The organism is Pseudomonas sp. F3-2, from assembly GCF_038804275.1.
Taxonomy (GTDB): Bacteria; Pseudomonadota; Gammaproteobacteria; order Pseudomonadales; family Pseudomonadaceae; genus Aquipseudomonas.
Genome location: NZ_CP152388.1, coordinates 856902 through 914229 on the forward strand (window position 1 = coordinate 856902; position 57328 = coordinate 914229).

The following is a 57328-nucleotide window of genomic DNA, read 5'->3' on the forward strand; positions in this document are numbered from 1 at the left end:
TCCAGCTGCGCGACCTGCTTGCTCACCGCTGACTGGCTGACGTACAGCGTCTTGGCCGCCTGAGTGAAGCCACCTCGGCGCACGACTTCGACAAAGCTGCGCAGTTGCTTGAATTCCATCGAAGAGAAGATTCCTGAATGACCGGTGAGCGCATTGTGACGTTTTGTATTCCGGAATGGAATTCCTGCAAGTCAGACAATTCGTTTTCGAGATTCTAATGCGGTCGATAGACTGAACTCCCCTGAGGACCGGAATATCATGAAACGCTTGTCTCACTTTTCCCGACTGATTGTCGAAATCGCCGTCTTGCTGGCGATCTATCAGTTGGGCTGTGAAATCGCGCTGTGGCTGAACTGGCCGATTCCGGGCGGTGTGATCGGTCTGGCATTGTTGCTGATGACTTTCGCCACCGGCTGGGTGAAACCGGCGACGCTGCAACTGGGCGCGGGATTGCTGCTGGCGGAAATGCTGTTGTTCTTCATCCCGCCGCTGATGAGTCTGCTCGACTACGGCACGCTTGTGCGCACCGATGGCTGGCGGATCATGCTGGTAATTGGCTGCAGCACATTGTTGGTCATGCTGGTGACGGCGTTTACGGTCGAGTTCGTTTGCCGCCTGAAAGAACGTCCCCAGGAGCCGCGCGCATGAAGTTCGAGCCCATGCCGGTGTTCTGGCTCGTGGTGACGGTTGCCGCCTACCTCACCAGTCGCTGGTTGTACCGCCGGACTGGTCGCTACCTGCTGTCGCCATTGATTATGGTGCCCATCGTGTTGTTGGCCATCGCCGTGCCGATGCACACCGCCTACGCCGAATACTCCACGAATACCCATTGGCTGATGCTGGTGCTGGGGCCTGTGACGGTGGCTTTCGCCGTGCCGATCTGGCAACAACGGGCGCTGCTGGCGCGACACTGGCCTGCTTTGTTGATCGGGATGCTCGCAGGCAGCGCGGCGTCGATTGCCAGCTCTTTCGGCCTGTCCCGGGCTCTGGCGCTCGACCCGTCGGTCGCGATGTCCCTTGTGCCTCGCTCCATCACCACGCCCTTTGCGATGCCGCTGGCCCATGACCTGGGCGGCGTGCCGGAGCTGACAGCGGTGTTCGTGATGTGCACCGGCGTCTTCGGCGCGGCGCTTGGCGGCGTGTTGCTCAAATGGCTGCCGCTGCGCACGGCCCTGGCGCGCGGCGCATTGTTTGGCGTGGGCGCGCACGGTGCCGGCGTCAGCCGCGCGCGCGAGGTCGGCGGCGAGGAAGGGTCGGTGGCCGGGCTGGTCATGGTGCTGACCGGCTTGATGAATCTGTTTGCGGCGCCGCTTTTGGTGTGGATGCTCTGAGGCACGCGCTGCAGAGCGCTGCCGGTTTTCGTGACTCGCCAGGCCACTAACGTGGCTGCCAAGGCAAGTAGCGCGCGGCTGGGGGCTGACTAGACTGCTGAGCCTACGAGAGCACGCCACAGCCCGAGGACCGCCGATCGTGAAAGTCGCCCAGGTGTTTACCGATACCCTCAGCTCTTCCAGCAGCCCCGTGAAGGATCAGGTCAGCGACGCCGAATGGCAGACCCGCGTTGATCTTGCCGCGTGTTATCGACTGGTGGCGATGCATGGCTGGGACGATCTGATCTTCACGCACATCTCAGCCAAGGTGCCGGACACAGAAGACTTCCTGATCAACCCGTATGGTCTGATGTTTCACGAGATCACTGCGTCCAGCCTGGTCAAGGTCGATCAGTCGGGCAAGAAACTCATGGACAGTCCGTATGAGATCAACCCTGCCGGCTACACCATTCACAGCGCGGTGCACGAGGTGCGGCACGATGTGAACTGTGTGCTGCATACGCACACCGCGGCCGGCGTCGCTGTTTCGGCTCAGAAGCAAGGTATTTTGCCCATCAGCCAGCAAGCGCTTTTCGTCCTCGCCAGCCTGTCGTATCACGGTTACGAAGGTGTCGCGTTGAATCACGACGAGAAGGCCCGGCTGCAGGCGGATCTGAGCGGCAATAATTTTCTCATGCTCAACAACCACGGGCTGCTGACCTGCGGGTCGAGCATCGCCGACACCTTCTTGATGATGTTCACTTTTCAGCGCGCGTGTGAAATTCAGGTGCTGGCGCAAGGCAGCGGTGCCGAACTGATCGGCATCGACGGACAGATACTGGCGGGAGCCAAAGCGATGATCGCCGGCGTCACGCGCAGTGCCCAAGGCATGGGCGGGCATCTGGCGTGGCCAGCGCTGCTGCGCAAACTCGACCAGTTTTCGCCGGGATATGGCCTGTAATGGGCCTTGCAGAAATCCCGCTCAGTGTCTGGCGCACCCGTGGGCATGATTTCGAGTTTCAGGGACAGGTCATCCGTTACTGGAGCGCGGGGCAGGGCGAGCCTTTATTGCTGTTGCATGGATTCCCGACCGCCAGTTGGGACTGGAATTACCTCTGGCAACCGCTCTCGCGCCAGTATCGCGTGATCGCTTGCGACATGCTGGGCTTCGGCGATTCGGCCAAGCCGCGCGACCATGACTACAGCCTGCTGGAACAGGCAGACCTGCAGCAAGCGTTGCTCGACCATCTGGGTGTCAACCAGCCGGTTCATGTCCTTGCGCATGAATACGGCGGCAATGTCGCTCAGGAACTGCTGGCCCGAGAAGGCGAGGGCCTTTTCAAAATGGCCAGCTGCGTGTTTCTCAACGGCGTGTTATTTCCCGAAACCCATCGGCTGCGGCGTGTACACAAATGGTTGCTGGGCCCGCTCGGCTGGCTGGTGGCCCGCCTGTTCGACCGCGCCAGTCTGGACAAAGGCTTCAGCCGGATCTTCGGTCCGGACACCCGGCCGAGCGAAAGTGAACTCGATGATTTCTGGAGCCTCATCACCAGCAACGGCGGGCAACGCATTCTCAACCGCCTGATCACCTACATCCCGGAGCGTCTGGCCCAGCGCGACCGCTGGGTGCAGGCCATGCAGCAGACTTCCCTGCCAATGCGCCTGATAAACGGCGTCGCCGACCCTTACGTCGGGACCCGGACCGCCGACCGGTATCGCGAGTTGATCCCCGCCGCCGACGCAGTGCTGATCCCCGGGATCGGCCGCTATCCTCACACCGAGTCGCCGGCGTTGCTGTTGCGGCATTACCAGCGGTTTCGCGCCGACATTGCTGAGCGGCGCACGTGTCTCGTGCCCCCGCGTCCGGTCCATAACGCCCCCCAGCCTGATCATCCCGTTGCGTTATCGAGCACCATTCAGAGTGCCTCGTGTTGATTGTGACCGGTGCCTGACTGGTCGACACTCGATGACTGATTCGCGCGTTCCAGGTCTTCTGCTGTCCAGCGCCTGTCTGGACGGCACACTGTGAACGGCACCATCCTCGGGAGAGCACTATGAGTGAGACCGTACGTTTTGATGACAAGGTCGTGATCGTCACGGGCGCAGGCGGGGGGCTTGGTCGGGCGCATGCATTGCAGTTCGCTCGCCACGGCGCGCGAGTCGTCGTCAACGATCTCGGCGGGTCTGCCCACGGGGAAGGGGCGAGCGCCTCGGCGGCGGATCGGGTCGTGGCGGAAATTCGCGAGCAGGGCGGCCAGGCCGTGGCCAACCATGATTCGGTCACCGATGGCGACAAGATCGTACAGAACGCGCTGGACGCTTTCGGCCGAATCGACGTGGTGGTCAACAACGCAGGGATTCTGCGTGACAAAAGCTTCGCGAAAATGGAAGACGCCGATTGGGATCTGGTTTATCGCGTCCACGTCGAAGGGGCCTACAAAGTAACGCGCGCTGCCTGGCCGCACCTTCGGGAGCAGAACTACGGTCGGGTGATCTTCACGTCTTCCACTTCGGGTATCTACGGTAATTTCGGCCAGTCCAATTACGGCATGGCCAAGCTGGGACTTTACGGCCTGACCCGCACACTCGCCATCGAGGGGCGCAAGAACAACATCCTGGTCAACGCCATCGCCCCCACCGGCGGCACTCGGATGACCGAGGGTTTGATTCCCGCGAGCGTTTTCGAGTTGCTTAAGCCGGAGCTGGTCAGCCCGCTGGTGGTGTATCTGGGCAGTGAGCAATGCCAGGACACCTCTGGATTGTACGAAGTCGGTGGCGGCTGGATCGGCAAAGTCCGCTGGGAACGTAGCCTGGGCGCTGGCTTCGATCCGCGCGCTGGCTTCACCCCGGATGACGTCGCCGCCCAATGGCAAACCATCAGCGACTTCGAGGACGCGGTCCACCCGGGCGACAATGTGGAAGCCTTGAAGGAAATGATGGCCAACCTGCAAAAGTTTCCGGGCTGAGGGCGTTGTCTGACTGAGGAGCTGCCAGTCCGAGGGATCGGATTGGCGGTTTTTTGTAGGAGAGTTATTTGAGAAGCTGTAGGTTATTTCTCTAAATTAGGCAATGACCCTTTCTTCAGTTTTTTGGGCTCAACTCTGCTTGTAGCTTTCCGATCAATTCAGAGAAATCGATATGATCTCTGGAGGATGTATGATCGGAAATCTGAACAAAGTGCATGAACGACTGAAAGTGTATGTCGCTGTTCCCGACAAGCAGTTCGACGTCAAGTCAGGCCTTAGCCCCAATGAAGAGTCGGTCAAGCAGAAGGTCCGACAGTATTGGGCCGACGAGAATATTTCCAACAGCAAAAAGCTCGAAGGCCTGAATATCAGCCTGACCGGATTTGATCCTAGAAAAACCAGTTACACGGAGCTGCGAGATATCGCGATGATCCTGGCTGATCGCGGAATCATTGACGGTGATCTTGTCGGCGTTTTCGCTGGCATCGATGTGCAATTTGACGCCATGGGAAAACAGATTGGCATGGACAGGGAAGTCGACGCCTACGCTTTTTTCGAAAGGGAACTTGGCGTATTGTCGGACGTGATTTACGAAGGCAACGTAGCTGCCAAAGGAGCACTTGTAGAGTTGAAAACATCGATCGCGGTCATGATGGCGCTTGAAGAATACGCCAAGGCGCCCCGCAAGATGTCGTTGGTGAACATACGTGTCTGATCCCCAATAAACTGAAGTGACCTGAGCCGCTTCCGTGCGACCCAGGTCGACTGACTTACATTGGCACGGTAAAGCTACCCGTGTAGCTCACAGAGCTTCGCCCCCTCGAATTATCCAATACCAGCCTGAACGTACCGGCCCCATAATGTCCCGAAGGACTGTAACCAGGCGTTGTCACAGATGACCAGTTGCCCCCTCGATGCTGTTGGACAATGACTGGCAGCTGCCCCGATGCACCCCTCACATTGAAATGGTGTGAGGTGGTCCCACAACTGACCCTGTAAGGGCCAAAAATAACTTGTAGCTGACCTGCGGGAACCGTTCCGCTTGGAATTGACCCAGAGCGTTTGGTACAGAAATTCTGGGTGTTTGCTACGGGCTCGGCTACGACGGTGCCAGCCAAGCCTCCCAGGCTAGCAATCAACATACATGCTGCGATTTTATTCTTGCTCATAGAAACTCCATTAGTCATATCCATTGATTACCGTTGCGCGGATCACAGAATCCGAAACGCTTCGATGACTAACGTTTAAACAGATGGTCGCGTAGGACTGCAGCTAATAATGCCGTAGGACAGGTCTGAGTATTTCAACGGGCTGCGTATCACCGCCAACAACCCTCAGCTGAGAAAAATCTGCTGCGTTGGATATATTGAAAGCAAAAAAAAGCCGCTGCAGCGGCAGCGGCTAAACAAGACGTTAGATCCAGGAGCTGAACAATCGAACGTCGATGACACTCACTAAGCGAGCTCGTATCCCGCATAAACATAAGCAGGGAAACAATGGCGCTGAGTCGATGGCGTAATAATGAAGATTGGCGGGTAAAAGAAACATACCTGTTTAAGACAAGCACCTTTACGGACGAGGCAACAATGCGCTCTTGCGAAACCCTTGAAGGGTGCGGGTTGAGGATCTTTCTGTCACGGCGTTGGTGTAGCGTCGCACTGTTTGTGTCAGCACGTGGGGCTGCAATAAATATTTAATTATCCCTGTCGTGACCCGCCAATGACGTTTGATGGAGCCTCATTTTGCTGCTCGTTCGTTTCACCGCCGTGGCTGGATGCCTGGCGGGGCGAGCAGCCTACCTTGGAGCTTCAAATGAACGACCTCTCTTATAAACCTGCTCAAACAGCGAACCTGCACGCCAGCACTTTGGGTGACGTGACTGGCCAACTGGCAAAACTCGCAGGCGCCTCGGCGTGCTGCATTGATCTGATGAACAATGCGCCCTCGCTTCGGGCTGTGGCTTTCGACCTTCTGCAAGGCTTTTTGCCTCGCGGCACGCGGATTTCCAACCCCGACAGCATCTTTTTGAACAGCGCCACCGATAGCGGCGTGAAGTCTCTGTCGCTCACTGACGCGCTGCTTCACGGGATGATTCATGGTCATGCCTTTCTCGAAGAACCAGGCCTTCAGTTTTATCAGCGGCACGATTCGGTCGCCGATCTTTACAGGTTTTCCTCCGATGAAACGAAGCGCATCACCAGCGCCGTGCGTCAGCTTGTGGACGTGTTGCCGGCACGCTTCGAAGGGCAGATCCACGCCTTCTGGAACGCCCAGCACGTCAGGCCGGATGACGCTTCTCGAACGGCGAAACGTCGAGAAATCATCACTGATCAGCAGACCCTGGCCTTGCAGTGCGAGGCGCAGATTCACTGCGCGACTCAAGCCATCACGTTGAGCGAAAAAGAACATGTCCTCCAGGCATTGGACGACGATGTGCCGCAAGGTGGTTTTTCGATCAACCTTTTGACCAACGAGGGCCATACCTGGGAATTACCGCTGATTGCCATCGAGCAGCCTGCGTCCGACGAAGACGCATCGGCCGTGTTTCTGCTGATCCCGGGCAAAGGCATGGAGCGGATAGACTCGCTCAGCGTACTCACCGAAACATTGAGCCACCGACTCGCAGGCCCTTCGCGCGATGAGCATCTGCTCGGCTGCCTGCCTGCGCCGCTGCGACAGCAAGTCGAGCAGGGAGTCGCGCTCAAAGGGACGTTTCATCCCGTGCCGCTGGGTGAACCCATTCTGCGCCGGCAGATGGACGTCTTGCTGAACAGACAGGTCCATGATTTCAACTACCTGCTCACCCAAGCGCGCAATGATGCACAGCTCTCGGTGTTCCTCGATCGCATGGAGCACGGTCAGCCTGCTGTCGCCCTGAGCGACGCACTGGGCTACCGCGTGAAAGCCCTGACGGTGCAGGCGAACGAAAGCTTCAGGCCGGGCTGGTTCACATACGCTGACCCGGCACATCGCGAGGAATACTTGCTGTTGGAGGCCGAACACCAGAAGCGTCGCGAGGCCGTCGACAGCATGTTTACAGGCCTCGAGTCGCTGGAAACGTTCGGACTGAAAGAAATCGATACGTATGTCCTGGAGCGCCTGGGTTACAGCGTCGATCCTCGTCAGGTCATGGTCAGCGTGCCGGATGAAGTCGCGCTCAAGAGTGGAACGATCAGCACGCGTTACAAGAAGTCGTTGTTCGATTTCGCCATTTCCGGGCTTCCTTTCGCTTCTCAGGATGGCATCGTCGAGTTGCCGGCGGGCAAGTCCAACCCGCTGTTTGACTTCGGATTCGTCGTCGATCTGGTCACTCAAGTCGACGTTCAGCGTCGCTATGCGCAGATGCTCAGGGACCGCTATTCGCAAGCGAGCGTTCAGCGCGCGTTGGTTCACATGCGCGACAGTGCTCTGGCGCTGAGCGTCTGTGGCGCCGTGATGCAAGGGCATCTGCGTGATGCGCGCAGCGAAGAATGGGTGAGAGGCGTGCGCGCAGACGTGACACTCACTCAAGCGCCGCTCAGGATGGGCAGTCTTTCGCTGGCCGCCACCGGCACACGATTCAAGGATGCGATCGTGTTCTGCGACGGCCTGGGGAGTGACGCACACTTTGTCTTGTATGCACCGGGCGCGCCTGCGGGCAAAGATTTGTTCGAAGGTTCCTGGCAGCAGATTGCCAACGAAGTCGGTGGGTGGACCGCAACGGAGGCGGGCAGGCGTTACGTGACCGATCAGGTCGCCGAACACAATGGCAACGATCCTGAATCCTTCATGCAAGCCATCCAGCTCAAACCCAGTCTCTGGAGCAGCGAAAGTGTTTCGTTCGAGGCTCTGGCTGTACAGCCTTACGAACTGAACCTGCTGAGTTTGATCAGCCACAAGGTCGATCGCGCCCTGAACCAGCAGGACGCGGACGTTCTGGGACTCAGGAATGAAACCGCCTTCGCCAACCGTCGCACGCTGGCGTTTATCGATGCGCGTCTGGAATGGTTGGACAGGGAGTTCAGAGGGTCGATCAGAGGCCTGCTGTCATACAAGGATTTCGTCGTTCGCGAAACCCGAGCCGCTTTCGATGAGTACTTGCAAGCCGACGGCATCAATGACTCGATCGACCCGGACACGCTGTACTTCGATGTCCACAATACGGCCTATACCGACTCGCCTGACTTCAGTGAGTACACCCATCTGCGTACGCTCACCAGCTTGATGGCGGAGGGCTATTCCGATCAATACGCCTACAGACCGACAGCGCCCATGTATTCATCTGTAGGGCAAAACCCGTTGGACTGGCCGCTGTATTTCGTTCAGTTCGTCGATCAGCAACTCAGGAAGGCCAACCTGGGCGCGCGCTATATCGCCTACCTCAAGAGCGACTTTCTGAACGCCAGCCATCCTCAATACGCACATCGTCGCGCGCTGATGGGCATGCGCACGCAGTTTCAGATGCGCCGCGCCGCCATTTCTCATTTCCTCGACGGCTCATTGAACCAACAGCAATATCGTTGGCTGGTCGACATGATCGTCGGGCTGGATGAAGACGTGCTGGCGAGCGATGTGTTGCTCAGGGAGCGTAATCGAGGCCGTGCGATGTCTCCCTTCCGCCTCGCCGGTCACATTGTCCAGGGCGTGTACATCTTCAGGGATTTCAACTCCGACGATCCCCAATTCAAGTTGCTCTACACCCCTGACGCACCGGATGGCGTGTCGTTCCGGCCAGTCACCGATTACCTTCAGTTGCTCGAATCCCATGAGATGCGCAGTTATTACTATCACCGGGTTTCCTACAAGGGCCAACCCAGCGTCGGCACGCTCTACGAGCAGATGGCACGAGGGCTCAAGCGTGACCCGGAGTCGATCAAGGTCCTTCAGCCGATGGTGTCTGCCGATGACGTCATCACCGATGTGTACAAGCTGTACGACACGATGTTGGGGCGCATGATCTTCGACGTGGATGCCCAGACCACCAGCACTGCAGAGCAATGGGCGGAGGTGCTGTACACGGTCGTGAGATGGACCGGCACCATTCTTCTGTTGCCCTTTCCACTGGCGGGCATCGCCTGGGGCGTGGTGACAAGCGGCGTCAGTTTCTTTCGTGGCGCAATTGCCTACAGCTACGGCGATCGTGCGACCGCGTTGCCGTATCTGGTCTTTGCGGTGAGTGGCCTTCTGCTGGCTGGCGATGGGGTCCGGGCGTTGAGCCAGGGCACCCAGACTATTCTCAAAAGCATCGGGCTCAAGGCCGTCACCTCAAGCATGGCCCGGGGCGGCTTGATCATTTGATGGTTTGGTCACCGCGCGTGGCTTTTCCCACGCGCTTGCATGATGCTTCAGTGAACGACCCGATCGCCGGGGAGTTGGCCAAGACGCTGAGTCAGCCGCACCCGTTGTACCGGATCATCACTTAACAGCAACGCATACTCCAGGTCGAAACGTTCGGCCTGGGGGCATTCAAGATTCTGGTACAGGCTGGCGCGAGCGAGGTAATCGCTGGTGTTGGCCTGACCCAGCTCCATCACGCGATTGGCATCCTTGAGTGAGGCGATCAGGTCGTCGTTGATCTGGTGCAGATGCCGCAGGTTGCGCGACAGCCGCTGAAGCATCGCCACCGGCGTCGCCATGACCATGTGCTCGGCGCGCAGCGGCATGTCTGGGCCGAACTGGCGCAACAGCAACTCTCTGCAATCCTTGGGATAAAGCCGCCTGCCGCCGCAGGGATCGAGCGTGTGATCGGCACCCGGCACACGCAACAGAAAGTGCCCGGGGAAGTTGACCCCTTCCAGCGGAATCTCGAGCCTTCGGGCAATCTCCAGTGCAATCAGTGCAAGCCCCAATGGCTGACCTCGGCGGCGTTCGATGATCTTGTGCAACAACGCCGCCTGGGGTTTGGGCTGAGCGGCATCGTCCAGTTGAAAACCATACGTGGCGAGCTGTCGCAACAGCGGCTGCGCCAGCTCCGAAGAGGGCAGCATGGGCAGTGCCGCGCTGACGGTTCGTTCAAGCACGGACAGTTGCTCGCGCGTCTGCTCCAGATCAAAGGTTGCATCGTGCTCAACGGATATCCACATCGCCGCTTCGAACGTCGCCGGTGGCGTACGTTGCAGGCAGGCGATGCACAACTGGCGAGGATTCATCGACTTCTCCGGCCGGATCAGGCGTCCGAAATCTGGTTCTTGAATCCTCGTTGTAGCCTTGGTGGCAGGCTTCGTCCAGTGTTGATTGCCCGTCGGTGCTTCAAGGATCGCCGGTCAGACTGGTCGTCTGGATATGCCGCACCTGGCCATCGTTTTTTCTGGCAGCGCCTATACTCGCCAATACAAAAAAGAACGGGAGCACGGCCTATGTTCGCTCTCATGCAAAGCTCACGCGTGCAGTCGTTGCACCTGATCGTCGATCCGCGCACCAGCCTCAAAGCGGTGATCGCCATTCACAGCAGCCGGAAGGGGCCGGCCCTGGGAGGCTGTCGTTATCTCGCCTATCCAAATGAAGAGAGCGCGATTGAGGATGCCATTCAACTGGCGAGGAACATGAGCTACAAGGCTGTGCTCGCCGGGCTTTCTCTGGGCGGCGGAACGGCGGTCATCATGCGGCCTGCCCACGTTCCCGATCGCGCGGCGCTCTTCGAAGCCTTCGGTCGCTTCATTCAGACACTCGATGGTCGTTACATCACGGCCATGGACAGCGGGACGTCCAGCGAAGACATGGACTGCATCGCCCAATATACCCAGCACGTGACCAGCACCACCGAGGTGGGCGATCCTTCCGCGCACACCGCGCTTGGCCTGTACGCCGGCATCCGCACCACCGCAATGGCGCGACTGGGCAGCGATAACCTGGAAGGCCTGCGCGTGGCGATTCAGGGGCTGGGGCATGTCGGCTATGCACTTGCCGAGCAACTGCACGCCGCTGGGGCCGAATTGCTGGTCGCCGACCTGGACAGCGGCAAGGTGCAACTGGCCATGGAACAGCTGGGCGCCAAACCGATCGCCAGCGAAGCGCTGCTCAGCACGCCGTGCGACATCCTCGCGCCTTGCGGCCTTGGCGGCGTCCTCAACAGCCACAGCGTCACCAAACTGCGCTGCGCCGCCGTGGCCGGGGGCGCCAACAATCAACTGAGTTGCCCCGCCATTGCCGATCAACTGGAGGCGCGGGGCATCCTCTATGCACCCGATTATGTGATCAATTCCGGCGGCCTTATTTACGTCGCCCTTCAGCATCAGGGAGAACAGCCAGGCACCATCACTGCGCACCTGTCGCAGATAGGAACAAGGCTGACTGAAGTATTTGCCCACGCCCAGGCCGAGAAGCGCTCACCCGCGCGGGTTGCCGATGCGTTGGCAGAACGCCTGTTGAACCTCGAATAAGCGCCTCACCGGAGCTGTTCGAACCAAGCTCGCGACCACAAGTGGCGAGTGTTGACCATCACGCGTGCATCGCCATGGCGCCGCCGCGTGCTCAGGAGTGTGCAATGTCCAATAACAAGATCGAGCTTGCGTACACCCGTTATCTGTCCCCCGACGGTCGCCTGACCGGAGAACTTCCCCCTTGGGCCGATGACTTCAACCTTCTCACGCGTCTCTATCGGCAGATGGTCCTGACCCGGCTCTTCGACCAGAAAGCCGTTGCCCTGCAACGCACCGGACGCATCGGCACCTACGCCCCGACCCTGGGCCAGGAAGCGATCGGCGTGGCGATCGGCAGCCTGATGCACCCGGAAGACGTGCTGATTCCCTACTACCGCGACACCGCCGTGCAGTTGATGCGCGGGGTGCGCATGGAAGAGATTCTTTTGTACTGGGGCGGAGACGAACGCGGCAGCGACTACGCCGAACCCGCCGTGGCGCAGGACTTCCCGCTCTGCGTGCCGATTGCGACACAAGCGCTGCATGCCTGCGGCGTCGCCAGCGCATTCAAGATTCGCGGCGAGCATCGAGTGGCCGTCACCACGTGTGGCGACGGCGCAACCAGCAAAGGTGATTTCCTGGAGGCGTTGAACGTCGCGGGCGCATGGCAATTGCCGGTCGTGTTCGTGATCAACAACAACCAGTGGGCGATCTCAGTCCCGCGCCGGATTCAGTGCGGCGCGCCCACGCTCGCGCAAAAGGCCATTGGCGCCGGCTTTCATGGCGAACAGGTAGATGGCAACGACATGCTGGCCGTTTACGACCGGATGCAGATTGCGCTGGAGCGGGCTCGCAAAGGCAAAGGGCCAGTGTTGCTGGAGTGCCTGAGTTATCGGCTGGGTGATCACACCACCGCGGACGACGCCACCCGCTACCGCGCCGCCGAGGAAGTGAAGCAGGCGTGGCAGGAAGAGCCGATCAAACGGCTGCAGTCGTTCATGGCCAGTCAGGGCGTCTGGGACGAAGGCCGGGAGCAGGCGCTGATCGCCGAATACCAGGGCCTGGTCCAGCAGTCTGTGGATAACTTCGACCGCGCAGGGAATCAACCGGCCGAATCGGTCATCGATCATGTCTACGCACAATGGCCTGCACCTTTGGCGGATCAGCGTGAATGGTTTCTGGAGCGCGTGGCGCGTCGTAATGGAGGGGCTGATCATGGCGAATGACAATGCGATGGACGAAAAGCCCTCAGACAAAAAACTGAGCCTGCTGGAAGCCGTGAACCTGGCGATGCATCGCGCCATGAGCGAAGACGAGAACGTCGTCGTGCTCGGCGAGGATGTTGGGGTCAACGGCGGCGTGTTCCGTGCCACGCAAGGGCTGCGCGAGAGTTTCGGATTCAAGCGCGTGATCGATTCACCACTCGCTGAAACCATGCTCGGCGGACTGGCGGTCGGCATGGCGGCGCAAGGGCTCAAACCGGTGGTCGAGATTCAATTCATGGGGTTTATCTATGCCGCCATGGAGCATCTTGTGTCCCACGCCGCGCGCATGCGCAATCGCACGCGCGGTCGACTCAATTGCCCGATGGTGATGCGCTCGCCCATGGGTGCGGGCATTCGCGCGCCCGAACATCACAGCGAAAGCACCGAAGCGATGTTCGCCCATGTGCCGGGCTTGCGGGTGGTCATTCCGTCCTCTCCGGCACGAGCCTACGGCCTGCTGCTGGCGGCAATCGACGATCCCGACCCGGTGATTTTCCTTGAGCCGACAAGGCTCTACCGCATGAACCCGCAAACGCTCGTCGACGACGGTAAACGCCTGCCGCTGGACACTTGTTTCACTCTGCGGGAGGGCAGCGACATCACGTTGATCAGTTGGGGCGCAAGCGTCCATGAAACCCTGCAGGCCGCCGGCGCCTTGGCTGAGCAAGGCATCGGGGCCGAGGTGATCGATGTGGCATGCGTGAAGCCGCTGGACCTGGACACCCTCGAAGCGTCGGTGCGGAAAACCGGGCGCTGCGTAATCGTTCACGAAGCGCCGCGCTCCGGCGGGCTGGGCGCAGACATCGCAGCAGGGCTCTACGAGCGGGTTTTTCTCGACCTGCAAGCGCCGATTCAACGGGTCACCGCGCCTGATATTCCGCCGCCGTTGTATCGCCTGGAGCAGCTGTATATCCCCAGCGTCGAGGACATTCTCATGGCATGCGACAGCGCGCTGAACTTCGCCTGACAGCCCAGGAGGCTTGCGATGAAATACTTCAAATTGCCCGATCTGGGCGAAGGTCTTCAGGAAGCGGAAATCGTCGAATGGCACGTCAAGGCAGGAGACACCGTCAAAGCCGATCAATTGGTGGTTTCCGTGGAAACGGCCAAGGCCATCGTCGACATCCCCGCGCCATATGACGGTGTCGTGGCAAAAGTGTACGGGGACGATGGCGATATCCTGCATGTCGGTGAGCCGCTGATGGCCTTCGAGGGCGAAGGTGATGCGGGCACGGTGGTCGGGCGGCTGGAAGGCGGTGGCAGCAGTCATGAAGACGCGTTTTATGTAGGCGCTGCGCCCTCGACCCGTGAGCACATGTCCACCCGCGCGACGCCTGCCGTTCGCCAGCTGGCGCGGCAACTGGGCGTGGACCTTGCCGCATTGAGCGGGTCGGGCAGCGATGGGCTGATTACCCGCGCGGATGTCGAAAGTGCTTCGCAGGCGGAGCGGGACAAATTCGGCGGCGAAAAGCTGCGTGGCGTGCGTCGCAGCATGGCGCTGAACATGGCCAGATCCCACGCGCAGGTCGTGCCGGTCACGATCTTCGGCGATGCCGATCTGCATCGCTGGGGCTCGGCGCGTGATCCATTGATCCGCATTGGCAAGGCGATGGCGGCGGCCTGCAAGGTTGAGCCGGTACTGAACAGTTGGTTCGACGGCAAGTCGCTGTCGATCAAACACCACGACAGCCTTGATCTGGGTATCGCCGTGGACACGCCCGATGGCTTGTTCGTGCCGGTGTTGCGCGATGTCGGTAATCGTCAGCCAGCGGATCTGAAGGAGGGCTTGAGTCGACTGCGAGCCGACGTCAAGGCACGTTCGATTCCCGCGAAAGAAATGATGGGAGCGACCATCACGCTGTCGAACTTCGGCACATTGTTTGGACGCTACGCGAACCCGGTCGTGGTGCCGCCGCAAGTGGCGATCATTGGCGCAGGCGGGATTCGTGAGGAACCGGTGGCCGTGCAAGGCCAGGTTGTCGTGCATCCGGTGCTGCCGTTGTCATTGACCTTCGATCATCGCGCGGTGACCGGCGGTGAAGCGGCGCGATTCTTCAAAGCGCTGGTCGAAGCGCTGGAACAACCGGAGTAAATCTCGACAGAGCGGCACGTCGGCACTGGGCGGCGTAGATCCGCCAGTGCCGGCTGACCGGATGACCGAGGAAGTGGCGGGCGCCTGTTTTCCCGTCAGTCTTCGCTTGCCGGCGCTTCACCCAGCTCGCTCAATGCGCTTGCATTGTTCTTGAATGCCGCTGCAAAAATCGCTCGGTTTTTCGCCATATAGATGCTCGCATCTTCCGCATGCTTCTCAGAAAGCCCTGGCACGTTCTTCATCAGAACGTCGGTCAGCAGCTCTGCAAGCTCCAGCATTTGATCATGGGCATCAGCGAGTTTGCGGTCCACGAACGTAGTCTCCAAATCGCGGGTACTGCGGTAAAGGGTTTCAACAGCCATTTTGGCCTCGTCGTTTGTCCAGTGTTGTAAAAGGAAGCATGTGCTCGGCGCTTCATGCTGGCCAACAGGTACAGCGCAACCGCTGGCATCAAGCCCTTGTATCGCGTGCCAGGCGGGTTTGGCACATCGCGAAAGGCTCTCAGGCTCCGCTACGGACCTGTGCCTTCACGAATTCGGTCTGTCTCGGATACTGTGTTTTTATACAGTGCGCAGCATAAGGGAATCGACGCGGCTTGGGTAGTGGCAATTCATACGTAATTTCCGGTCCATGGATGTGCCTTGCGACATCCGGTCACGTTCTCAACCATAGCCGATGGCCTCTTTAATGCTTGGCAATCTGCGCGTCACGAACGCGCGGCATCATCCGTTCCGGATCACTCAAGGAAGTTCATCGTGAAAATCAACTGGGCCGAATCTCTCCGTCAGCACGTACACAGCTGCGCCGAGTCACTGGGCAATCTGTTCGTCGAGACCTTCCATTACCTGGCGCTGTTCGCCATCGGCGCGGTGACTGCCTGGGCGGCGGTCATGGCATTTCTGGGCATGCTGGAAAAAGGCCACATCACGGTCGATGACATCCTGCTGCTGTTCATCTACCTGGAATTGGGCGCGATGGTGGGGATCTATTTCAAGACCAACCACATGCCCGTCCGCTTTCTGATCTATGTCGCAATCACGGCGCTGACTCGGCTGTTGATTTCTGATGTGTCGCACCATGCGCCGCCGGATCTGGGCGTCGTATACCTGAGCGGGGCAATCCTGCTGCTGGCGTTTGCGATTCTGGTGGTGCGCTATGCGTCGTCGCAATTCCCGTCGGTGAAAGTGCCGGACCCGCATGGCAAGACCAAAGGTGCGGTGATCGAGGAGAAGGGCGAGATTTGATACCGTCACGACGGACAGCGGTCGGAGGTCTGCGAAGCAGGAGGCGGGGAATGAAGACCGCCTCCGTCAGATTCGCATCATGCTGGTGAGACCCGGATCAGATACCCACATTCAACTGAGGGCGGTTGAGGAAATGATTGCGTGACGGGGGCGGTGCCAGTTGCTTGAGGTCGCCGTCAGTCATTGCAGCCAGGATCTTGATTGCGCTGTGACCCTGTTCGATCGCGATGCCGAACTGCACGCTTTCGATCAAGCGACGCAGACGCTTGGGTGAATTTCGTTGTTCGGGGCTGATCAAGCGTTTGGCGACCACACCGGACTCGTTGGAGAGCGTCAGCATGATGGTGCCGTCGAGGCCCTGGATACTCAGATTGACCCGGTAGTCCGGGTGGAACGCATCAGTGATCTGTTGAAACGGATTGTCCATGGCCTGTTACCTGTTTATCGATCTGCATAAATTGACTGGGGGGCTGTCCCTTTAGTTCTCGAAGCCGATCAACGGTAGAAAATTCCTGCCTTGGCCGTTATCGCTGAAGTAACGGTTTTTCCAGAAGTAATCCGCTGAAGCGCCCTCGGTTTGAGCGAGTGTGCTGCCCGTCGAGCCAGAGGGGGCGAGGGTTGCAGTGGTTTGTAAGCTCGACGATACGAAGCTTGCATGGTTTGGGCCAGTTGCCTGAAACGGCGCATGCCACGTGTAATGAACCCATTCAGCGTCGAATGTGGGCATCGGACTGTCGCTTTTAATTAATGATTAAGTAATAGCCCAATGCCTGCTGATAACTTTTCAAGCACCATTTGTGCACGTTGCGCCTGTTTTGTGTGCGCGACTGCCGAACTCGACGGGTCATTTTTTTGTAATAAAAAAGCGGACCTGCTTTCACAGGTCCGCCTTTTCAATTTGATCTGAGCGTCCGTCGATGGACGGACGATTCGGTCAGCCGTGCAATGCCTCGTCTTTTTCCAGAAATTCTTCCTGCAACAGGGCGTCGGGGTTGTCCGAGTCTTCGTTTCGCGTAGCGCCTGCGGAGGAAACACCGCCTCGTTTGCTGCGCAGTTTGCCGAACAGATGCTCCAGTGCGTGATCGAGTTTCACCGCTGCGCCGTCAACGGCCTGGTCCAGTGAATCGGCCTTGTGGGTCACGGAAATGGGTTGGTGTCCTTTGGGCCGGGCCTCCATCTGACAGCGAATGTCATGCGGGCCGGGCTTGTCGCCGTTCTCATCGCGGATGTGAACTTCAACACGGGTGAGATCTTCATCGTAGCGGTCGAGCGTGCTTTCAACGGTGGTTCGTACCCACTCCTCCAGTCGGATGCTGCTTTCGATGTGGTTATCGCTGTTGACCTGGATTTGCATAGTTCTTCCCTTACTTTGGCTTGCTCGGGAGAGTCTCGACGAAGGTGGATTTTCGTCTGCCCTCACTCACAGTGTTGGCGCCTGTGGATGAACAATTCAACCCCCCAAACGAAAGAAATATTTCATTGCAGAATCGACTTTTCAGATGTCGCGGCAGATGCTACGAGAGCACGATCAATGATCTGATCCCGTAGCAATTAGCGGAAGTTGGCAGCGAATTGTCAGAAAGACACCGAAGTTTGTACGTATAAAGTGCGGGGCTCGCCGACGTATTTCCCCTTGTTGTTGTCCTCGAACGATCGCGTGAAGTATTCGTGATTAAGCATGTTTTTCACGCCGACCGCCACGTTGAGGTCCGACATCTGCGGACCGAAATCGTATGAGGCACGACTTCCAAACACCATATAACCGGGTATCCGACCGTTGCTGCCATCCGCGCTTTCAGTGGACGTATTGGCGTTGTCAGCGAACTGGCTGCTTTGATAGGCGCTGTCCAGATTCAACTTCCACGGACCTTCTGTGTAACCGATGCCCAGCGTGCCCTTGTGACGTGACGAAAACGGCACACGATTGCCCTTGTTCGGGCCATCTTCGCGGATGGTTGCATCGACATACGCGTAGGTGGCGTATACATCGAAGCCCGAAAGCAGCGGGCTCAGACCGTCCAGTGCGTAATTGATACTGGTCTCGATGCCTTGATGGCGCGTCTCACCTCTCGCGATCACCGTATCGTTGGTCTGGTTGCTCTCATACTGGTTGTCGAAATTGATGAGGAACGCGCCGATTTCCGCCCGCAGGTTGCCGTTGTCATAGCGGGTGCCCAGTTCCCAGGTACGGGCTTTTTCCGGTTTCACTTCACCGCCGGTGACCCGGTTTGGCATCTGGGCATACTGGACGGAGCCGAACGACCCCTCGGTGTTGGCGTAGAGGTTCCAGTTGTCGGTCAGGTGGTAGAGCACATTCAGAGCGGGCAGGGCGGTGTTGTAATCACCCTGATATTTGACGTGCGTCAGGTTGTTGTTCTGCGCTGAGTCGATCATCTCGTAGCGGATGCCCGGTGTGAGCGTCCATCGGCCGATGTCGATGCGATCATCGATGAAGAAGGCGTGCGCTTCCGTCGAGCCTCGGGTATCCCGATCATTGGTGCTGGCCGTACTTGGCAGCAGGTTCAGCGACACATTCTCTCGGTAGCGCAGTTCGTGGCCTGCCTCGTTGATATAGCGATACCCCACGCCGACCTCGTGCTGAGTCGGGCCCAGGCCGAAGCCTTGGGAGAACCGCGTTTCAAGGCCACGCACCCAATACTCGCGCGGTGACAGCGAGACGAAGGAGCCTTGGTCGAGATAGCCGCTGCGCAGGGTCTTGGTGAAGAAACTGTTGACGGTAAACTCGCGTGCGTCTTCCTGATAGCGGTACCCGAGGTTGAACAGGGTGCGACGTCCCCAGAACTTGTCCTTCAGTCGTGTCGACTGGTAAGGGTCGTCGTCGTAGTCGGCCGCGCTCAGGCCGCCGGGCATGTCGGCCTCGCCCTCGTAATATTGCGCTTCGGCGTTGAGGCTGTTGGCGTCGTCGATCTGGTACTTGCCCTTGAGAATCAAATCGTCGATTTGAGTATCGCTGTGCTCGCGCCAGTCGCCGCCGCGGACCCCGGAATAGAGAATCGCGCCGCCCAGGCCGTTAGCGCCGGTGCCACCGGCAAGCAGGTTGCCGGTGGTCTTGAAACCGTCATGGCTGGACGACGGGCTGGTTTCGGTCTGGACACCGCCCTTCAGGGTCGCGGTTTCGGGGATCGCGCGGGTGACGAAGTTGACGATGCCGCCGACGTTCTGCGGGCCATAGCGCACAGCGCCGCCGCCGCGTACCACGTCCACCGCGTCCATGTTGCCCATGCTGACCGGCGCGAACGACAGTTGTGGCTGCCCGTAAGGGGCGAACGGCACTGGAATGCCATCCATCAGCACCGTCGACCGCGCCGCAAGGCGCGGATTCAGGCCCCGAATGCCGAAGTTCAGCGCCATGTCGTGGCTGCCAGTGCCGTTGTTCTCCGGAGCGTTCACGCCGGGAATGCGATTGAGCACTTCACGCGCGGACGTCGCGCCGACACGCTCGAATTCCTCGCGACGGATCACATCCCGCGCGCCTGGATGTTCGAATACGTTGACCTGCCGGGCCTCAGCGAGCCAGTCGCCGACCACGCTCGATGCGCCCAGCTCAATCATGCCACCCGCCTGAGCGGACGCCTGAGGTTGCAGGGTGAAGCCGCCTTGCCCGTCGCTTATCGCCTGCAGCCCGGTGCCGTCCAGCAGGCGCACCAACGCCTGCTCGTCGGTGTAGCTGCCCTCCAGTCCCCGCGTGCTGAGCCCGCTGGTCATGCTGGAACCGTAGGAAATCAGAACACCTGCTTCACGGCCGAACTGGTTGAGCGCGGTTTCCAGTTCGCTGGGCGCAATGTGCCAGGTCTTTGCGGGTGCGTCGCCCGCCCATGCCAGTGAACCTGCGCTGATCGACAGGCCTGCGCCGAAGAGAACGTGGCGCAGTGCGCGCGTGAGAGGCGTCGGGGGAAGCGAGCTGGATGACATGCAGGAGTCCTTTGAGAAGACGGATAAAAGGTGCTTTTCCTGTCTGTCACGCGAGCCTTGAAAACAGCTCACCGAATATGAAAAAAATTTGGAAATCGCTGCGGGCTCGCTCAGGCCCTGCGCTCGACGTTCACCCAATAGCGGGTGAAGCGCTGCACTTTCACGGGGAGCGCGATTTCCAGCATGTCCAGAATCCGCTCGCTGTCCTTGAGCGGATAGCTGCCCGAAATCAGCAGGTCGGCGACATTCGGGTCGCAGTTCAGACGACCGCGCCGGTAGCGGCCCAGCTCGGCGAGGAAGTCGCTCAAGCGCATGTGCGAGGCGACCAGCATGCCGTCGGCCCAGGCGCCGCTGCCGGTGTCGACCGCACGCAATGCGTCCCACCGCTCCCCTGTGAATACGACCTGCTGCGCCGCTTTCACCTGCAGCGGCGCGGTCACGGCAGCGAGCGGGGTCAGCTCGATGCTGCCGGCGAACACGGCCAATTGGGTGCGACCGCTCAGTTGCCTCACGTTGAAACGCGTGCCGCTGTCGATGATGCGCAGACGGCCCTCAGCGGTCAGCAGATTCAACGGGCGTGCATCTGCCGCTGCCGTCATCAGCAGTTCACCCGTGAGCAGCCTGATCAGGCGCAGATCGTTATCGAATCGGACATCCAGGGCTGAATCGGTGTTGAGCCGTACCTGACTGCCGTCAGCCAGCGCCACGTTGCGTTGCTCACCCACGCCGCTGCGGTAATCGGCGAGCAGCGGCGGCAGATCCAGCGGGTTGCGCAAGCCCCAGGCCGCCACAGACCCCGCGCCCAACATCAGCAAGAGTTTCAGCGCCTGACGACGACTGTGGGTCGGCGCATTGATCGCGGCATGGGCCAAGGGTGAAGAAAGCCCGTTCAGGCGCTGATTGACCCGCTGGATGTGAGCCCACGCCCGTTGATGGTCGCTGTGGCTGTTCAACCACGACTGCCAAGCTTGCTGGCGTGCCGAATCCAGGCTGCCGCTTTGCATCTCCATCAGCCAGTTGACCGCTTGCTCTGCAACCTGCGGGGAGATGTCGGGGCGATTCATCGAGTCCGCGCCCAGCCCGCTGTGTTGCGCGCTCACAGGGCGAAATAGCAGCGCATCGCTGCTTTTGTGAGGTGGCGCTTGACCGTTGCGACGGAAATATTCAGCCGCGCCGCGATTTCGCCATGGGTGAGGCCGTCGACCTGAGCCAGCAAAAAGGCACGTTTGACCAACGACGGCAGGCCATCGAGCAGTTGATCAAGCTCGACGAGGGTTTCCAGGATGATCGCCCGTTCTTCCTCAGACGGCGCAAACGCCTCCGGCAACTCGGCAAGCGCCTGAAGATAGGCCCGTTCCAGTTCCTGACGCCGGAAGTGGTTGCACAGCACGCGTCTGGCGACGGTGGTCAGGAACGCGCGAGGCTCGATCAGTTTCGGTGTTTCTCTGGCCAGCAAGACTTTGACGAACGTGTCCTGCGCCAGATCCGCCGCACTGTGCGGACACCCCAGACGACGCCGCAACCAGCCTGTCAGCCAGCTGTGATGAGCGCCGTACAGACCTTCTACGGTTTGGTTGAGGGAGGGATGGGCGGTGGACATGTGTGGATGTAACCCGCGGATGCGCCAGAAATGCGGGCGATTCTGTCAGAGTCTTTTGCGTATGAGAATATTTATCATTAATATTGCGTTCTTTTCCCGACGTCCGATGACCATGACCTTCTTTCGCCTTGTTTGCGACGCGCGTTTGCCGATGCCATTGCGCAGTGACTGTTTCTTCGCGGGCGCTCTCTGATGAGTGCCGCACAGGCAGGCGCGCCAACCGCAGAAGGACGCGCACGCAAGAGGTCGCGGGCCGGCGTGTCGGTGCGCTGGCGAATGTCGGTGGCGTCTCGCGTTGTCGCAGCGTTGATCGGCGGCTACCTGCTGACCGCGTTGGCGAGTATCTGTCTGGCGCGGTTTCTTCCGCTGGTTCGTGCTGAAGCCGTGGTGCTGGCAATGACAGTGTCTTTCCTGGTTTATCTGCCCGCCGTGCTCTGGTGCTTTGCGTGCCGCTCTGCCTGGCGAGCATGGTTCGGCCTGCTGTTGCCGAGCGCCGCGCTGGCAGCGCTGTACGCGGTCTCAAGGTGGCTGTTGTGAAGGAAGGCTTCCGGCAGGCGATGGCCTGGCTGCACACCTGGGCGGGATTGACGTTCGGCTGGTTGCTCTTCGCCATTTTCCTGACCGGCACGCTGTCGTATTTCAAAGAGGAAATCACCCAGTGGATGCAGCCTGAAATCGTGCCTCATCAGGTTTCCGCTGCCGCCAGCGTCGATCGAGCGCAGCAATGGCTGCAACAGAATGCCGGCGATGCGCGTCGCTGGTTCATCAATCTGCCGGACGAGCGCACGCCGGAACTCGCCGTGAGCTGGACCAACGCCAAGGGCCGGTTCGAGCGCAAGTCGCTCGATTCGCTGAGCGGCGTGCCGGTGCAGGCGCGCGAAAGCAGCGGCGGAGAGTTTTTCTATCGCTTCCACTTCCAGCTACAAATGCCCTACCCGTGGGGACGCTGGCTGGCCTCGCTGGCGGCGATGGTGATGTTCGTCGCCTTGGTCAGCGGGATCATCACCCACAAGAAAATCTTCAAGGAGTTCTTCACGTTTCGGCCCCGCAAAGGCCAGCGCACCTGGCTCGACGGTCATAATGCGGTTGCGGTGCTGGTGCTGCCCTTTCACCTGATGATCACCTACAGCAGTCTGGTCATCTTCATGACCATGATCATGCCGCTGAGTATTCTCACGACATACGGCAAGGACACTCAGACGTTCTTCGACGATCTGTTTCCGGCCTTCAAATCCGCGCCTGCAGCGGGGACTCAGGCCACGCTCGCACCGCTGAGCCCGATGCTCGAAGTCGCACGTGAAAAGTGGCCAAACGAGCAGGTGGGGCTGGTGACCGTGAACAATCCGGGCGACGCCGGCGCATCGGTGACCCTCACGGCCAGTGGCGCTGATCACATTGCTCATCAGCCAGGGACAGCATTGACCTTCGACGGCGTGACCGGCGAATTGAAGAATGAGACCCGCATGAGCGCTGCCTCGCTGTTGCTGGCGGGCGGGCTTTACGGGCTGCACATGGGGCACTTTGCCGGACCGTTTTTGCGCTGGCTGTATTTCCTCTGTGGCATCGGCGGCACAGCGATGATCGGCACCGGGCTGGTGATCTGGCTGGGCAAACGGCGGCTCAAACACGCAAGGTCCGATGTTATCCCGTTCGAACTGCGCCTGGTCGAGACGCTCAACATCGCCAGTATGTCCGGCCTGATGCTGGCGATCGTGAGTTTCTTCTGGGCGAACCGGCTGTTGCCCGTGGGGCTTGCCGGGCGCAGCGACTGGGAGGTGAAAACGTTCTTCTGCGTCTGGGGGCTGGCGTTGCTGCACGCCCTGGCGCGCGTCTTTTTGCGCGACGCCCGGACGGCATGGCGCGAACAGTTGACCCTGGCGGCGCTGTTGTTCTGCAGCCTGCCGGTGCTGGACGCGGTGACCGCAGGCAGCTATCTGCGGCTTTCGTTGGAGCAAGGCCGTTGGGTGTTGCCGGGCGTGGACCTGACAGCGCTGGCCACCGGACTGTTCATGGCGTGGGGCGCCCTCAGGTTTCGTGGGGACGGCCAGGCCGCGCTCGCTGTCCGGCCCGGCCCGACGCCCTCCACCGGCGAGCGGTCATCGCCGGACGCACCGGGTGATCGCGTCATCGCGACCCACACACCCGTCGTGCAGGAGCCGCGCTGATGTTGCTGGTGACGCTGCTCTGTTATGTCGGCTTTGCGGCCTTGTCCCTTTCCATGCCGCGCCATTACGCCGACCTGGCAGGCGGCACGCTGTCGACTGCGCGCGGCAGGTCGCTCAAAGTGCTCGGCGGGTGCGCGTTGTTGGTGTCTCTGATCGTGGCGCTGAGGCTGCAAAGCACGGGCTTTGCTCTGGTGCATTGGTTCGCCGCGCTGATGGGCAGCGCGGTTTCACTGGTTTTCCTGATGTCCTACTGGCCAAGGCAGGCCTTGTGGCTGGCGGGGATCGTGGCGTTTGTCAGCCCGATCGTTGCCTTCATTCAACTGCTGGCCTGAGTCCGTCATGATCGACCTCACCCCGCCGAATCCGAATCCGGCCTCGCCTGACAATGATCAGGACGGGCCGAAGACTGCACGCGCGCATTTTCTCAAAGTGTTTTTGTCCCAGCGTCCACAAATGGAAGCGCTGGTCAGTCGGCGTGTCGGCTGCCGGGCGACGGCGGCGGATCTGGTACAGGACCTGTTCGTGCGGTTCTGGCGCAGGCCGCTGGTGCAGGTCGAGGAACTCAACACGTATCTGCTGCGATGCGCAGGCAACATCGCCATCGACCATCTGCGCAACGAAGGTACGCGGGCGCGGTTGAGCGAAGAGCTGATGCCGGACGCACAGGAGGCCCGCGCCGACGAGCCGCAGGCAGCGCTGGAAGCCAGCAATGATCTGCGTCATATCGAAGCGGCGCTGCGCGGATTGCCCGAAAAGACCCGGCAGATTTTCCTGCTCAATCGCATTCACGGGCGCAAGTACGGCGAGATCGCGAAAGCCATGGGGCTTTCGCAAAGCGCAGTGGAAAAACATATGATGCGCGCCTTGCAAGCCTGCAAGGCAAGCCTGGATCAGGACGCCGGACGGGCTGCTCCCGCTCGTGCGAAGTCCGAGGACGCACGTTGATGAAAGCGCCTGTGGACTCGATCCGGATGATGACCCCTGAACAACACGCTGCCGCGCTGAACTGGCTGAGTCTGCTGCACGATGAGCCGACGGCTGACGACCAGGCGCGTTTCAGCCGCTGGCTGCAAGCTGATCCGGCCCATGCCGAGGCCTACGCGCAGGCTCAGGTGCTATGGGAATTGAGCGAAGAACCGGCGGCTCGTCTGGCGGCTGAAGACGCTGTCGCGCTCGATGCGCTGCTCAAGGCCATGGATGATGCGCCGCGCCAACGCGCGTTGCCGCGCTGGAGCGCAGCCTTGGCGATGGCGGCGTGTCTCGTGCTCATGGTGGGCGTAGGCCTGGGCTGGAAACCGCAGCGATGGGTCGAGGATTTCGGCGCCGATTACGTGTCTGCTCCCGGTCAGGTGCGCACGGTGACGCTGGCCGATCAATCGCAGGTGACGCTGGATGCCGACAGCGCGATTGCCGTGCATTTCAGCCACGGGGAGCGGCATGTCGAGCTGCGCCGCGGTGCGGCGTTCTTTCAGGTCACGCACACCGGAGAGCCGTTCGTGGTCGAGGGCGGTCAGGGTGAAACCCGAGTGCTCGGCACGCAATTCGAAGTGCGCCTGCAGCCGGTGGGCGCTCAGGTCACGGTGCTGTCAGGGCGGGTGGGTGTGAAAGCGGGCGCGCAGTTGCCGCAGCAGATTCTCACGGCCGGTCAGCAAGTCGATTATGACCTTGCCCGCACCAGCGAGCCCCGAGCGGTGGACAGTGAAAATCAGCTGGCGTGGCGTCAGGGCTGGCTCAACTACTACCGCACGCCGCTGGCCGATGTCATCGATGATTTGAGTCGCTATTACCCGGGACGCATCGTCGTGCTCAACGATGAACTGGCCGCGAAGACAGTCAGCGGCAGTTTCCCCAGCAACGACCCGCAGGCCGTGCTGGCCGCGCTGAAATCGGTCATCGGTTTCGAGCAGTACGAAGCGTTAGGACGGGTGATTGTGATCCGCTGATCAGCAAGGGTCGGTCCAGTCGAGACGTCTGACAAATCATGCTCGCCCGCCATCGGGCGGCGAACGTGATCGTGGCCGACCACAGGTTCGTGGTGCATTCGGAGGGGCTTCAACTTGAAAGTCTGGCTCGGCATTTCCATGCTGACGGTCGGGAGCGCATGCGTTCAAGCGGCGGAGCCGGCCTACACGTTTTCCATCGCCGCGAAGCCCTTGCCTCAAGCACTCAGCGATTTCAGCCGAGTGACAGGGCAGGGCGTTATCTATACGCAGGAAACGCCCTACAGCATCGACGCGCCGGCAGTCAGTGGATCGTTCAGTGCCGAGCAGGCGCTGCGCATCCTGTTGGGCAACTCCGGCCTGACGTTCCGGCGTGCAACGCCTACGACGTTTACCCTGGAACCTGTTGCCGTCGATGGCGCGATCACCCTCGGCCTGACGCAGATCGATTCGCGGCGTAACGCGACGTCGAGCTATCAGCCGCCCGTCAGCACCTCGGTGATGCGCACGTCGACACCGCAGCTGGAAAACCCTCAGGCCGTCAGTGTGGTGCCGGCGCAAGTGCTCAGCGATCAGGCGCCGCGCAATCTCGACGACGCGCTGAACAATGTCAGCGGCGTGACCCAGGGCAACACGCTGGGTAGCACGCAGGACACCCTGATGAAGCGCGGATTCGGCGACAATCGCGATGGCTCGATCATGCGCGACGGCATGCCGGTGGTGCAGGGGCGCAGCCTCAACGCCACGGCTGAGCGGATTGAAGTGCTCAAGGGCCCGGCGTCCGTGCTGTACGGGATTCAGGATCCTGGCGGCGTCATCAATGTGGTCAGCAAGCGCCCGCAGTTGCAGCCCTATACCGCCTTGACGGCGCGGGGCTCCAGCTATGGATCCGGCAAGAACGGCAGCGGCGGCACGCTCGACAGTACCGGCGCCTTGGGCGGCTCCGACGAGCAAGGGCAGGGCCTGGCCTACCGGATGATCGTCGATCATGAAGATGAAGATTACTGGCGCAATTTCGGCGTTCATCGCGAGACGCTGATCGCGCCTTCGCTGGCCTGGTTCGGTGACGACACGCAACTGCTGGCCGCCTACGAGCATCGAGAGTTTCTGTCGCCTTTCGATCGGGGCACGGCGATTGACCCGCGCACCAACCGACCGCTGGACATTCCGGCCGGCCGCCGCCTCGATGAGCCGTTCAACAGCATGGAAGGGCGCTCGGATTTGTACCGGGTCGAGGTCGATCATGGATCAGACGACAACTGGAAAGCGCATCTGGGTTTCAGCTACAACCGCGAAACGTACGATGCCAGCCAGGTCCGCGTGACGGCAGTGGATCCGGTCGACGGCACGCTCACCCGCTCGATGGATGGTACGGGAAATGCCTTGAGCGTCGATCGCTTTACCACCCTCAGCCTTGCCGGCACGACAGATCTGGCGGGCATGCAGCATGAGCTGCTGTTTGGCGTCGACGATGAGTACCGCAAGATATATCGGGGCGAACTCATCCGGCAAAAAAGCCGAACGACGTTCAGTTACGCCGATCCGGTCTATGGCCAAGAGGTCGAGGGCACGCAGGTCAGCGCGCCGGACAGCAATCAGAAGGACATCCTGCGCACTGACTCACTGTTCTTTCAGGATTCCGTTCACCTGAGCGACCGATGGATTTTCGTGGCCGGTGCGCGCTATGAAATGTTCGATCAGCAGGCCGGCAAAGGCACGCCCTTTACCCGCAACACTGACCTCAACGGTGAAAAATGGATTCCCCGGGCCGGCCTGGTGTATCGCTACAACGATGAACTGTCGCTTTATGGCAGCTACACCGAGTCGTTCAAACCCAACTCCAGCATTGCAACGCTCGCAGACAACACGGTGTTGGGCTCGGACACACCACCGGAGCGAGCGAAGTCGTGGGAGTTGGGCGCGAAGTGGGAAGTGGACAATCGAATCAGCGCAACGCTGGCGCTGTTCGACATCCGCAAGCGCAATGTGCTGGTGGCCAATTTCGACTCGCAGACGACCCAGACCGTCTACACCACGGCGGGCGAAGTGCATTCGCGGGGGATGGAGCTCGATGTGAGCGGGGAGCTGTCCGATCGCTGGAGCCTGATCGGCGGCTACGCGTTCACTGACGCCTGGGTGGTCGACGATCCGACGCTCAAGGGCAATCGCCTGCAGAACGTGCCACGGCACAGCGGCTCGCTTTCGGCGGTTTACGATTTCGGCCAGGTACTGGGTTCCGATCGATTGCGCGCCGGTGCCGGGGCGCACTGGGTGAGCAAACGCGCCGGCAACCCGGGCAACGATTTCGATCTGCCGGGCTACACCGTTGCCGATGCATTCGCGACGTATGAGACCAGGCTGGACGGCCAGAAAGTGAAGTTTCAGCTCAATGTGAAGAACCTCTTCGACCGCACTTATTACAGCTCGGCAGTCAGCCGCTACTTCGTCTCGATGGGCGATGCCCGTCAGGTGATCCTCGCGACCACACTGGAATTCTGAGTGGGCGATATAGCGCCGTTCGCCTGACATAACGCGCCAGCCGGTTGTGCTGCCGGTGCCCGGCAGTTCGCGAGCAAGCTCGCTCCTACATGGGCTTTAGGGTTACCCGAACTCTCCGGTCAGGCCCACATTCTGTGGGAGCGAGCTTGCTCGCGAAGAGTGGTATTCGCATGCACTGGCCTATTCCCGGCTAAAGCCGGTCCTACAGGGGCCGCACGTTTTTCGTAGGACCGGCTTTAGCCGGGAAGGCGTCGGGCGTATCACCCACGACGCAAGCTCAGGTCCGCTCGGGTTTGGATCAGGACTGGAAGGTGAGCCGATATTCACCGGCCGTGGCGCCCATCGCCTGTTTGAACCTGTTGCTGAAATGACTGGCGCTGGCGAATCCGCATTCCACTGCAATTTCGCCGAACGCCATGCGTGTGCTGCGCAGCAGATCGCGGGCGCGGTTGATGCGGCGGGCCAGCAGATATTGATGAGGCGGCAGGCCAAAGCTCTCGCGGAACATCCGTGCGAAGTGGTATTCCGACAGTGAGCAAGTGCCCGCCAACTGGCCCAGGCTCAGCGGTTCTGCCAGGTTCAGCTCGATGAACTCCACCAGTTGACGGCGCAAGTGCGGGGCGAGACCGCCCTTCAGGCGAAGCCCTTCACGCAGGCCCACCTGGCTGAGAATCATGTGGTCGAGCAGTTCATGTGCCAGGCTGCTGGTGAGCAGGCGTTCGCCTGGCTCCTTCCAGTTCATGCCGATCAACCGGTGAAACCGCTCTGCCTGCTGCGGGTCATCCAGAAAGGTCTTTTCCTGCAACGCCAACTCGCGCGGCTCTCGGTCGAGCAGGGTGACGCAGTTGAGGGAAAACTGCTCGGGGCTGATATACAAATGCGCCAGGCGGATCTCCCCATTCACCACCCAAGACGACTGATGCCCGGCCGGCAGTGTGCAGATTTTGTCGGGGGAGCCCTTCTTGTAGGGCTGATCGCGGCGAAAAGTCTCCGTGCCGCCGGCGATGTAACAGGACAGCGTGTGATGGCTGGGTGCGTGATAATCCTGCGAATCATGCCGGTTGTTCCACAAGGCCGCCACCACGCCATCGCCCAGAAATGCGCTCTGTTCCAGCTGCGCATGGGGCGAGCTGTTCAGGGATTGGAAGACTTGGATGGTGTCCAGTGACGACATGGGCATCTCGTGAAATACAGGTTGGCGACGTCGGGGCGGCGGAAAATAGCCTGTGGAAAAAAGCGTGCTCACGAAGGCTCGGGTGGAGCTGCGACATCTCTATCGGCATGCGTCAGCCTTCGCGCTCCCACGGGCAACTTCGTCACCTTCCCCACAGCGTTGTGTCAGCTACATCGTCCATGTGCCGAATCCTACTCCGCCCATGCGCCGCTGCCATCCTCCCAGCGATCAAATGCGCAAGATTATGCAAATGACGACCCGACGGAGCGCTCAGACTGGCTTCTCATTGAGGGAGCCAGTCATGAACATCTCGCTGTATCTGCTGACCGTTTTGATCTGGGGCACCACCTGGATCGCCCTGAAAATGCAATTGGGCGACGTGGCCATTCCCGTCTCGATCGTCTACCGATTCGGTCTGGCAGCGCTGATCCTGTTCGCAATGCTGCTGATCAGCGGCAAGCTGCAGCGGGTCAATCGGCGTGGACAATTCATCTGCCTGGCCCAGGGGTTGTGTCTGTTCTGCGTGAACTTCATGTGCTTCCTGCACGCCAGCCAGTGGATACCGAGCGGTCTGGTCGCCGTGGTGTTTTCCACATCGACGCTGTGGAACGCACTCAATGCGCGGGTGTTCTTCAAACAGAAGATTGCACGCAACGTGCTGACCGGCGGAGCGCTGGGGCTGCTCGGTCTGGGCTGCCTGTTCTGGCCCGAATTGTCGGGACACAGCGCCAGTCGCGAAACATTGATCGGCCTTGGCCTGGCGTTGCTCGGCACGCTGTGCTTCTCGGCGGGCAACATGCTCTCAAGCCTGCAGCAGAAAGCCGGCCTGCGCCCCCTGACCACTAACGCCTACGGCATGTTGTACGGCGCAACGATGCTCTGCCTGTACTGCCTGCTCAGCGCAACGCCGTTCAGTTTTGAATGGAATACACGTTACATCGGCTCGCTGTTGTATCTGGTCATCCCGGGTTCGGTGATCGGATTCACAGCCTATCTGACGCTGGTCGGACGCATGGGGCCGGAGCGCGCTGCGTACTGCACGGTGCTGTTTCCGGTGGTGGCGCTGAACGTCTCGGCGTTTGCCGAAGGCTACCAGTGGACGTTGCCCGCGTTGATGGGGCTGGTTCTGGTGATGATGGGCAACGTGCTGGTGTTCAGGAAGCCGAAACCAGCGGTGGCCGTGGCGGCGAAACTGGCCTGAAAAGCGCGCCAGTCATTGTCCTCCTCGCGAGCAAGCTACCTCTCCAAGGACCCACCATTTGCCCGGCGCTCCGGCTGAGCACAACACCGGTGCGAAGGAGCGTGCTCGGGGCGACCATCGGACGAAGACTGATTTCCTATCATTGCATCTTCGCAGCATGAACCGGCCTCTTCCCGGCTAAAGCCGGTCCTACAGACGCTGCAAGCTTTTCGTAGGACCGGCTTTAGCCGGGAAAGCGTCGAGTCAGGCGCTTGATCTTCAGCCTTTCCACACCTGTGCGTTCACCAGATCCTGCGGCTTCTCACCGAGCAAGGCCGCACGCAGGTTGGCATAGGCGCGATCGGCCATGGCCTGACGGGTTTCGTCAGTGGCCGAGCCGATGTGGGGCAGCGTCACCGCGTTGCTCAACTGGAACAGCGGCGATTCGGCCAGCGGTTCCTTTTCGTAGACATCCAGGCCCGCACCGCGAATGGTGCCGTTCTTCAGTGCCTCGATCAGCGCAGGTTCATCGACGATCGGGCCGCGGGCAATGTTCACCAGAATGGCGCTCTTTTTCATCAGCGACAGCTCGCGTGTGCTGATCAGGTGCTTGGTTTTCTCGCTCAGCGGCACGACCAGGCAGACAAAATCCGACTCGGCCAGCAGTTGATCCAGCGTGCGGAATTGCGCGCCCAGCTCCTGCTCGATCGCCGTTTTACGGCTGTTGCCGCTGTACAGGATCGGCATGTTGAAACCCAGTCGACCGCGACGAGCGACGGCAGCGCCGATGTTGCCCATGCCGACGATGCCCAGGGTCTTGCCATAGACATCAGTGCCGAAATGCGGCGCTTCGATGCTGCGGGTCCACTTTCCGGCTTTGGTGTAGGCGTCCAGTTCGGCCACGCGACGAGCGCTGCTCATGATCAGCGAGAAGCCCAGGTCCGCGGTGCTTTCGGTCAGCACGTCCGGGGTGTTGGTGAGCATGATTCCGCGTTCGGTGAGGTAGGAAACGTCGTAGTTGTCGTAGCCAACGGAGATGCTCGACACGACTTCCAGCTGACGGGCACTTTCCAGCTGTTCACGCCCCAGCTTGCGACCGGCGCCGATCATGCCGTGGCTGTGTGGCAGGGCTTCGTTGAACTGCTCGTTCAGATCACCCTTTTTGGGGTCCGGAATGATCACGTTGAAGTCTTGCTGCAGGCGCTCGGCCATTTCCGGGGATACGCGGCTGAAGGCAAGGACGGTCTTTTTCATCGGATAGCTTCTCTCGTGCAGTTCAGATGGGAAGTGCGTAGCACGCTAACATTCTTGTTGTTGGATTGGCGAGATTGGTGAGAAGGATACCCAAAGCGTGTAGGAGCGTGGCTTGTCCCGCGACCGGCTGCGCAGCAGCCGTGAAATCAGCGGCCGCGATACACCTGAAATACCGAGGTGTCAGGGTTTACGACGACTTCGTCGCCGTTCGCGGGACAAGCGACGCTCCTACATTCGGGTGCGTGTCAGGCTTCACACCGCCTTCGGCAAGTGGATGCGTGTCAGGGCTTAGCCCACCTCCGGCAATACATGAGTCTGCAAATCTGCCTCATGCGCCGCCATGATTTCCGGCAGGGACCCGCGCAGGTATTCCACCCAAGTCTTGATCTTGGCATCCAGATACTGACGCGACGGGTAGATCGCATACAGATTCAACTCGTGCGAGCGGTACTGCGGCAACACGCGAACCAGCGAGCCGTTGCGCAGACCTTCGATGGCCGAGTAGATCGGCAGAATTCCGATGCCCATGCCGCTGCTGATCGCCGCTTTCATGGCGTCTGCCGAGTTCACCAGAAACGGCGAGCTGGCGATGGTCACGGTTTCCTGGCCTTCCGGGCCGTCGAACGCCCATTTTTCCAGCGGAAACACCGGGCTGACCAGGCGCAGGCACGCGTGATTGAGCAGGTCCGCGGGCTTGTGCGCCATGCCGAACGCTTTGACGTAGGCGGGCGACGCACAGACGATGCTGTAGGTAATGCCCAGACGCTGCGACACGAAGCCTGAGTCCGGCAACTCGCTGGCCAGCACGATGGACACGTCGTATCCCTCTTCGAGCAGGTCCGGCACGCGGTTGGTCATGGTCAGGTCGAAGGACACGTCAGGATGATTCCGGCGATAGCGGGCAATGGCATCGATCACGTAATGCTGGCCGACGCCTGTCATCGAATGCACCTTCAGCTGTCCGGCCGGACGCGCATGGGCGTCGCTGGCTTCGGCTTCGGCTTCTTCGACGTACCCCAGAATCTGCTCGCAACGCAGCAAGTAACGCTTGCCCGCTTCGGTCAGGGCAATGCGTCGCGTGGTGCGGTTGAGGAGACGGGTTTGCAGGTGAGCTTCAAGATTGGAGACGGCGCGCGAAACGTTGGCGGTGGTAGTGTCCAGCTGAGCCGCAGCAGCGGTGAAGCTGCCCGCTTGTGCCACGCAACTGAAGGCGCGCATGTTTTGCAGAGTGTCCATTGGCCGTTCTCTGGTGAGATAGCAAATTGTGACATGAAGTAACTGATCCATGTCAGCCATACCAAAGGATTATCTTCCGTTCAGTAACAAAGATTCACAGAAGTCCCGGCTTATCGCCGTTCGAGGCGCATCCTAGAATCTCGGCTCGATTCTTCCTCCTCCTCATTCGGGTAATTGCAGCTGTGCCGCGTCGCATTCTCAGAGGGCTCAAGCCCCTCAGTGTCTGGGCTTTAACGTTACTCATCAGCGGCTGCATCGGCACTGGCGGAATCGCCCCAAAGGGCACTTCAATGCCGGCGAACGAGTTGGCGACCGATGACGCGATCAAAGAAGCCGCCAAAGACGCTCACTGGCCCGACGGTCAATGGTGGCGGGCCTATGGCGATGATCAACTCAATCACTGGATCGAACTGGCCGCGCTGGGCAGCCCGACGCTGGCCATTGCGGCCGCGCGAGTGCGTCAGGCCAAGGCCATGGCCGGTATTGCCGAGTCGGCCGAATCGCTGCACATCAATGGCGACAGCACCCTCAAACGCCACAACTGGCCGACCGACCAGTTTTACGGGCCGGGCGAGCTGTCGAACACCAGCACCTGGGACAACAATGCGTCCATTGGGCTGAGTTACTCGCTCGACCTCTGGGGCCGGGAAAGCAACAACACCGAACAGGCGCTGGACATGGCGCACATGAGCGCCGCCGAGGAGCGTCAGGCGCAGCTCGAGCTGCAAGACAACATCGTGCGCGCCTACATTCAGTTGTCGCTCAATTACGCTCAGCGTGACATCGCCGAGGCGACGCTGGCTCAGCAACAGCAGATTCTCGACCTGGCGCAACGGCGTCTGAAGGGCGGCATCGGCACGCATTTCGAGGTCAGTCAGGCGGAAACGCCGCTGCCTGAAACCCATCGGCAGATCGATTCGCTCGACGAGGCGATCGCCCTGAGTCGCAATCAGATTGCCGCGCTGGCGGGCAAAGGTCCGGGCGAGGGTGCGAGCCTCAAGCGTCCGACCTTGTCGCTCAATGCCGCGCTGAAGCTGCCGTCGGCGTTGCCGGCCCAATTGCTCGGTCAGCGTCCGGATGTCGTTGCCAGTCGCTGGCGGGTGGCGGCGCAGGCGCGGGGCATCGATGTCGCGCATGCCGGGTTTTATCCTAACGTCGACCTGATGGGCAGCCTGGGTTACATGGCTACCGGCGGCGGCATGCTGGAGTTTCTCACCGGCAAGAAATTCAACTACAGCTTCGGTCCGGCGATCAGCCTGCCGATTTTCGATGGCGGCCGTCTGCGCTCCGAACTGGGCGTGGCGTCGGCCGGCTATGACACCGCTGTGGCGCAGTACAACCAGACCCTGGTGACGGCGCTCAAGAGCATTTCCGATCAGTTGATCCGCCGCGAGTCGATGAACAAGCAACTGGTGTTCGCCGACCAGTCGGTGGCGGCCGCGCAGAAAACCTACGATATCGCGATGGTCGCTTATCAACGCGGTCTGACCGATTACCTCAATGTGCTCAATGCCCAGACGTTGCTGTTTCATCAGCAACAGGTGCAACAGCAGGTGCAGGCTGCGCGCCTGACCGTGCATGCCGAACTGGTGGTCGCGCTGGGCGGTGGCCTGATGGCAGGCAATGATTCGCCATCCGCCGACAAGACCGTCGCGCCGAAGACGCCGGCGTCATTGACCATGCTTGGGCGGTGAGGCAGGTGAATATGTGTCGGCCATACCGGCTTTTTCGCGGGCAACCGCGCTCCCACAGTGGATCGCGATTTGCTGTAGGAGCGCGCTTGCCCGCGATTGCGATCTGCCCTGTCACGCGGGAAGTGATTTGAAATGAATCAAGCCCTGAGCTGGCTCAAATCCCTGGAATGGCGGCGCGAACTCAATGGTTGGGCGCGCAGCGACGGCGTGACCTGGATCTACATCTTCAAGGTGCTGATCGCCGCTTTCCTGACGTACTGGATCGCGATGCGTCTGGAGCTGCCGCAGCCGCGCACGGCCATGATTACTGTGTTCATCGTCATGCAGCCGCAGAGCGGGCATGTGTTCGCCAAGAGCTTTTACCGCCTGCTCGGCACGCTGGCAGGCTCTGTGGTGATGGTCACCCTCATGGCGCTGTTTGCCCAGAACAGCGAATTGTTCCTCGGCAGTCTGGCCATCTGGGTCGGCTTTTGCTGCGCCGGTGCTGCGCGGTATCGTAACTTTCGTGCCTACGGTTTCGTGCTGGCCGGCTACACCGCCGCGATGACCGGCCTGCCTGCGCTGGCCCACCCGGAAACCTCATTCATGGCGGCGGTCTGGCGTCTTCTGGAGATTTCTCTGGGCATCGTCTGTTCGACCCTGGTCACTGCCGCGATTCTGCCGCAAAGCTCCGGCGCTGCCATGCGCAATACCTTGTATCAGCGCTTTGGCACCTTCGCTCAGTTCGTCATCAGTGGCCTGCGCGGTACCAGCGATCCGGCGGCATTCGAGGCCAGCAACGTGCGTTTCATCGCCGATGCCGTGGGGCTCGAAGGCCTTCGCGCCGTGACGGTTTTCGAAGACCCGCACATGCGTCGGCGCAACGGTCGGTTGAATCGCCTGAACAGCGAATTCATGACCATCACCACCCGTTTCAACGCGCTGCACCAGTTGCTCGAGCGCTTGCGCAACCGGGGCGTTACGGCGGCGGTGCAAGCCATCGAGCCGGGCCTGCAAGCGCTGGCGCAGTTGCTCGAACCCTTCGCCGGACGCGCGCTGACCGACGCAGATGCGGCATTGCTGGCCAACCGTCTGAGCGTCTACAAAGCCGATCTGCCTGAGCACGTACGCAGTTTGCGCGCCGAGTTCGTCAAGACTGACCCCAGCGATGACGACCTTCTGGATTTCCACACCGCCTACGAACTGCTGTATCGCTTCGTCGACGACATGCACGATTACGCCCAGACGCACGCGTCCCTGGCTGACCACAGCCATGCGCGGGAGAAATGGGTCGAACCCTTCGTCTCCACCACCAACTGGATGGCGTCGGTCGCCTCGGGCGTGCGGGCGACGTTCATTCTGGGCGTGATGTCGGTGTATTGGGTGGCGACCGCCTGGCCGAGCGGCGCTTCGATGACACTGGTCTCGGCGGCGACGGTCGCATTGTCGGCGACGACGCCCAACCCGCGACGCATGTCTTTCCAGATGGCGTGCGGCACCTTTCTCGGTGCGCTGCTGGGCTTTTTCATCACCTTTTTCGTCCTGCCCCGCATCGATGGCTTCCCTTTGCTGTGCATGGTGCTGGCGCCTGTTTTCGTGTTCGGCGTGTTCCTCACCACGCGGCCGCAGTGGGTCGGTTACGGTCTGGGCTTGCTGATCTTCTTCAACATCGGTTCCGCCCCGGACAACCTGACGGTCTACAACCCGTATGCCTTCATCAACGATTACATCGCCATGGTTCTGGGCATGCTGCTGTGTGCGGCGGCGGGCGCGATCATTCTGCCGCCCAACAGCCGCTGGCTCTGGCAGCGTCTGGAAGGCGATCTGCGTCAGCAGGTGAGTTTTGCCATCAGTGCGCCGTTGCGCGGCATTCGTTCGAAGTTCGAGAGCCGTACCCGCGACCTGATGCATCAGGCATACGGCCTGGCGGCGGGCAAACCCGAAGTGCAGCGCAATCTGCTGCGCTGGATGTTCGTGGTGCTGGAGATCGGCCACGCGATCATCGAGCTGCGTCGCGAGCAGGATGTCCTGCCTGTGCATCCCAGTTATGCCGAGTCGCAGCCGTGGCGGCAGGCGATCCGGGCCATGGGCCGTTCACTGATTCGTCTGTTCATTCAGCCGGACCGGCACAACCTGGCGCGCAGCCTGTACGCCGTGGATCACGCGATCTTCTGCGTGCAGAACACCGACGAACCCTTCGCCCCGCATTTCGACACGTCGGCGCTGCGTCGAGTGAAGAGCTATCTGCACTTCATCCGGACCTGTCTGCTGGACCCGCAGTCACCGTTGGCGGCGTATGCGCCAGCACAACCGCCCGCTCTGGAGCCTCAAGGACTTCCCCATGCCACGTGAAATTGCCTTTCACGGCGTTTACATGCCGAGCGTGACCGTGATGTTTCTGGTCGCGATGGTGCTTTCCTGGGCGCTGGATCGCTTCATGTCCGGGCTCGATCTGTACCGTTTTTTCTGGCATCCGGCGCTGCTGCGCCTGAGCCTGTTCAGCTGCATTTTCGGCGCGATGGCGCTCACTGTTTACCGTTGAGGCACGTTGGTTGACATGAAAAAGGTCTTTAGTCTGATCGCCACTTTACTGATTCTGGCGCTGGCCATCTGGATCGGCCGGTTGCTGTGGATTCATTACATGGACACGCCCTGGACGCGTGACGGGCGCGTGCGGGCGGATGTGATCAACGTTGCCGCCGACGTCAGCGGCATGGTCATCGACGTCCCGGTCAAGGACAACCAGCCGGTGAAAAAAGGCGACTTGCTGATGCAGATCGACCCTGATCACTATCAGCTGGCGGTCAAGCAGGCTGAAGCGCTGGTGGCCTCGCGCAAAGCGACCTGGGAGATGCGCAAGGTCAACGCCAATCGTCGCAAGGACATGGACGCGCTGGTGATCTCCGCAGAAAACCGCGAAGACGCCTCTAACGTCGCCAACTCGGCACAGGCCGATTACCAGTTGGCCGTCGCACAACTGGAAGCCGCGCAACTGAACCTGCAACGCACCAAAGTCCTGGCGGCGGTGGATGGCTACGTCACCAATCTCAATGTGCATCGCGGCGATTACGCGCGCATCGGCGAGGCGAAAATGGCTGTGGTCGACAAGAACTCGTTCTGGGTCTATGGCTTCTTCGAAGAGACCAAACTGCCGCACGTCAGGGTCGGTGACCCCGCCGACATGCAATTGATGAGCGGCGAAGTGATGAAGGGCCACGTCGAGAGCATCGCCCGCGCCATTTATGACCGCGACAACCCCGAGAGCCGCGAGCTGATCGCCGACGTCAACCCGACCTTCAACTGGGTGCGTCTGGCCCAGCGCGTCCCGGTCCGCATTCACCTGGACCACGTGCCGGAAAGCGTCGTGCTGGCGGCGGGCATTACCTGTACCGTGATCGTCAATCCTGAGGTTGAACAGTAACCGAGAACGGCGCAGCCGATGCGGTGCGTGCCTGAACGCCGGTCATAGCGGTTGATTCAGCTTGAAGCGCCTGCTCAGGATTCTTTCCAGCAGGGCGGTCGGCAACAGCCGCTCCATGAGGGGCAGGGCGCGGCTGCCATTGCCGGAGCGCAGCAGGCGCGGTGGTTTGTCTTTCTGAACCGCGTTGAGTACGTCGCGGGCAAAGTCGCTGGCCGGGGTCGGATTACCCTGTGACGCATTGGCCCTCGCGCGGATGCCTTCTCGCAGCGGCCACCACGGGGAGCTTTCATGGATGACCTGCTCGGCAGCCTGGCTGGCATTCCTTGCAAATTGCGTGTCGATGGCGCCGGGCTGCACCTCCATCACGCGCATGCCGAACGGCGCCAGCTCCATGCGCAACGCTTCGCTCATCGCATGAACGGCCGCTTTCGAGGCGCAATACGCGCCGCCGAATGGCGTGACCAAAACACCTGAAACGCTGCCGATATTCACCACCAGCCCTTTATTGCGGCGCAACAGGGGGAACAGCGCGCGCGTCACGCCGACGATAGAGAACACGTTGGTTTCGAACTGCCTGCGCATGCCTTCCACGCCGCCATCGAGAAGCGGTCCGATACCGCCATAACCGGCATTGTTGATCAGCACATCGAGCCCTTTGCCATGGCGATCGAGCGCAGCGGCCAGTTGCTCCAGCGCAGCGCTGTCGTTGACGTCCAGCTCCACTGCCTGAAAGCCTGCCGCGGCCAGTGCCTGAACGTCCGCCGTTTTGCGCGCGGTGGCCCAGACCTCATGCCCGGACGCTTTGAACGCGTCTGCCATGGCGCGGCCAATGCCGCTGGAACAACCGGTGATTAGGACGACAGGCATAGGGTTCATTCCTTGAAAATCGAGAAGGTCAGTCCGAGAACGTGCCTTGCAGGCGCTCGGCGCGGAAGTTCAGCGTCTGCGGCCGGTAGCCCGGGCGCAGGGGCGGCAGCGGCAGGCAATCCTGCCATTGATTGCCTGGCAGCAGTTCGCCCGGCCCACGATAGCGTGGCGCCGTGTAGGTGTCTTCGGCAAGGTTGACCGTGTCGCCGGGCGCATAGGCCGCCACCTTCCAGCGCAGCTCCGTGAGGGCGACATTGTTACCGTTATCGATCAAAACCAGCAGCGGCCGACCGGTCGGGCACTGTTGCGGCGCGAAATCCAGGCGCAACTGCAGACGCTCCAGACGCTGGGTTTCTCGGCTGTCCTGCCACATTACGACCGCCGCGACGATACCCAGGCCAACCGCCGCCGCCAGGGAAACCGGCAGGGCTTTGGACGGATAGCGCAGGAGAAGGACCAGCCAGGTGAGGATCAGTACGGCGCCGATAAGCATGTCTTCGGACTCGTGAATGCGAATGCTGGCATCGTACCGAAAGGGAGCAGCGAGACCAATGCGCCTTTGCATGGTGTGTCGGTCTCGTGGTCATTTCTGAAAATCGGATAAAAAAAGCCCCCACCCACCCTCTGCGGATGGGGAATACGCAGAGAGTGGGCGGGGGCCCTACAACGCGGTTTTACTGACGCATCAACGCGCGATGGTCTGAGTTCTCACGCCGGCTTCGATGCCCGGAGTCGAGCGACCGTAGACGTCTTCGAAACGCTCGATGTCGTCTTCGCCCAGGTAGCTGCCCGATTGCACTTCGATGATTTCCAGCGGGATCTTGCCTGGGTTGCGCAGGCGGTGAACCGAAGCGATAGGGATGTAGGTCGACTGGTTTTCAGTCAGCAGGAACACGTTCTCGTCGCAGGTCACCTGAGCGGTACCCGACACCACGATCCAGTGTTCGGCGCGGTGGTGATGCATCTGCAGCGACAGGCTGGCACCCGGCTTGACCGAGATGCGCTTGACCTGGAAGCGGCCGCCCATGTCCACGGAGTCGTACGAGCCCCATGGGCGATAGACTTCGAGGTGGTTCTGGGTTTCGGTGCGGCCTTGCTCGTTGAGCGTGTTGACCATCTGCTTGACGCCCTGAACCTTGTCCTTGTGGGCGATCATCATGGCGTCCTTGGTTTCGACGACCACGATGTTGTCCAGGCCGATCACGGTGACCAGTTTGCCGTTGCCCTGAATCATGCAGTTGCGGCTGTCCTGGATGACCACGTCGCCTTTGGTGACGTTGCCGTTTTCGTCCTTGGCGTGGACATCCCACAGCGACGACCAGCAGCCGACGTCGTTCCAGCCCGCGTCCAGTGGCACCACGCAGGCGCGCTGGGTTTTTTCCATGACGGCGTAGTCGATGGAGTTGTCAGGGCAGCAGGCGAAGCTCGCCTGATCCAGCTCGATGTTGTCGCCATCGTGCTTGCTGCGCTCAAGGGTCAGCAGGCAGTTGTCGTAGATGTCCGGATCGTGCTTTTTTAGCTCTTCCAGATAACGGCTGGCACGGAACAGGAACATGCCGCTGTTCCAGTAGTAGCCGCCTGCATCGACGAATTCCGAAGCGCGTTTTTCGTCGGGTTTTTCGACGAACTGGGCCACGCGGCTGACGCCTTCCGGCAGCAGCGCATCGGCAGTGGATTTGATGTAGCCATAGCCGGTTTCAGGCTTGGTGGCCGGCACGCCGAACAGCACCATTTCGCCACGCTCGGCAGCGACGGTTGCCAGTGCCAGTGCACGTTGCAGTGCTTTCTGATCGTCGATCACGTGGTCGGCCGGCAGCACCAGCATCAACTCGTCGCGACCTTCGTTGGCCAGCATCATGGCCGTGATCGCCACTGCCGGAGCAGTGTTGCGGCCGAACGGTTCCATGATGATGCCTTGGGTATCAAGACCCAGCGCCGCCAGCTGTTCGCCGACGATGAAACGGTGGTCCTTGTTGCACACCACAATCGGGTGCTGCATCCCGTCGAACTGCAGGCGCTCGAGGGTCTGCTGGAAGAGGGTGTGTTCGCCGGTCAGTGCCAGGAACTGTTTTGGAAACTGTTTACGCGAAAGAGGCCAGAGTCGGGAACCGCTGCCACCTGACAAGATCACTGGAATCATTTTAATTCTCCAAATAGCAATAGCGTTCGAATGGGCTATACGTCGGTTTTTCTGTCGTTTCGTCTGTCTTGTTCTTGTACCGCTGCGCTCGGCGCCCTCTTGGTGTGCTTGCTCCGCATCACCTGGCGCCGAACGCTGATGTCTGTAGGAGCGCGTTTGCCCGCGAGGGCCGGTACGTCCAGAACAATGGTGTCGTCTGACACATTGCAATCGCGGGCAAGCGCGCTGCTACAGAATCAAAATTCAGTCGCGTGCGCCGCGTGAGCAGCGCACGATCTGCATTTACTGAGTCGAAGTCGGGCGCTTGACCCAGACTGGCGACAGGTTGCTGCCGGTGCCGGTGATGTACAGCACGGCCGCTTCGCCACGCTCCAGTGCGACTGGCTTCAGGTCGCTGACTTTCTTGTCACCGTCGAACAGCGCGAAGCTGACTTTGACCGGGTTGATTTCACGCTCGCCGGTGCCTTTGGCCGAGACAGCCTTGACCACGTCGGTCTTGCCGTCGGCAGTCTTCAGGGTCAGCGACTTGTCGCTCAGGTTCTGCACGCGAACCAGGGACTTCTGCTTGTTCTTGAACGGTGGCTCTTCCACCAGCTGTGGCGCGCCCGATGTGTTGTTGACGATGGTGTAGTAGTGATCGCTCGCCAGTTTCACCGGCAGCGTCTGGCTGCCGATCTTGGCGCTGTAGTCACCCTGTGGCATGAAGCTGAAATCGCTGCTGGCCAGCGGGCCGACTTCGTTCAGGCTGGTATTGCCGACGCTTGCGCTGATTTCACTGTTGCTGGCGTTGTAGACGCGAACGAAGGTCGACCCTTTTGGCGCGGTCGGGCCGTACAGAGCGGCGTCGCCACCAGCGAAGGCCGAGAGGGACACGAAGCCCAGGCTTGCGGCCAGAACGCAGGTTTTCAGCAGGCTGGTCTTGGTCGAACGAGTAGGCATGCGAGTTGGGTTCTGCAAGGTCATTTTGAGTAGTCCTCTCAGTTTTGCGCCCGGTTGGGCGACTCGGAGTTGGAATCGTTGGCGTTCTGAGCCAGATTTTGTTGAGGGTCACGAGCCTTCTTGAGTTCGGCGATCCACTGCGGATCGAACTCGGTCAGGTCGTTGTGAGCGGGCAGGTAGCGTTCCGGGAACTCCCAGATCAGCACCTGCGGCGGGCTGCTCTTGAAGGCATCGGTCTGCAGATACTTGAGCATCGGCAGAATCGGGCCATGGCCGTCTTCGGCGTAATTCACGACGTCGCTGTGCAGCGCTTGCTTCAGAGCGCCAGCAAAGTTCCAGTTCGGGTTGGCGCTGTAGCTGGTACCGACCAGACCGACTGCCACCGAGTTGTCGGCGAACAATGCATCACCGCTTTCACCGTCGGCCTGGGCCGGGTTGGTGGTGCGCTGTTGCAGGTCGTCCGGCTTGGGCAGCAGGTTGCTGAACAGCGGATCGAGTGGCAGGAAGTTGGTCAGGTCACCCTTGTACGGCGCGCTGGACTTGGCTTCGGTGACGAACGTCTGCGGATCGCCGCTCAGTGGCGTTTGGCTGGAGATCGCCGCGCCCAGTTGCTGCGCGACCACTTCGGCGCCCATCGGCGTCCAGTGAGTGTCGGTACGCAAGAAGACCTGGCCTTTGTCTTTGGCGCTCTGCAGCGGTGCCAGCAGGTCCGGCGCGAAGATGCCGGCCTGATTCACCTGAGCATGGAACTGCTGATACAGATCGGTGTGCAGCGCGGCCGGCTTGTTGTCGCCCACGTGCTCCGGATAGAGACGCGTCTTGGCTGGAACGATTGCCAGCACCAGTTGCGTACCCTGTTTTTTCAGCGTGTCGCGTACGCCCTGAATGATCGCCAGGTTGTCGGCTTCGTTCTGCTCGCCATTGGCGACTGCGTCGAATTCTTCGTCGGTGTACAGCCACTGGTCCTTGCCGAGGATCACCCCCGGACGACCTTCGTTGAACACCTTGTAATCCAGCGCGGCCCACAGGTTGGTGCCCAGGCGCTTGATCGGGAATTCATCGTCGTAATGGGTTTCCACTGCTTTGGTCCAGTGGCCGTTGAGAACAGTGGTTTCCTTCGACGTCGAGAAGCCGATGAAGCTGCGCAGCGACCACAGGCCCAGTACCAGCAGAATCGCCAGGAACAGGAAGATGTAGAGGAAACGTAATGAACGGGTCATGTCAGGCTCCTCAGAACTGGAAGTACAGGAACGGCGAGAAACTGGCCGCCGAGAGTTTCAGAATCGACGCAACGAACATCAGCAGGATCAGGGCGCGCATGACGTAGCGCGACCAGTCGGCGGTCCAGTAGGCAGGCTGAACCTGTGCCTCTGTGCCGACGATGTAACCTGGTTGATGGATGCTGCCCGGCTTGTCGCCCGGAACGGCTTTGATCATGCCTGGCACCGCGGCGGCAGGACCGTCAGCCGGAGCTGGCGTGCCAGCGGCGTGAGTGTCCGACGTCGGTTTGACAGGTGCGCGGTTCTTGTAGAAGTCACGCAGGCCGAAGAAGGCGAGGGTGATGTAGGCAACGATGAGGGTCGCAACCTGCAGGCCGGTCAGGCTGGCGCGGTTGAGGTCCGACAGTTGCCATTCGCTGAAGCTGAACATGGCACCATACATACGTGCAGCGACGTGCAGGTTTTCGGCGCGGAAGATCACCCAGCCCATGACGACCAGCAGGAAGGTGAAGGCCCAGCGCAGGACGTTGAACGTACGCGGCGTGGTGTTCAGGCCCAGTGCTTTTTCGATGGCAAGCCAGACACCGTGCCAGGCGCCCCACACGATGTAGGTGATGTTGGCGCCGTGCCACAGACCGCCCAGCAGCATGGTCAGGAACAGGTTGCGATAGGTCGCGACTTTGCCGCCACGGTTGCCGCCCAGGGTGATGTACAGGTAGTCACGCAGCCAGGTGGACAGACTGATGTGCCAGCGACGCCAGAACTCGGTGATCGACTGGCTGATGTAAGGCTGTTTGAAGTTTTCCATGAAGCGGAAACCCATCATCAGGCCCAGGCCGATGGCCATGTCGCTGTAACCGGAGAAGTCGAAGTACAGCTGCGCGGTGTAGGCCAGCGCGCCAAGCCATGCATCGCCCGTGGTCGGGTGTTGCAGGGCGAAGCAGTGGTCGACCACGACCGCCAGGGTGTCGGCGATGAAGACCTTCTTGATGAAACCTTGCATGAACCGCGTCACGCCTTCGGAGAACTTGTCCAGGGTGTGCGTTCGGTTGTTGAACTGGTCGACCAGATCGCGGAAGCGCAGCACGGGGCCGGCGATCAGGTGCGGGAAGATGGCCACGAACGCTGCGAAATCGATGAGATTGCGCGTTGCCGGTGTGTCGCCACGGTAGACGTCGATGATGTAGCTGATGGACTCGAAGATGTAGAACGAGATACCGATCGGCAACAGTACGTGGGTCAGGATGAACGGCTCAAGACCGAAGGAGGTCATGATCGCGTTGATGCTGTCCACGCCGAAGTTGGCGTATTTGAAGTAGCCCAGGATGCACAGGTCGACTGCCACGCCCAGCAGCAGCCAGCGCTGTGCGGGTTTGGTCTTGACCCCGGCAGCGCCTACGCGCAGGCCGATCCAGTAGTTCCACAGCGTCACACCTGCGAACAGTGCCAGGAAGTCCACTCGCCACCACGCGTAGAACACGTAGCTGGCGATCAGCAGCAGCAGGTTGCGATAGCGTTGCCCGCTCAGATAGTACAAGCCGAGGAAAACCGGCAAGAACAGGAACAGGAACACGTTGGATGAGAAAACCATCCTTATCTCTCCGTTTGTCCAACATCAAGGGCCGAAGCCCCCCCAAACCCCCCATGAAAAACTGGAGGGGTGAAACATGAATCTCACTGCCTGCGCCTACTGGTCTGATCGTTCCCACGCAGAGCGTGGGAACGATCAAGGTCGCCGCGTTCAGGAACCGCCTTTCTCACCCTTTTCATGACTCGGGTCATAGGTACGGGTCAGGTCTCCGCCGAGACGGAAGTTCTTGAACGGTTGCATCTTGTGTTTCTGATCCAGCACATCCGGGCCGCACTCGTAGAGCGAGCAGTACGGTTCGAGCCAGGCAAATTTCATGTCGGTCTTGAGGTCCGTCATGTCCTGCTTCTGGCCGTCTTTGGCCTGGAATTCGTTGCCGGAGTCCTTCACGCCTGCCAGTACCCGGTCACCCAAACGCTTGAGCGCGCCGTTGTTTTCAGGGCGCAGATCGACACCGTTGGCCTGCGCGAAGCTGGCGATCATCGCCAGTGGCGGCAGTGCGTAGTTGTGGTACGCCAATGCACGCTGCTTGCGCTTGAGCTCGTTAGGCAAGAAGCCTTGAGCGTCGACCTGGTTGGCCGCGACCTTGAACTCTTTCACCGACCAGTCGAACAGGTCCTTGCGGTTGGTCGCCACGGCGGTCGACATCACCGACCAGGCAGCCCAGTACGAGTGGTTGTTGGTCTTGTCCAGCGGCAGGTTGTTCCAGTCACTGACGACTTGATCGGCCAGCTTGCTGAACCAGGCTTCGATGATCTGAGCGTCCTGCTGGCGAGTCGCCAACGGATGGGACTCGGAGAACTTCAGGCGCAGATAGGAGGAGGACATGCTGCCCAGCGCCCATTTGCGCATCGACTTGCCGGTGTGGTTGAAGTCGGTCGACTCCAGCGCATCGGCCTTGGCCCAGGTGGTGAGCATGTTCAGCGCGCAGTCGAGCTGTTCCGGACGGCCATCGCGCATGTACTGCATCACCACTTTGCTGGTGTTGCGTTCCATGGTCGTGATGTCCTTGGTGGCGTCGCGAAACGCCTGCTCGGAGTCCTTGTTCAGGGTGGCGCGAGCCTTGTCCGAACCTTCGTACTTGCTGCGGAACTGCAGCGCGCCGGTGTAAGGCTGCGGTGTCGCGTCACAGCTGAACTTGTTTTCGCCGCTTTTGAATTTCTCGACGCCTTCGTAGTAGCCCTGCGGCGGCACGAGGGTCGACGCGGCACTGGCGCTGGTGGCGAACGCTGTACCAGACAGCATCGCCAGCGACAGAAGGGTAGGGAGCATCAGTTTTGGAGTGTGCATAAGAGCCTCATAACCCGGCTTGCGCGGTTTGATGCGCGACATTCGGGAACACGTTGCGTTTGCATACTTTCGCTTCGACCTGCTGAGGCGCAGCGCCCGCTTCCGGACCCTGCACTTCCAGTGCGAGCAATTGCTGGTCAGCCCAGTCCTTGTCATCGCGCAGTTCGAAGGAGAAGCGCCCGTCGGTTTCAGATGTTTCAGGTTTCTCGATCTTCAGGTCTTCGTGGCGGCCGTTCATGTACCAGAGGCGCGCTTGAAGGGTCTTCACCGAGGTGTCGGCGAACTTGATGTCGATCTGATTACTGCCGTTGCGCACATCCTTGATGCCGTTTTTGCCGTTGACCAACAGCTCGTTGATCCCTGGTTTGAGCGTGGTGCTGGTTGTCATCAGCGCCGGTTTGCCCTCGCAGCCGTTATCCAGCAGCGACATCATCTGGCGATAGATGGTTTCTTGATCCAGGCGATACAGCGGCGAGAATTCCCAGATGAGAATCTTCGGCGGGTGTTTCTGGAAGTCGTCGCTGCCCAGGTACTGCAGCATCGAACCTTCGAGGCCGCCGCCGGGGAATGCCACGTTCAGCACGTCAGCACCAATGTATTCCTGCAAAAAGCCGGCGAAGTTGTAGTTCTTGCCGCTGTGACTGGTACCGACCAGAGTGATTTCCGGATTGCCGGAATCGCCGAAGAGGTCGCCGTCGCCCGCTTCGCCTTTAGGTTCGGTCTCGAACTGATCCATGTACTGGATGGCGTAGCTGGTGCCGCACAATTGACCTGCCATATTGTGCAGAGTGCCCTTCTTGCCCATGCGACCTGACAGATGGGTCTCGAATTCGCGCTTAGGAACGTCGGCGAACGCCGGCATTTTCTTCACGGAATCGGCGACGATCTTCGCAGTGCGCTGCGCGCCGTATGGCGTCCAGTGCTGGTCACCGCGGAAGTAGAAATCATGTGCCTGCTGTTCGTTGGTCAGCGGCGACAGGTCCGGCACGGTGTAGCCCATTTTTGCGAAGCGACCGAGCATGGCCTGGTAGTTACGCAGCGCGGTGTTGTAATCGAACTTGTCGCGATCGGCCGGGAACAGTTTGTTGCGATCGACCAGGCCGCGAGTCGGCTGATAGACCACGACCAGCTCTACGCCCTTGCTCTTGAAAGCGTCGTGCAGTTGTTGCATCCGACGATAGCCTTCCGGCGTGGTGTCGAACTCGGTGCGCAGGTCTTCGCGGGTACGGAACAGCCAGTCACCCTGTGCCTGAACCAGCGTGGTGAAGTTCTGCTGATAGCGGGTGACGTAGTTTTTCTCGTCATGCGCTTCCGGACACAGGCTGCAGCAGGGCTCGGCGGTAAAGCTTGGGGCAGTCGCGTCAGCGGCATAGGCAGCGTTGCTGGCGGCGAACAGTGCAGCGGTCAGGCCGGAGAGGCTGAGCAATTTGATCAAGTGTGCGTGCATAGAAATGTCTTCCTCAGTCCCGGAGTTGTTTCTGGCTTTCGACCGGGTCGATCAACACGGCTTTTTGTTGGCGCACCAGCAGATCGAGGATTTCGTCCTGACGGTCGCCCAATACGCCGTTGAAGCTGATCCCGCTGGCTTTGGTCGGTGCAAGCATCGACACCTTGTACAGCTCGACGCTGAGCGGCGAGTCGATGGACAGCGGGCCTGAACCATTGGAGGTCAGTTCGCCGCCGACCATGATCAGCGACACTTCAGCGTCGAACGGGTCGAGCTTGATGTCGCGATCGGTATCGGAAAGGTCTTTGATGTGGCCATAAACGCCCATCAGGCCGTTGCCGATGGCCAGGTTTTCGTAGAGCTTGATGTTGGTGCTGTTACGAACCCGGATGCCGTGACGCTTGTTGGCGAAGACGCGGTTGCCCCACAGCAGGTTGTCGGCACTTTCGTACAGCGTGATGCCGTCGGTGTGGTTGCGGTAGATCTCGTTGTAGGCGACCAGGTTGTTGACGCTGTTACGGTCAAGCACGACGCCCGACAGGTGGTTGTCATAGCTTTTGTTGTTGATGATGAAGCTGTCGTTCACCTCACGGGAAATGATGATCCCATGTTTTTTCTTGGTGCCGTAGACAGTGTTCTCGGCAATGATCAGGCCGTGCGAACGGTCGTGCGGGTCGATGCCGTAAATGATGTTGTCGTGGTAGGTGTTGCTCTTGACCACGAAGTCGCGGGTTTCATAGCAGTAGAAGCCGTACCAGAGGTCCGAGAACTCTGAGTTGACGATCCAGCCGGTCGGATCCGGGCGGTTCATCTGCGCCTTCATGTTGGGCGTGTACTGAGAAATACTGATGCCGTACGACTTGCTGTTGTTGTAACCCAGGCTCGCCACTTTTGCGTTGAACATGTAAGTCTGGGTGCCGCCCCAGGCAAGCACGAACGGACGGAATTCCTTCGGTGCCTTGAACGTCGACGGACCGTTGGCCTTCTCGCTCCAGCCCGTCAGGCGGGTGTCGGAGATGAACAACTTGTTGTCGTTGACCATGAACGAACCGGCTTCCTGCGACAGGCGCAGTTCGGTGGTCTTCTTGTCGATCTCGAAGATACCGGTCTTGCCGACCACGATCGGCAGACGTGCAAGATAGACACCTGGAGAGGTCTCGCTCAGGTACTGCTTAGGCACCTTTTTCGCCAGATCCTGCAGGTTCATGTAGCCGTCTTCGATGAAGATCGCCTGAGGGATGCCGTGTTGACGCGCGACCCACTCAGCCATCTTGTTATCGCCGCCGATGAATTCCTTCAGCGAGTCTTCCTGCATCATTCGTCTGATCGCGACCTTGCCTGGCTTGGTCCGCACGATCTTTTTCTGCATGGCCTGCTGGGTATAACCCGACAAGTCAGGCAGCTTGGGCTTGTCCATCATCAGCGGCTCGGCGGGCGGGCTGCTGATGGTGTACGTCTTGGCCTGATGCAGGCCTTTGACGACTTCTTCCCCGGCTGCCGGCTTGGCGGCGGCCGCTGGCGCTGGCGCAGGGCTGTTGGCCATCGCGCCGGCACTGGCAAGCAGCAGAGCGCTACTGAGCACTGCGCTTTCCAGCAGAGCATGTGGCCAGCCCCGAGGCCGCAAACTGTTTGCTTGACTGTTCATGTCATTGCACTCTCATCAAACGTGACACAACCGGTGTCGAGAACATGGTGAAGCTCCCGTAGCAGCCCGGCTTGCCGGCGGTGACTTCCGCAAGAGCGCTGCAGCCGGCAAGCCGGACTGACAGCGATCTGCGGTACCCGATCCTGCTTTGCATCAGAAACGCCAGATAACGTCGACGATGGCGCGGTGCATGTAATCGTCCACGCCGCTGTGATACGCATCGCCGGGTTTGAACACGCCTGCACGCAGACGAATCAGCGCGGAAGGCTCGTCAAACGACTGGCTCACCGAAGCAGGCAACAGGCCCTGCTTGAAGTACTTGGTGACCACCAGATCCATTTCCTGACCCAGATCCTTGCGGCCGTCTTCCAGTGGCAGGGAGTCGAAGCTGCTGACGCCGTCGGCATCCACGTTCTCGCGAGCCGGGTTGATCCCTGCGCCCCCGATACCGGAGTGACCGTCGACACGGCGGAACTTGTGGTAGATCAGAGAGGCGTCGTACTCGTCCTGCATCTGCCAGGACGCGAACAGCGTTCCGGATTCCACGTTGGCCATTTCGCCCTGGAAGGCTTCGCCGAAGCGGTGTACGCGCGAGCGGGTACCGGTCCAGTTCGAGCGGTTGCTTTCCAGGCCGTTCTGTTCGTAGTTCTTGCTGGCGCGGGAGTAGGCGCCGCCCACTTGCCACATCGGGTCAAGACGCACACGCAGGCCCAGGTCGGTCGCCCAGCCATTCACGTTTTCGTTGGTCTTCTGGCCTGCGACGTATTCGTCGCGGGCCGCGCTGTAAGTGCTGCCCAGACGATCACGGTCGCCGGTCAGCCAGGTCAGGCTGCCCCAGTAGTTGACGGTGTTCAGGTTGCGATAGTTGTAAGCGTCGCTGTTGGCCTGAATGCCCAGCCAGGTGAGGTCGCCGCGGGTGGTCTTGTCGAGATCGTCGATCTCTTCGCCCTGATCCTTGAAGCTGCCGCCATCATGGCTGTAGTGCGCACGCACGCCGGCCCATTGACCTGGCGTCCACTGGTATTCGACATCGCCGAACAGATGCTGACGGTCCTTGTCCTGTGCGGACAGTTCGGTCAGGTCGGTGCGGTATTCGCTGAAACGTTGTGCGGCGCCGACTTCCGCCTTGAGCAGCGTGGTGTCGAACACCCAGTTCACCGCTTCGATGTTGGTGTCGTGCCATTGGCCATCGTCGTTGCGCAGACGCTGGCGACCGACCTTGAGGATCTCGCCAGGGTAAGGCGTGAAACCGCTGTAGCCGATCCAGAATTCGCGCAGTGCGGCGTAGCTGTCGTCCACTTCACGGCTGCTCGACGTCTTGCGAGCGCGCAGGGTGGACTGGCCGTTTTCATCAGTGACCTGCTGATCCAGCGGGTCGGTCTGGATGGTGTCCGTGGCAGTGACCACCTGACCCATCGCGTAACCGCTCCAGTTGCCCCATTGGCCATACATCCATGGGCGCAGGTCCAGACCGACACCGTTGACATCGCCACCATCACGGGTGCCCAGGTCACGGTCGTCTTCCAGTTGCCCAGTCAGCTTTACTTCAATACCGAAATTCTGGGTATCGGTCAGGGCTGCCAGTGTCGGCGTAGCCCAGACCAGAGTGAAACCCAGACCCAGTCCGGCTGCCATCAAGGGGTTCAACTTAAGCTTCATAGAGGTGCGTCCTCGCCGTCTTTTTCTTCTTGCAGGGTCTGCAAGGCCAGCGCGTTTTGCGCTGTGGTGCCCCGGACCTGCTGTTCTCGCTGGAGAAGACTTTGCGCTTGGGCACGCTTCTCAGGCGGCAATTGATCGTTGAGTTGCTGTGCAAGTTCCGTGGCCTGAGGAGTGCCCTGGGCTTGCGCCAGCTGACCAAAGACCCACGCATTCACCGGGTCGGGCTTGATGCCCTTGCCTTGCGAGAACAATTGCGCGAGGGCGAAGTCGGCGCTGTTCTGGCCACCGCGTGCGGAGGTCAGCAGCTGGTCGACGGCTTTTTGCGGGTCGGGATGGCCGAGGTAGCCACGGCGATACAGCTGACCCAGGTAGTAATGCGCCGAAATCTGCGTCGGGGCGGCCTTGGTCAGGTGCTCCTCGGCTTTCTTCGCATCAGGCAAAACCAGCTTGCCTTCGTAATACAGTTTGCCCAGCAGCAGCTCGGCGCGCGGTTGATCCGCAGCACGGCCGTTGTCCAGGTATTCCATCATCTTGTTGACGTCGCCGAGCTCTGGATAGTCGTAGAGCAGTTGCGCCAGGCTGACCCACGAAGCGGGGTACGCCGGTGCGACTTTTTCCAGCAACTGCTGCGCGGTTTTTTCGTCCGGCTTGCCGATGGTCGAGTCGGCCAGCACACGGGCTACGGTGTCGACACGCATGGCCGGCACGGTGCCTGCTGAATAGCCGCGCTGCATCTGGTCCAGCAACGCCGCCTGTTTGTCCGCTTCGCCACGTTTCTGGTAGACCGTCGCCAGTTCCATGTAGCAGACATCGTTGGCGCGCAGCGCTTCCTTACAGATGCTTTCGACTTCACCCAGATGCTGGTCGTAGGTGCCTTGGGTGCGGAACAGCAGCACCTGGGCAAGACCGGCTTCCGGATAACCCTGCGCACGCCATTCGCTGATCTTCTGCTGCGCGTTCACGTTGGGGAACGTGTGCGGGTATTGCAGATAAAGCATCGCCAGCGGAATCAGCGTGCCGGCCTCGCCATTGGCGAAAGCTTTTTTCAACAGACCTTCGGCTTCGCGTTGCTCGGCCTCGGTGGAGTTGGGTTTGACCGCGAGCAGTTTGCCCAGGCGCGATTGCGCCCGTGGCGACGTTTCAGCGGCAGCGCGGTAAGTTGCCTCGGCCTGCTTGATCAGTTCAGGGTCGCGAGTACCGACCTGAATGTCTGCAAGACCTACCTGTGCATCGCTATAACCCAGGTCCGCCAGTTGCCGATAGTTTTGCTCCGCCAGCGCGGTATCGCCGCGTTTCAGGGCTTCATTGGCCAGGCGCTGATCGGGCAGGCCGGCACAGCCGCCCAGACCGATCGCGATCGCAAGGCTCAACAACGTAGGGGCTGACAAGCTTCGTAGTGGGCTAGCCATGTTTAGAGACCTGCGGCCGTGGCTTTGTCGATCAGCCAGTTCAGCGAAGGACCGCGATCGCTGACCACTTCTACTGGACGACCGGCCAGGGTGCTGCTCAGGGATTCATCAGGCTGGATCTGTACGCGCAGGTCCGAAGACAGGTCGGCAGGGCTCAGCGCAGTGGAGCTGACGATCTTGCCGCTGTGAGTGCCTTCTTCGCCGGCCACCTGGAAGTTGACGCGAGCGCCCGGCTGCACATCGGCAAACTGGCGGTAGGTGAAGCGGGCATCGATGTTGGCGGCGACGTTGCGCGGCACCATCTGGAAGATCACGTCGCCTTTGGCAGCGTATTGACCGTTGGCAACCAGTTGCTTGCCGATGATGCAATCACATGGGCTGGTCAGAGTACCGGCGAGCTGGCGACCGAAGAGCTCTTCGATTTTCGCAGGCTGCATTTCGTCCGGGTCCAGGTTGCCCTTGAGTACGTCGAGCATGCTGGTGTTGAACGAGGCCAGTGGTGCGCCTTTGGCGACCTGACCGTCCGGTGCGACCAGGCTGGTCACGGTGCCGTCGCGTGGCATGGTCACATCCATGGTCGGCACGCTGACCAGACCGGAAGTGGAGTGGCTGACGAAGTACATACCGTAAACGGACTTGGCCACGAAACCGAATGCCGCCAGGCCGACGATGAAGATACCGGCACTGAAGGTCACGGCGCGCAGGCGACCGAAGGCGCTCATGCCACTGCCGGTGTCCTTGTTCTTGCGGGCCTTGGTGAAGTTGTCGCGCTGCAGGGTGGCCAGCACTTCACCCATGCTGACGATCTCGCCGCTCAGGTGGGAAGTGATCAGGTGACGCAGGGTCGCGATGTCCTGAGCTTCCAGATGCTGAAACTGGCAGCCGACGCGGCCGGTCGCCGAATCGATCGCGCGAACCTGCAGTTCGACGTCCATCGCCAGGCCCAGGTTGTCGATCAGGAATTGCAGACGGCCCTTGATCACTTCACCCACGGAAGGGCGCTGACCAGCCGGCGCGACATAGCTCAGACCGCCAGCGGAGAGGTCTTCGACCCGAACCAGCGGCGCGTTGGGCTGGCCGTTGAGCAGGCGCAGCTTGGCAGGGATTTTGACCCGGGCGTGCTGACGCTGGGCTTCGGATTCATGGACGACGTTCACATTCACGGCTGTATTCATGGCGGTAATTCCTGATTAATCGAGTTGATCCATTGGTGCGGTCAGAGACCCGGGTCAGACCATTGTCAGCAGCACGGCAACAAAGATGCTGCCAGCCGAAAAAGTCATGGTCCGAGACGACCAGGTGTTGAACCAACCCTGGAAGCTGGCCATGTCACGGCTCAGTTTTGTGTCCTGGCGAGTCCAGGACTGGCGGTCGAGGCGGAAGAAAACGTAAATCTTCATCAGCGCGCCGACGATCTGGTTGTAATACAGAATCATGGGGTAGGCCGGCCCGATGGCGTGGCCGGAGCACGACAGCAACAGCGTGAGAATCAGACGCGTGATACCGATCCACAGCAGGTACGCCAGCAGGAAACTCACGCCGTATTTGAGGCTGGCGAGAATCGCGACGGTCAGGCCGAGAATCGAGGTCCACATCGACACGCGCTGGTCGAACAGCACGATGCTGGTGAACACACCCAGGCGACGGACACCCAGGCCAAGCGCTCGAGAGTTCTGGCGGAGGTTGTTGCCGTACCAGCGATACATCAGCTTGCGACTGGCCTTGAGGAAGCTCTTCTCAGGCGGGTGCTCGACGGTGTTGATCGCGGCGTCCGGCACGTAGAACGTGTCGTAGCCCAGGCGCATCAGGCTGAACCAGCTGGACTTGTCGTCACCGGTCAGGAACTTGAAGCGGCCAAGGCGCCAGTGCTGGAGCGAATCGCTCTCCACGTCGGCGATGAAGTCCGGGTCGGTGACCACGGTGGCGCGGAACACAGACATGCGGCCGGTCATGGTCAGCACGCGCTTGGACAGGGCCATCGAGCACATGTTGATATGACGCTGGGCGAAACGCAGCTTGTGCCATTCGCTCATGATGTAGCCGCCGCGTACTTCGCAGAACTCGTTGGTGGTCAGGCCGCCGACGTTGCCGAACAGCTGGAACCACGGCACGGTCTTGCGAACCACGCCTTCTGCCAGAACGGTGTCGCCGTCGATCACCGCAACCACTGCACGGTCATCCGGCATGTGGCGCGAGATCGCGCGGAAACCGAAGGCAAGACCGTCACGCTTGCCGGTACCGGCGATGCGCACGAAGTCCAGTTTCACATGCTCGGGCGGGTTGTACTTGGCCCACAGTGCCTTGACCAGCAGCTCGTCCGACATCTCGACCAGCGAGCAGACGACGGTGGTCGGATAGCCGGAATTGATCGCTTCCTGAATCACCGAGCTGTACACCTGAGCGGTGGTCAGCGCGTCGATACGGAAACTGGTGACCATCAGAAACACGTGGGATGGATCGGCCGCCTTGCCCAGCTTGCGCACTTTACGACGCAGGTGTGGGTAGACGATGTAAAGAAAAATCATGCCGCGCACAAAGTGCGTTGCGCCCATCGAGTAACGCCAGATACCGACGATACCGACCAGGAAAATAAAGTCTTTCGACTGAGAGTCGAATAGCGACTTGGGCAGCGCCATTGCAATGGCTGCCAGCAAACTCAGATAAAACAGCCAACCTGCGGCTTGAAGCAAGCCGTGCTTGAGCCTTTGCATAGTTCGTATCCCTTGAAGTCAGTTGCAACCAAGCCGCAGGCCTCAAACCTCAAGCTGCAAGCGGATGACCGCTTGCAGCACTGAGCATGAAACTTGAAACCTGCAGCTTGTGGCTTGGCGCTTGCCGCCGCCTCTTACCAGCAAATGCCTTCGGTCTGACCGTCTTCGGTGGTGGTGCCTTTCATGAAGCCCACCAGGTCGATGACGCGCTTGCCAGCTGGCGCTTCGTTGGCCAGTGCACGGAAACGCTCGTCACGGTTGCCGAGGATGATCACGTCGGAGTTGTTGATCACGGCGTCGAAGTCCGAGTTGAGCAGGGACGAAACGTGCGGGATCTTGGACTCGATGTAGTCCTTGTTGGCGCCGTGGACGCGGGCGTATTCGACGTTGCTGTCGAAGATGCTCAGGTCGAAACCTTTACCGATCAGCATTTCTGCCAGCTCGACCAGCGGGCTCTCGCGCAGGTCGTCGGTACCGGCCTTGAAGCTCAGACCCAGCAGGGCAACCTTGCGGGTATCGCCGGAGGCAACGATGTCGAATGCGTTCTGAACCTGGGAGACGTTACTGCGCATCAGCGAGTTGAGCAGTGGCGCTTCTACGTCCAGCGAGCTTGCGCGGTAGGTCAGGGCGCGAACGTCTTTAGGCAGGCAGGAACCGCCGAAAGCGAAGCCTGGGCGCATGTAGTACTGCGACAGGTTCAGGGCCTTGTCCTGGCAGACAACTTCCATCACTTCGCGGCCGTCGACGCCGACTGCCTTGGCGATGTTGCCGATTTCGTTGGCGAAGGTGACCTTGGTCGCGTGCCAGACGTTGCAGGTGTACTTGATCATTTCGGCAACGGCGATGTCCTTGCGGATGATCGGCGCGTCGAGTTCTTCGTACAGGGATTGCAGAACGTCACCGGACGCCTTGTCGAATTCGCCGATCACGGTCATCGGAGGATGATCGTAGTCTTTGATCGCGGTGCTTTCGCGCAGGAATTCAGGGTTGACCGCTACGCCGAAATCGACGCCGGCTTTCTTGCCCGAGCAGTCTTCCAGGATCGGGATGACCACGTTGGCGACAGTGCCAGGCAGCACGGTGCTGCGCACGACGATGGTGTGGCGGGAAGTCTTGTCACGCAGGACGAAGCCGATTTCGCGGCAGACAGACTCGATGAAATCCAGCTCCAGATCGCCGTTTTTCTTGCTGGGCGTACCCACGCAGATCATCGACAGGTCAGTGGCGCGAATCGCCTCGGAAAAGTCGGTGGTGCCGCGCAGCTTGCCAGTCTTGATGCCGTTCTCCAGGAGTTCACCCAGACCCGGCTCCACGATTGGAGATTTGCCCTGGTTGATCAGATCGATCTTGGCGGCGGAGATATCCACGCCAACAACATCATGACCACGCGCCGAGAGGCAACCAGCACATACTGCACCGACATAGCCCAAACCAAAGATGCTGATATGCATCGTAATCTCCTCGATTTTTACGCCATTTAGTTGGCTGGATATAAATACTGTCTAACAACTTTTTCGCGCACTCTTCCGCACGGCAAAGATTGTCGTGACACAAGCACAGGCAGAATTTAAATAGGGGCGGCCTGATTCCGTAGGCGGGCCCGAATATTACAGATTACTAGCGTCGAATAACCTATATATAAATATGTAAGTTTTCGATCTGAGATGTGGCATAGCACTCCATCGAACGGTTGCGAGTCGCTGTCGCGCCTCTGGCTCAAGGCTTTTGGCCATGGTCAGTCATATCCTGCCCGGCAGTAACTGCAGGCACCCGATTGGTGCTTGCTCGGTTTACTTCAACTAGTTTGGTGCGTTCTCTCCTTGCACGTACCACATTGACCGACTGGTCTAACTACGTTGATAAGCAACTTTCAGATCTGTCCTATTGCCATGTAAGAGATGTCTCACAAGGTGGACGAGAATTGTTACGGGATGTAGGAGCCTGAGCATTCCCCATAAGTTCCTGGCCGCTCGTCCTCTTTTTGAGATTTTTCGAAATACATCGGCAATCCTGAGTGGCGGCACTATGATGTCACTCTTCGGTCCGGCCCTTAGTTACAAGGGGTTTGCGGGGAGTGCATGTAACACTGCCACTAGTGCGGAGCAGCAATGTGCTACCAGTCAA

48 protein-coding genes (1 of these 48 running past the window's edge) are annotated in these 57328 nt (G+C 60.2%); 23 read left to right on the forward strand and 25 right to left on the reverse strand.

What is annotated here, in order from left to right:
* A protein-coding gene (locus AAGQ88_RS03940; protein WP_342654497.1) for a LysR family transcriptional regulator crosses the window boundary here: on the reverse strand, positions 1-119 show its 5' end (the start). Its footprint begins 793 nt before the window's first position; 119 of the gene's 912 nt are visible here — the first part of the coding sequence; it begins with the start codon at positions 117-119; its stop codon lies beyond the left edge, outside the window.
* A gap of 139 nt (positions 120-258) precedes the next feature.
* Between AAGQ88_RS03940 and AAGQ88_RS03945 the strand changes: the two genes are divergently transcribed.
* The 7 genes from AAGQ88_RS03945 to AAGQ88_RS03975 all read left to right on the forward strand — a co-directional run bounded on the left by AAGQ88_RS03945 (position 259) and on the right by AAGQ88_RS03975 (position 9553).
* Positions 259-648, forward strand: coding sequence for a CidA/LrgA family protein (locus AAGQ88_RS03945; RefSeq protein WP_342654498.1), 390 nt, complete (start codon positions 259-261; stop codon positions 646-648).
* Positions 645-1331: an LrgB family protein gene (locus AAGQ88_RS03950; protein WP_342654499.1), complete on the forward strand. Its 687-nt coding sequence runs from the start codon at positions 645-647 to the stop codon at positions 1329-1331. The genes AAGQ88_RS03945 and AAGQ88_RS03950 overlap by 4 nt, the downstream gene beginning before the upstream one ends.
* A 154-nt stretch (positions 1332-1485) precedes the next feature.
* Positions 1486-2271: a class II aldolase/adducin family protein gene (locus AAGQ88_RS03955; protein ID WP_285426512.1), complete on the forward strand. Its 786-nt coding sequence runs from the start codon at positions 1486-1488 to the stop codon at positions 2269-2271.
* Positions 2271-3245, forward strand: a complete 975-nt coding sequence (locus tag AAGQ88_RS03960; RefSeq protein ID WP_342654500.1) for an alpha/beta hydrolase — start codon at positions 2271-2273, stop codon at positions 3243-3245. Before AAGQ88_RS03955 ends, AAGQ88_RS03960 begins: the two co-directional genes overlap by 1 nt.
* Before the next feature lie 119 nt (positions 3246-3364).
* The gene (locus AAGQ88_RS03965; RefSeq protein ID WP_342654501.1) at positions 3365-4276 is read left to right on the forward strand and encodes an SDR family oxidoreductase; all 912 of its coding nucleotides are present in this window, start codon (positions 3365-3367) and stop codon (positions 4274-4276) included.
* A 190-nt stretch (positions 4277-4466) separates the two neighbouring features.
* On the forward strand, positions 4467-4991 hold the full coding sequence (locus tag AAGQ88_RS03970) for a hypothetical protein (RefSeq protein WP_342654502.1): 525 nt from the start codon (positions 4467-4469) through the stop codon (positions 4989-4991).
* Between the two features lie 1097 nt (positions 4992-6088).
* Positions 6089-9553, forward strand: coding sequence for a hypothetical protein (locus AAGQ88_RS03975; RefSeq protein WP_342654503.1), 3465 nt, complete (start codon positions 6089-6091; stop codon positions 9551-9553).
* Between the two features lie 47 nt (positions 9554-9600).
* On the opposite strand, the gene AAGQ88_RS03980 is transcribed toward AAGQ88_RS03975, so the two are convergent.
* Positions 9601-10404, reverse strand: coding sequence for a transglutaminase family protein (locus AAGQ88_RS03980; protein ID WP_342654504.1), 804 nt, complete (start codon positions 10402-10404; stop codon positions 9601-9603).
* 207 nt (positions 10405-10611) lie between these two features.
* Here AAGQ88_RS03980 and AAGQ88_RS03985 point away from each other — a divergent pair, with 207 nt between their 5' ends.
* From AAGQ88_RS03985 to AAGQ88_RS04000, 4 genes are all read left to right on the forward strand, one after another.
* Complete coding sequence (locus tag AAGQ88_RS03985) at positions 10612-11634, forward strand: Glu/Leu/Phe/Val dehydrogenase dimerization domain-containing protein (protein WP_285426469.1); 1023 nt, start codon at positions 10612-10614, stop codon at positions 11632-11634.
* A gap of 104 nt (positions 11635-11738) precedes the next feature.
* Positions 11739-12839 carry a pyruvate dehydrogenase (acetyl-transferring) E1 component subunit alpha gene (pdhA, locus tag AAGQ88_RS03990; RefSeq protein ID WP_342654505.1) on the forward strand — a complete coding sequence of 367 codons (1101 nt, stop codon included), beginning with the start codon at positions 11739-11741 and terminating at the stop codon, positions 12837-12839.
* A 7-nt stretch (positions 12840-12846) separates the two neighbouring features.
* Complete coding sequence (locus AAGQ88_RS03995; protein WP_342655734.1) at positions 12847-13845, forward strand: alpha-ketoacid dehydrogenase subunit beta; 999 nt, start codon at positions 12847-12849, stop codon at positions 13843-13845.
* A gap of 18 nt (positions 13846-13863) precedes the next feature.
* A complete protein-coding gene (locus tag AAGQ88_RS04000) occupies positions 13864-14970 on the forward strand; it encodes a dihydrolipoamide acetyltransferase family protein (protein ID WP_342654506.1) in 1107 nt (368 codons plus the stop codon).
* A gap of 95 nt (positions 14971-15065) precedes the next feature.
* Here the strand turns inward: AAGQ88_RS04000 and AAGQ88_RS04005 are convergent, their stop codons facing one another.
* A complete protein-coding gene (locus tag AAGQ88_RS04005) occupies positions 15066-15332 on the reverse strand; it encodes a YebG family protein (protein ID WP_285426472.1) in 267 nt (88 codons plus the stop codon).
* Between the two features lie 393 nt (positions 15333-15725).
* On the opposite strand from AAGQ88_RS04005, the gene AAGQ88_RS04010 reads away from it, so the two are divergent.
* Positions 15726-16214, forward strand: a complete 489-nt coding sequence (locus AAGQ88_RS04010) for a phosphate-starvation-inducible PsiE family protein (RefSeq protein ID WP_081565590.1) — start codon at positions 15726-15728, stop codon at positions 16212-16214.
* A 97-nt stretch (positions 16215-16311) separates the two neighbouring features.
* Here the strand turns inward: AAGQ88_RS04010 and AAGQ88_RS04015 are convergent, their stop codons facing one another.
* The 5 genes from AAGQ88_RS04015 to AAGQ88_RS04035 all read right to left on the reverse strand — a co-directional run bounded on the left by AAGQ88_RS04015 (position 16312) and on the right by AAGQ88_RS04035 (position 21747).
* Entirely contained in the window at positions 16312-16641 is a 330-nt protein-coding gene (locus AAGQ88_RS04015; protein WP_285426473.1) for a DUF3509 domain-containing protein, read from the reverse strand.
* Positions 16642-17148: 507 nt separating this feature from the next.
* Positions 17149-17568 carry an HPF/RaiA family ribosome-associated protein gene (locus AAGQ88_RS04020; protein ID WP_285426475.1) on the reverse strand — a complete coding sequence of 140 codons (420 nt, stop codon included), beginning with the start codon at positions 17566-17568 and terminating at the stop codon, positions 17149-17151.
* Between the two features lie 221 nt (positions 17569-17789).
* Positions 17790-20147, reverse strand: coding sequence for a TonB-dependent Fe(3+) dicitrate receptor FecA (gene fecA / locus AAGQ88_RS04025; RefSeq protein ID WP_342654507.1), 2358 nt, complete (start codon positions 20145-20147; stop codon positions 17790-17792).
* Between the two features lie 110 nt (positions 20148-20257).
* Complete coding sequence (locus tag AAGQ88_RS04030) at positions 20258-21211, reverse strand: FecR domain-containing protein (RefSeq protein ID WP_342654508.1); 954 nt, start codon at positions 21209-21211, stop codon at positions 20258-20260.
* Between the two features lie 32 nt (positions 21212-21243).
* Positions 21244-21747 carry a sigma-70 family RNA polymerase sigma factor gene (locus tag AAGQ88_RS04035; protein WP_342654509.1) on the reverse strand — a complete coding sequence of 168 codons (504 nt, stop codon included), beginning with the start codon at positions 21745-21747 and terminating at the stop codon, positions 21244-21246.
* Positions 21748-21939: 192 nt separating this feature from the next.
* Between AAGQ88_RS04035 and AAGQ88_RS04040 the strand changes: the two genes are divergently transcribed.
* From AAGQ88_RS04040 to AAGQ88_RS04065, 6 genes are all read left to right on the forward strand, one after another.
* The gene (locus tag AAGQ88_RS04040; RefSeq protein WP_285426479.1) at positions 21940-22284 is read left to right on the forward strand and encodes a DUF3649 domain-containing protein; all 345 of its coding nucleotides are present in this window, start codon (positions 21940-21942) and stop codon (positions 22282-22284) included.
* On the forward strand, positions 22281-23912 hold the full coding sequence (locus AAGQ88_RS04045) for a PepSY-associated TM helix domain-containing protein (RefSeq protein WP_342654510.1): 1632 nt from the start codon (positions 22281-22283) through the stop codon (positions 23910-23912). The genes AAGQ88_RS04040 and AAGQ88_RS04045 overlap by 4 nt, the downstream gene beginning before the upstream one ends.
* Positions 23912-24244 (forward strand): DUF3325 domain-containing protein, encoded by a 333-nt coding sequence (locus tag AAGQ88_RS04050; RefSeq protein ID WP_285426481.1) that lies wholly within the window; start codon positions 23912-23914, stop codon positions 24242-24244. Before AAGQ88_RS04045 ends, AAGQ88_RS04050 begins: the two co-directional genes overlap by 1 nt.
* A 7-nt stretch (positions 24245-24251) precedes the next feature.
* Positions 24252-24857 carry a sigma-70 family RNA polymerase sigma factor gene (locus AAGQ88_RS04055; RefSeq protein WP_285426482.1) on the forward strand — a complete coding sequence of 202 codons (606 nt, stop codon included), beginning with the start codon at positions 24252-24254 and terminating at the stop codon, positions 24855-24857.
* Positions 24857-25855 (forward strand): FecR family protein, encoded by a 999-nt coding sequence (locus AAGQ88_RS04060; RefSeq protein WP_342654511.1) that lies wholly within the window; start codon positions 24857-24859, stop codon positions 25853-25855. The genes AAGQ88_RS04055 and AAGQ88_RS04060 overlap by 1 nt, the downstream gene beginning before the upstream one ends.
* 138 nt (positions 25856-25993) lie before the next feature.
* Entirely contained in the window at positions 25994-28351 is a 2358-nt protein-coding gene (locus AAGQ88_RS04065) for a TonB-dependent receptor (RefSeq protein WP_342655735.1), read from the forward strand.
* A gap of 298 nt (positions 28352-28649) precedes the next feature.
* Here the strand turns inward: AAGQ88_RS04065 and AAGQ88_RS04070 are convergent, their stop codons facing one another.
* On the reverse strand, positions 28650-29525 hold the full coding sequence (locus AAGQ88_RS04070; RefSeq protein ID WP_342654512.1) for an AraC family transcriptional regulator: 876 nt from the start codon (positions 29523-29525) through the stop codon (positions 28650-28652).
* Positions 29526-29826: 301 nt separating this feature from the next.
* On the opposite strand from AAGQ88_RS04070, the gene AAGQ88_RS04075 reads away from it, so the two are divergent.
* Positions 29827-30726, forward strand: coding sequence for a DMT family transporter (locus tag AAGQ88_RS04075; RefSeq protein WP_342654513.1), 900 nt, complete (start codon positions 29827-29829; stop codon positions 30724-30726).
* A gap of 258 nt (positions 30727-30984) precedes the next feature.
* On the opposite strand, the gene AAGQ88_RS04080 is transcribed toward AAGQ88_RS04075, so the two are convergent.
* Positions 30985-31959, reverse strand: coding sequence for a D-glycerate dehydrogenase (locus tag AAGQ88_RS04080; protein WP_285426486.1), 975 nt, complete (start codon positions 31957-31959; stop codon positions 30985-30987).
* Between the two features lie 288 nt (positions 31960-32247).
* Positions 32248-33195 (reverse strand): LysR family transcriptional regulator, encoded by a 948-nt coding sequence (locus AAGQ88_RS04085; protein WP_093462153.1) that lies wholly within the window; start codon positions 33193-33195, stop codon positions 32248-32250.
* Positions 33196-33377: 182 nt separating this feature from the next.
* On the opposite strand from AAGQ88_RS04085, the gene AAGQ88_RS04090 reads away from it, so the two are divergent.
* The 4 genes from AAGQ88_RS04090 to AAGQ88_RS04105 all read left to right on the forward strand — a co-directional run bounded on the left by AAGQ88_RS04090 (position 33378) and on the right by AAGQ88_RS04105 (position 38289).
* The gene (locus tag AAGQ88_RS04090; protein WP_285426487.1) at positions 33378-34889 is read left to right on the forward strand and encodes an efflux transporter outer membrane subunit; all 1512 of its coding nucleotides are present in this window, start codon (positions 33378-33380) and stop codon (positions 34887-34889) included.
* 132 nt (positions 34890-35021) lie between these two features.
* On the forward strand, positions 35022-37220 hold the full coding sequence (locus AAGQ88_RS04095; protein WP_285426488.1) for an FUSC family protein: 2199 nt from the start codon (positions 35022-35024) through the stop codon (positions 37218-37220).
* Positions 37210-37410, forward strand: a complete 201-nt coding sequence (locus AAGQ88_RS04100) for a DUF1656 domain-containing protein (protein WP_093462144.1) — start codon at positions 37210-37212, stop codon at positions 37408-37410. Before AAGQ88_RS04095 ends, AAGQ88_RS04100 begins: the two co-directional genes overlap by 11 nt.
* Before the next feature lie 15 nt (positions 37411-37425).
* Positions 37426-38289, forward strand: coding sequence for an HlyD family secretion protein (locus AAGQ88_RS04105; RefSeq protein ID WP_285426489.1), 864 nt, complete (start codon positions 37426-37428; stop codon positions 38287-38289).
* A gap of 42 nt (positions 38290-38331) precedes the next feature.
* On the opposite strand, the gene AAGQ88_RS04110 is transcribed toward AAGQ88_RS04105, so the two are convergent.
* The 14 genes from AAGQ88_RS04110 to AAGQ88_RS04175 form a co-directional block, all read right to left on the reverse strand.
* Positions 38332-39156: an SDR family oxidoreductase gene (locus tag AAGQ88_RS04110; protein WP_342654514.1), complete on the reverse strand. Its 825-nt coding sequence runs from the start codon at positions 39154-39156 to the stop codon at positions 38332-38334.
* A gap of 28 nt (positions 39157-39184) precedes the next feature.
* Complete coding sequence (locus AAGQ88_RS04115) at positions 39185-39649, reverse strand: multidrug transporter (RefSeq protein ID WP_285426491.1); 465 nt, start codon at positions 39647-39649, stop codon at positions 39185-39187.
* Between the two features lie 192 nt (positions 39650-39841).
* Positions 39842-41296 (reverse strand): mannose-1-phosphate guanylyltransferase/mannose-6-phosphate isomerase, encoded by a 1455-nt coding sequence (locus AAGQ88_RS04120; protein ID WP_285426492.1) that lies wholly within the window; start codon positions 41294-41296, stop codon positions 39842-39844.
* Between the two features lie 282 nt (positions 41297-41578).
* The gene (locus tag AAGQ88_RS04125; protein ID WP_285426493.1) at positions 41579-42235 is read right to left on the reverse strand and encodes an alginate O-acetyltransferase AlgF; all 657 of its coding nucleotides are present in this window, start codon (positions 42233-42235) and stop codon (positions 41579-41581) included.
* A gap of 38 nt (positions 42236-42273) precedes the next feature.
* Positions 42274-43455, reverse strand: a complete 1182-nt coding sequence (locus AAGQ88_RS04130) for an alginate O-acetyltransferase (protein WP_342654515.1) — start codon at positions 43453-43455, stop codon at positions 42274-42276.
* A 10-nt stretch (positions 43456-43465) separates the two neighbouring features.
* The gene (locus tag AAGQ88_RS04135) at positions 43466-45046 is read right to left on the reverse strand and encodes an MBOAT family protein (RefSeq protein ID WP_285426495.1); all 1581 of its coding nucleotides are present in this window, start codon (positions 45044-45046) and stop codon (positions 43466-43468) included.
* 150 nt (positions 45047-45196) lie between these two features.
* Positions 45197-46333 (reverse strand): mannuronate-specific alginate lyase, encoded by a 1137-nt coding sequence (locus tag AAGQ88_RS04140; protein WP_285426496.1) that lies wholly within the window; start codon positions 46331-46333, stop codon positions 45197-45199.
* Positions 46334-46340: 7 nt separating this feature from the next.
* Positions 46341-47780: an alginate O-acetyltransferase gene (locus AAGQ88_RS04145; protein ID WP_285426497.1), complete on the reverse strand. Its 1440-nt coding sequence runs from the start codon at positions 47778-47780 to the stop codon at positions 46341-46343.
* A gap of 13 nt (positions 47781-47793) precedes the next feature.
* The gene (gene algG, locus AAGQ88_RS04150; RefSeq protein ID WP_342654516.1) at positions 47794-49425 is read right to left on the reverse strand and encodes a mannuronan 5-epimerase AlgG; all 1632 of its coding nucleotides are present in this window, start codon (positions 49423-49425) and stop codon (positions 47794-47796) included.
* A 153-nt stretch (positions 49426-49578) separates the two neighbouring features.
* Positions 49579-51084: an alginate export family protein gene (locus AAGQ88_RS04155; protein ID WP_285426499.1), complete on the reverse strand. Its 1506-nt coding sequence runs from the start codon at positions 51082-51084 to the stop codon at positions 49579-49581.
* On the reverse strand, positions 51081-52493 hold the full coding sequence (gene algK / locus AAGQ88_RS04160; protein ID WP_285426500.1) for an alginate biosynthesis TPR repeat lipoprotein AlgK: 1413 nt from the start codon (positions 52491-52493) through the stop codon (positions 51081-51083). The genes AAGQ88_RS04155 and algK overlap by 4 nt, the downstream gene beginning before the upstream one ends.
* Before the next feature lie 2 nt (positions 52494-52495).
* The gene (locus AAGQ88_RS04165) at positions 52496-53668 is read right to left on the reverse strand and encodes a PilZ domain-containing protein (protein ID WP_342654517.1); all 1173 of its coding nucleotides are present in this window, start codon (positions 53666-53668) and stop codon (positions 52496-52498) included.
* A gap of 54 nt (positions 53669-53722) precedes the next feature.
* Positions 53723-55204 carry a mannuronan synthase gene (gene alg8 / locus AAGQ88_RS04170; protein WP_285426502.1) on the reverse strand — a complete coding sequence of 494 codons (1482 nt, stop codon included), beginning with the start codon at positions 55202-55204 and terminating at the stop codon, positions 53723-53725.
* A 134-nt stretch (positions 55205-55338) separates the two neighbouring features.
* The gene (locus AAGQ88_RS04175) at positions 55339-56655 is read right to left on the reverse strand and encodes a nucleotide sugar dehydrogenase (RefSeq protein WP_285426503.1); all 1317 of its coding nucleotides are present in this window, start codon (positions 56653-56655) and stop codon (positions 55339-55341) included.
* Between the last annotated feature and the right edge of the window lie 673 nt (positions 56656-57328).

What these genes read in the sequence shown, in the direction of transcription:
- AAGQ88_RS03980 (WP_342654504.1), bottom strand. Translation starts at nt 10,404, where the DNA reads ATGAATCCTCGCCAGTTGTGCATCGCCTGCCTGCAACGTACGCCACCG.
- AAGQ88_RS04085 (WP_093462153.1), bottom strand. Translation starts at nt 33,195, where the DNA reads ATGGACACTCTGCAAAACATGCGCGCCTTCAGTTGCGTGGCACAAGCG.
- algG (WP_342654516.1), bottom strand. Translation starts at nt 49,425, where the DNA reads ATGAACAGTCAAGCAAACAGTTTGCGGCCTCGGGGCTGGCCACATGCT.
- AAGQ88_RS04035 (WP_342654509.1), bottom strand. Translation starts at nt 21,747, where the DNA reads ATGTCCACCGCCCATCCCTCCCTCAACCAAACCGTAGAAGGTCTGTAC.
- AAGQ88_RS04140 (WP_285426496.1), bottom strand. Translation starts at nt 46,333, where the DNA reads ATGCACACTCCAAAACTGATGCTCCCTACCCTTCTGTCGCTGGCGATG.
- AAGQ88_RS04130 (WP_342654515.1), bottom strand. Translation starts at nt 43,455, where the DNA reads ATGACCCGTTCATTACGTTTCCTCTACATCTTCCTGTTCCTGGCGATT.
- AAGQ88_RS04000 (WP_342654506.1), top strand. Translation starts at nt 13,864, where the DNA reads ATGAAATACTTCAAATTGCCCGATCTGGGCGAAGGTCTTCAGGAAGCG.
- AAGQ88_RS04080 (WP_285426486.1), bottom strand. Translation starts at nt 31,959, where the DNA reads ATGAAAAAGACCGTCCTTGCCTTCAGCCGCGTATCCCCGGAAATGGCC.
- AAGQ88_RS04015 (WP_285426473.1), bottom strand. Translation starts at nt 16,641, where the DNA reads ATGGACAATCCGTTTCAACAGATCACTGATGCGTTCCACCCGGACTAC.
- AAGQ88_RS04125 (WP_285426493.1), bottom strand. Translation starts at nt 42,235, where the DNA reads ATGCCTACTCGTTCGACCAAGACCAGCCTGCTGAAAACCTGCGTTCTG.
- AAGQ88_RS03975 (WP_342654503.1), top strand. Translation starts at nt 6,089, where the DNA reads ATGAACGACCTCTCTTATAAACCTGCTCAAACAGCGAACCTGCACGCC.
- AAGQ88_RS03960 (WP_342654500.1), top strand. Translation starts at nt 2,271, where the DNA reads ATGGGCCTTGCAGAAATCCCGCTCAGTGTCTGGCGCACCCGTGGGCAT.
- AAGQ88_RS04100 (WP_093462144.1), top strand. Translation starts at nt 37,210, where the DNA reads ATGCCACGTGAAATTGCCTTTCACGGCGTTTACATGCCGAGCGTGACC.
- AAGQ88_RS03995 (WP_342655734.1), top strand. Translation starts at nt 12,847, where the DNA reads ATGGACGAAAAGCCCTCAGACAAAAAACTGAGCCTGCTGGAAGCCGTG.
- fecA (WP_342654507.1), bottom strand. Translation starts at nt 20,147, where the DNA reads ATGTCATCCAGCTCGCTTCCCCCGACGCCTCTCACGCGCGCACTGCGC.
- AAGQ88_RS04055 (WP_285426482.1), top strand. Translation starts at nt 24,252, where the DNA reads ATGATCGACCTCACCCCGCCGAATCCGAATCCGGCCTCGCCTGACAAT.
- AAGQ88_RS04135 (WP_285426495.1), bottom strand. Translation starts at nt 45,046, where the DNA reads ATGGTTTTCTCATCCAACGTGTTCCTGTTCCTGTTCTTGCCGGTTTTC.
- alg8 (WP_285426502.1), bottom strand. Translation starts at nt 55,204, where the DNA reads ATGCAAAGGCTCAAGCACGGCTTGCTTCAAGCCGCAGGTTGGCTGTTT.
- AAGQ88_RS04145 (WP_285426497.1), bottom strand. Translation starts at nt 47,780, where the DNA reads ATGCACGCACACTTGATCAAATTGCTCAGCCTCTCCGGCCTGACCGCT.
- algK (WP_285426500.1), bottom strand. Translation starts at nt 52,493, where the DNA reads ATGGCTAGCCCACTACGAAGCTTGTCAGCCCCTACGTTGTTGAGCCTT.
- AAGQ88_RS04105 (WP_285426489.1), top strand. Translation starts at nt 37,426, where the DNA reads ATGAAAAAGGTCTTTAGTCTGATCGCCACTTTACTGATTCTGGCGCTG.
- AAGQ88_RS04060 (WP_342654511.1), top strand. Translation starts at nt 24,857, where the DNA reads ATGAAAGCGCCTGTGGACTCGATCCGGATGATGACCCCTGAACAACAC.
- AAGQ88_RS04175 (WP_285426503.1), bottom strand. Translation starts at nt 56,655, where the DNA reads ATGCATATCAGCATCTTTGGTTTGGGCTATGTCGGTGCAGTATGTGCT.
- AAGQ88_RS04110 (WP_342654514.1), bottom strand. Translation starts at nt 39,156, where the DNA reads ATGCCTGTCGTCCTAATCACCGGTTGTTCCAGCGGCATTGGCCGCGCC.
- AAGQ88_RS03985 (WP_285426469.1), top strand. Translation starts at nt 10,612, where the DNA reads ATGTTCGCTCTCATGCAAAGCTCACGCGTGCAGTCGTTGCACCTGATC.
- AAGQ88_RS04095 (WP_285426488.1), top strand. Translation starts at nt 35,022, where the DNA reads ATGAATCAAGCCCTGAGCTGGCTCAAATCCCTGGAATGGCGGCGCGAA.
- AAGQ88_RS04005 (WP_285426472.1), bottom strand. Translation starts at nt 15,332, where the DNA reads ATGGCTGTTGAAACCCTTTACCGCAGTACCCGCGATTTGGAGACTACG.
- AAGQ88_RS04075 (WP_342654513.1), top strand. Translation starts at nt 29,827, where the DNA reads ATGAACATCTCGCTGTATCTGCTGACCGTTTTGATCTGGGGCACCACC.
- AAGQ88_RS03965 (WP_342654501.1), top strand. Translation starts at nt 3,365, where the DNA reads ATGAGTGAGACCGTACGTTTTGATGACAAGGTCGTGATCGTCACGGGC.
- AAGQ88_RS04070 (WP_342654512.1), bottom strand. Translation starts at nt 29,525, where the DNA reads ATGTCGTCACTGGACACCATCCAAGTCTTCCAATCCCTGAACAGCTCG.
- AAGQ88_RS04065 (WP_342655735.1), top strand. Translation starts at nt 25,994, where the DNA reads ATGCTGACGGTCGGGAGCGCATGCGTTCAAGCGGCGGAGCCGGCCTAC.
- AAGQ88_RS04030 (WP_342654508.1), bottom strand. Translation starts at nt 21,211, where the DNA reads ATGAATCGCCCCGACATCTCCCCGCAGGTTGCAGAGCAAGCGGTCAAC.
- AAGQ88_RS03970 (WP_342654502.1), top strand. Translation starts at nt 4,467, where the DNA reads ATGATCGGAAATCTGAACAAAGTGCATGAACGACTGAAAGTGTATGTC.
- AAGQ88_RS04155 (WP_285426499.1), bottom strand. Translation starts at nt 51,084, where the DNA reads ATGAAGCTTAAGTTGAACCCCTTGATGGCAGCCGGACTGGGTCTGGGT.
- AAGQ88_RS04115 (WP_285426491.1), bottom strand. Translation starts at nt 39,649, where the DNA reads ATGCTTATCGGCGCCGTACTGATCCTCACCTGGCTGGTCCTTCTCCTG.
- AAGQ88_RS04050 (WP_285426481.1), top strand. Translation starts at nt 23,912, where the DNA reads ATGTTGCTGGTGACGCTGCTCTGTTATGTCGGCTTTGCGGCCTTGTCC.
- AAGQ88_RS03950 (WP_342654499.1), top strand. Translation starts at nt 645, where the DNA reads ATGAAGTTCGAGCCCATGCCGGTGTTCTGGCTCGTGGTGACGGTTGCC.
- AAGQ88_RS04040 (WP_285426479.1), top strand. Translation starts at nt 21,940, where the DNA reads ATGAGTGCCGCACAGGCAGGCGCGCCAACCGCAGAAGGACGCGCACGC.
- AAGQ88_RS04020 (WP_285426475.1), bottom strand. Translation starts at nt 17,568, where the DNA reads ATGCAAATCCAGGTCAACAGCGATAACCACATCGAAAGCAGCATCCGA.
- AAGQ88_RS04165 (WP_342654517.1), bottom strand. Translation starts at nt 53,668, where the DNA reads ATGAATACAGCCGTGAATGTGAACGTCGTCCATGAATCCGAAGCCCAG.
- pdhA (WP_342654505.1), top strand. Translation starts at nt 11,739, where the DNA reads ATGTCCAATAACAAGATCGAGCTTGCGTACACCCGTTATCTGTCCCCC.
- AAGQ88_RS04120 (WP_285426492.1), bottom strand. Translation starts at nt 41,296, where the DNA reads ATGATTCCAGTGATCTTGTCAGGTGGCAGCGGTTCCCGACTCTGGCCT.
- AAGQ88_RS03945 (WP_342654498.1), top strand. Translation starts at nt 259, where the DNA reads ATGAAACGCTTGTCTCACTTTTCCCGACTGATTGTCGAAATCGCCGTC.